At 39.2% G+C, this 57671-nt stretch carries 56 protein-coding genes, 1 other RNA gene and 1 pseudogene (2 of these 58 cut by a window edge); 15 read left to right on the top strand and 43 right to left on the bottom strand.

Annotated features, from left to right (window positions below; genetic code table 11):
• From E4661_RS11075 to E4661_RS11035, 9 genes are all read right to left on the bottom strand, one after another.
• Positions 1 to 23: the beginning of an amidohydrolase family protein gene (locus E4661_RS11075; RefSeq protein ID WP_136467297.1), read on the bottom strand. 1555 nt of this gene lie to the left of the window's left edge; 23 of the gene's 1578 nt are visible here — the first part of the coding sequence; it begins with the start codon at positions 21 to 23; its stop codon lies beyond the left edge, outside the window.
• Positions 24 to 30: 7 nt separating this feature from the next.
• Entirely contained in the window at positions 31 to 2544 is a 2514-nt protein-coding gene (locus tag E4661_RS11070) for a M14 metallopeptidase family protein (RefSeq protein ID WP_136467295.1), read from the bottom strand.
• A gap of 41 nt (positions 2545 to 2585) precedes the next feature.
• The gene (locus E4661_RS11065; RefSeq protein ID WP_136467292.1) at positions 2586 to 3803 is read right to left on the bottom strand and encodes a sensor histidine kinase; all 1218 of its coding nucleotides are present in this window, start codon (positions 3801 to 3803) and stop codon (positions 2586 to 2588) included.
• Between the two features lie 160 nt (positions 3804 to 3963).
• On the bottom strand, positions 3964 to 7326 hold the full coding sequence (secA, locus tag E4661_RS11060; RefSeq protein WP_136467290.1) for a preprotein translocase subunit SecA: 3363 nt from the start codon (positions 7324 to 7326) through the stop codon (positions 3964 to 3966).
• Between the two features lie 133 nt (positions 7327 to 7459).
• Positions 7460 to 7684, bottom strand: coding sequence for a DUF2795 domain-containing protein (locus E4661_RS11055; RefSeq protein WP_013551418.1), 225 nt, complete (start codon positions 7682 to 7684; stop codon positions 7460 to 7462).
• Between the two features lie 121 nt (positions 7685 to 7805).
• On the bottom strand, positions 7806 to 8366 hold the full coding sequence (locus E4661_RS11050) for a cob(I)yrinic acid a,c-diamide adenosyltransferase (protein WP_136467287.1): 561 nt from the start codon (positions 8364 to 8366) through the stop codon (positions 7806 to 7808).
• A 216-nt stretch (positions 8367 to 8582) separates the two neighbouring features.
• Positions 8583 to 9083, bottom strand: a complete 501-nt coding sequence (locus E4661_RS11045; protein WP_136467285.1) for a hypothetical protein — start codon at positions 9081 to 9083, stop codon at positions 8583 to 8585.
• A 56-nt stretch (positions 9084 to 9139) separates the two neighbouring features.
• A complete protein-coding gene (locus E4661_RS11040; protein WP_136467283.1) occupies positions 9140 to 11017 on the bottom strand; it encodes an ABC-F family ATP-binding cassette domain-containing protein in 1878 nt (625 codons plus the stop codon).
• A 23-nt stretch (positions 11018 to 11040) separates the two neighbouring features.
• Complete coding sequence (locus E4661_RS11035) at positions 11041 to 12210, bottom strand: lipoprotein N-acyltransferase Lnb domain-containing protein (protein ID WP_136467280.1); 1170 nt, start codon at positions 12208 to 12210, stop codon at positions 11041 to 11043.
• Between the two features lie 101 nt (positions 12211 to 12311).
• On the opposite strand from E4661_RS11035, the gene E4661_RS11030 reads away from it, so the two are divergent.
• On the top strand, positions 12312 to 13067 hold the full coding sequence (locus E4661_RS11030) for a CDP-alcohol phosphatidyltransferase family protein (RefSeq protein ID WP_136467278.1): 756 nt from the start codon (positions 12312 to 12314) through the stop codon (positions 13065 to 13067).
• On the opposite strand, the gene lptB is transcribed toward E4661_RS11030, so the two are convergent.
• The 4 genes from lptB to E4661_RS11010 all read right to left on the bottom strand — a co-directional run bounded on the left by lptB (position 13064) and on the right by E4661_RS11010 (position 16129).
• Positions 13064 to 13804, bottom strand: coding sequence for an LPS export ABC transporter ATP-binding protein (gene lptB / locus E4661_RS11025; protein WP_136467276.1), 741 nt, complete (start codon positions 13802 to 13804; stop codon positions 13064 to 13066). The genes E4661_RS11030 and lptB overlap by 4 nt on opposite strands.
• A gap of 183 nt (positions 13805 to 13987) precedes the next feature.
• Complete coding sequence (locus E4661_RS11020; protein ID WP_136467274.1) at positions 13988 to 14338, bottom strand: carboxymuconolactone decarboxylase family protein; 351 nt, start codon at positions 14336 to 14338, stop codon at positions 13988 to 13990.
• Entirely contained in the window at positions 14328 to 15164 is an 837-nt protein-coding gene (gene tatC / locus E4661_RS11015) for a twin-arginine translocase subunit TatC (RefSeq protein WP_136467271.1), read from the bottom strand. Before tatC ends, E4661_RS11020 begins: the two co-directional genes overlap by 11 nt.
• A complete protein-coding gene (locus E4661_RS11010) occupies positions 15164 to 16129 on the bottom strand; it encodes a KpsF/GutQ family sugar-phosphate isomerase (protein ID WP_136467269.1) in 966 nt (321 codons plus the stop codon). The genes tatC and E4661_RS11010 overlap by 1 nt, the downstream gene beginning before the upstream one ends.
• 190 nt (positions 16130 to 16319) lie before the next feature.
• On the opposite strand from E4661_RS11010, the gene recQ reads away from it, so the two are divergent.
• Positions 16320 to 18521: a DNA helicase RecQ gene (recQ, locus tag E4661_RS11005; protein ID WP_136467266.1), complete on the top strand. Its 2202-nt coding sequence runs from the start codon at positions 16320 to 16322 to the stop codon at positions 18519 to 18521.
• On the opposite strand, the gene E4661_RS19665 is transcribed toward recQ, so the two are convergent.
• The 4 genes from E4661_RS19665 to E4661_RS10985 form a co-directional block, all read right to left on the bottom strand.
• Positions 18518 to 18745: a hypothetical protein gene (locus E4661_RS19665; protein WP_417936398.1), complete on the bottom strand. Its 228-nt coding sequence runs from the start codon at positions 18743 to 18745 to the stop codon at positions 18518 to 18520. The two genes, recQ and E4661_RS19665, sit on opposite strands and share 4 nt — an antisense overlap.
• Positions 18746 to 18899: 154 nt before the next feature.
• Positions 18900 to 19187 carry a CD225/dispanin family protein gene (locus E4661_RS10995; RefSeq protein ID WP_136467262.1) on the bottom strand — a complete coding sequence of 96 codons (288 nt, stop codon included), beginning with the start codon at positions 19185 to 19187 and terminating at the stop codon, positions 18900 to 18902.
• A gap of 10 nt (positions 19188 to 19197) precedes the next feature.
• Positions 19198 to 19524 (bottom strand): CCC motif membrane protein, encoded by a 327-nt coding sequence (locus E4661_RS10990; RefSeq protein WP_136467260.1) that lies wholly within the window; start codon positions 19522 to 19524, stop codon positions 19198 to 19200.
• 10 nt (positions 19525 to 19534) lie between these two features.
• Positions 19535 to 19753 (bottom strand): DUF2752 domain-containing protein, encoded by a 219-nt coding sequence (locus E4661_RS10985; protein WP_417936397.1) that lies wholly within the window; start codon positions 19751 to 19753, stop codon positions 19535 to 19537.
• A 97-nt stretch (positions 19754 to 19850) separates the two neighbouring features.
• On the opposite strand from E4661_RS10985, the gene E4661_RS19660 reads away from it, so the two are divergent.
• Together E4661_RS19660 and E4661_RS10980 are read left to right on the top strand one after the other, a co-directional pair.
• Positions 19851 to 20075, top strand: coding sequence for a hypothetical protein (locus E4661_RS19660; protein WP_417936396.1), 225 nt, complete (start codon positions 19851 to 19853; stop codon positions 20073 to 20075).
• Complete coding sequence (locus E4661_RS10980) at positions 20069 to 20482, top strand: Smr/MutS family protein (RefSeq protein WP_417936395.1); 414 nt, start codon at positions 20069 to 20071, stop codon at positions 20480 to 20482. Before E4661_RS19660 ends, E4661_RS10980 begins: the two co-directional genes overlap by 7 nt.
• Here E4661_RS10980 and E4661_RS10975 read toward each other — a convergent pair.
• The gene (locus E4661_RS10975; RefSeq protein ID WP_136467258.1) at positions 20479 to 20997 is read right to left on the bottom strand and encodes a hypothetical protein; all 519 of its coding nucleotides are present in this window, start codon (positions 20995 to 20997) and stop codon (positions 20479 to 20481) included. The genes E4661_RS10980 and E4661_RS10975 overlap by 4 nt on opposite strands.
• A 111-nt stretch (positions 20998 to 21108) precedes the next feature.
• Between E4661_RS10975 and E4661_RS10970 the strand changes: the two genes are divergently transcribed.
• Positions 21109 to 22257 (top strand): cysteine desulfurase family protein, encoded by a 1149-nt coding sequence (locus E4661_RS10970; RefSeq protein WP_136467256.1) that lies wholly within the window; start codon positions 21109 to 21111, stop codon positions 22255 to 22257.
• On the opposite strand, the gene E4661_RS10965 is transcribed toward E4661_RS10970, so the two are convergent.
• The 3 genes from E4661_RS10965 to E4661_RS10955 are packed head-to-tail and all read right to left on the bottom strand — an operon-like array spanning position 22254 to position 27081.
• Positions 22254 to 22907: a hypothetical protein gene (locus tag E4661_RS10965; protein WP_136467254.1), complete on the bottom strand. Its 654-nt coding sequence runs from the start codon at positions 22905 to 22907 to the stop codon at positions 22254 to 22256. The two genes, E4661_RS10970 and E4661_RS10965, sit on opposite strands and share 4 nt — an antisense overlap.
• A gap of 9 nt (positions 22908 to 22916) precedes the next feature.
• Complete coding sequence (locus tag E4661_RS10960; protein ID WP_313779655.1) at positions 22917 to 25385, bottom strand: TonB-dependent receptor; 2469 nt, start codon at positions 25383 to 25385, stop codon at positions 22917 to 22919.
• A 4-nt stretch (positions 25386 to 25389) separates the two neighbouring features.
• Positions 25390 to 27081 (bottom strand): M23 family metallopeptidase, encoded by a 1692-nt coding sequence (locus tag E4661_RS10955; RefSeq protein WP_136467251.1) that lies wholly within the window; start codon positions 27079 to 27081, stop codon positions 25390 to 25392.
• Between the two features lie 153 nt (positions 27082 to 27234).
• On the opposite strand from E4661_RS10955, the gene E4661_RS10950 reads away from it, so the two are divergent.
• The 5 genes from E4661_RS10950 (at position 27235) to E4661_RS10930 (ending at position 30109) form a co-directional block, all read left to right on the top strand.
• Positions 27235 to 27525 carry a hypothetical protein gene (locus E4661_RS10950; protein ID WP_136467249.1) on the top strand — a complete coding sequence of 97 codons (291 nt, stop codon included), beginning with the start codon at positions 27235 to 27237 and terminating at the stop codon, positions 27523 to 27525.
• Between the two features lie 13 nt (positions 27526 to 27538).
• Positions 27539 to 27832: a cell division protein ZapA gene (locus E4661_RS10945; RefSeq protein ID WP_136467246.1), complete on the top strand. Its 294-nt coding sequence runs from the start codon at positions 27539 to 27541 to the stop codon at positions 27830 to 27832.
• Between the two features lie 54 nt (positions 27833 to 27886).
• A non-coding RNA gene (gene ssrS / locus E4661_RS10940) (6S RNA) lies at positions 27887 to 27996 on the top strand.
• A gap of 51 nt (positions 27997 to 28047) precedes the next feature.
• Positions 28048 to 29619, top strand: coding sequence for a ribonuclease Y (gene rny, locus E4661_RS10935; RefSeq protein ID WP_136467244.1), 1572 nt, complete (start codon positions 28048 to 28050; stop codon positions 29617 to 29619).
• 70 nt (positions 29620 to 29689) lie between these two features.
• On the top strand, positions 29690 to 30109 hold the full coding sequence (locus tag E4661_RS10930) for a CBS domain-containing protein (RefSeq protein ID WP_136467242.1): 420 nt from the start codon (positions 29690 to 29692) through the stop codon (positions 30107 to 30109).
• A 23-nt stretch (positions 30110 to 30132) separates the two neighbouring features.
• Here the strand turns inward: E4661_RS10930 and E4661_RS10925 are convergent, their stop codons facing one another.
• The 11 genes and pseudogenes from E4661_RS10925 to E4661_RS10875 form a co-directional block, all read right to left on the bottom strand.
• On the bottom strand, positions 30133 to 32178 hold the full coding sequence (locus E4661_RS10925; RefSeq protein WP_136467240.1) for a DUF349 domain-containing protein: 2046 nt from the start codon (positions 32176 to 32178) through the stop codon (positions 30133 to 30135).
• A 141-nt stretch (positions 32179 to 32319) separates the two neighbouring features.
• Complete coding sequence (locus E4661_RS10920; RefSeq protein WP_136467238.1) at positions 32320 to 33072, bottom strand: shikimate dehydrogenase family protein; 753 nt, start codon at positions 33070 to 33072, stop codon at positions 32320 to 32322.
• Positions 33026 to 34063, bottom strand: a complete 1038-nt coding sequence (locus E4661_RS10915) for a DUF368 domain-containing protein (RefSeq protein WP_136467235.1) — start codon at positions 34061 to 34063, stop codon at positions 33026 to 33028. Before E4661_RS10915 ends, E4661_RS10920 begins: the two co-directional genes overlap by 47 nt.
• A 17-nt stretch (positions 34064 to 34080) precedes the next feature.
• The gene (locus E4661_RS10910) at positions 34081 to 34998 is read right to left on the bottom strand and encodes a DUF368 domain-containing protein (protein ID WP_136467233.1); all 918 of its coding nucleotides are present in this window, start codon (positions 34996 to 34998) and stop codon (positions 34081 to 34083) included.
• A 23-nt stretch (positions 34999 to 35021) separates the two neighbouring features.
• Positions 35022 to 36422 (bottom strand): tetratricopeptide repeat protein, encoded by a 1401-nt coding sequence (locus E4661_RS10905; protein ID WP_136467231.1) that lies wholly within the window; start codon positions 36420 to 36422, stop codon positions 35022 to 35024.
• An 86-nt stretch (positions 36423 to 36508) separates the two neighbouring features.
• Entirely contained in the window at positions 36509 to 37705 is a 1197-nt protein-coding gene (locus tag E4661_RS10900) for an aspartate aminotransferase family protein (RefSeq protein ID WP_136467228.1), read from the bottom strand.
• Complete coding sequence (locus tag E4661_RS10895; protein ID WP_136467225.1) at positions 37705 to 39405, bottom strand: OstA-like protein; 1701 nt, start codon at positions 39403 to 39405, stop codon at positions 37705 to 37707. The genes E4661_RS10900 and E4661_RS10895 overlap by 1 nt, the downstream gene beginning before the upstream one ends.
• Before the next feature lie 121 nt (positions 39406 to 39526).
• Positions 39527 to 39928, bottom strand: coding sequence for a hypothetical protein (locus E4661_RS10890; RefSeq protein WP_240751461.1), 402 nt, complete (start codon positions 39926 to 39928; stop codon positions 39527 to 39529).
• Positions 39929 to 40064: 136 nt separating this feature from the next.
• Entirely contained in the window at positions 40065 to 40709 is a 645-nt protein-coding gene (locus E4661_RS10885; RefSeq protein WP_136467221.1) for a hypothetical protein, read from the bottom strand.
• 274 nt (positions 40710 to 40983) lie between these two features.
• Positions 40984 to 41559: pseudogene (locus tag E4661_RS19420) on the bottom strand (sugar O-acetyltransferase).
• Positions 41560 to 41645: 86 nt separating this feature from the next.
• Positions 41646 to 42356, bottom strand: a complete 711-nt coding sequence (locus tag E4661_RS10875) for a membrane or secreted protein (protein WP_136467219.1) — start codon at positions 42354 to 42356, stop codon at positions 41646 to 41648.
• Positions 42357 to 42737: 381 nt separating this feature from the next.
• Between E4661_RS10875 and E4661_RS10870 the strand changes: the two genes are divergently transcribed.
• Positions 42738 to 42998, top strand: a complete 261-nt coding sequence (locus E4661_RS10870) for a hypothetical protein (protein ID WP_136467217.1) — start codon at positions 42738 to 42740, stop codon at positions 42996 to 42998.
• A 307-nt stretch (positions 42999 to 43305) separates the two neighbouring features.
• Here the strand turns inward: E4661_RS10870 and E4661_RS10865 are convergent, their stop codons facing one another.
• From E4661_RS10865 to E4661_RS10840, 6 genes are all read right to left on the bottom strand, one after another.
• Positions 43306 to 43821 (bottom strand): hypothetical protein, encoded by a 516-nt coding sequence (locus E4661_RS10865; RefSeq protein WP_136467215.1) that lies wholly within the window; start codon positions 43819 to 43821, stop codon positions 43306 to 43308.
• A gap of 356 nt (positions 43822 to 44177) precedes the next feature.
• Complete coding sequence (locus E4661_RS10860) at positions 44178 to 45446, bottom strand: adenylosuccinate synthase (RefSeq protein WP_136467213.1); 1269 nt, start codon at positions 45444 to 45446, stop codon at positions 44178 to 44180.
• 12 nt (positions 45447 to 45458) lie between these two features.
• Complete coding sequence (locus E4661_RS10855) at positions 45459 to 45914, bottom strand: Fur family transcriptional regulator (RefSeq protein WP_136467211.1); 456 nt, start codon at positions 45912 to 45914, stop codon at positions 45459 to 45461.
• Between the two features lie 42 nt (positions 45915 to 45956).
• The gene (locus E4661_RS10850) at positions 45957 to 48161 is read right to left on the bottom strand and encodes a RelA/SpoT family protein (RefSeq protein ID WP_136467209.1); all 2205 of its coding nucleotides are present in this window, start codon (positions 48159 to 48161) and stop codon (positions 45957 to 45959) included.
• A 44-nt stretch (positions 48162 to 48205) separates the two neighbouring features.
• Positions 48206 to 49438, bottom strand: a complete 1233-nt coding sequence (locus E4661_RS10845) for a M48 family metallopeptidase (protein WP_136467207.1) — start codon at positions 49436 to 49438, stop codon at positions 48206 to 48208.
• Between the two features lie 3 nt (positions 49439 to 49441).
• Complete coding sequence (locus E4661_RS10840) at positions 49442 to 50245, bottom strand: TrmH family RNA methyltransferase (RefSeq protein WP_136467204.1); 804 nt, start codon at positions 50243 to 50245, stop codon at positions 49442 to 49444.
• Positions 50246 to 50313: 68 nt separating this feature from the next.
• Between E4661_RS10840 and E4661_RS10835 the strand changes: the two genes are divergently transcribed.
• Positions 50314 to 51117 (top strand): DUF6503 family protein, encoded by an 804-nt coding sequence (locus tag E4661_RS10835; RefSeq protein WP_136467202.1) that lies wholly within the window; start codon positions 50314 to 50316, stop codon positions 51115 to 51117.
• 13 nt (positions 51118 to 51130) lie between these two features.
• Here E4661_RS10835 and E4661_RS10830 read toward each other — a convergent pair whose 3' ends face one another.
• From E4661_RS10830 to E4661_RS10815, 4 genes are all read right to left on the bottom strand, one after another.
• Complete coding sequence (locus tag E4661_RS10830; RefSeq protein WP_240751460.1) at positions 51131 to 52201, bottom strand: DUF3810 domain-containing protein; 1071 nt, start codon at positions 52199 to 52201, stop codon at positions 51131 to 51133.
• A 129-nt stretch (positions 52202 to 52330) separates the two neighbouring features.
• On the bottom strand, positions 52331 to 53440 hold the full coding sequence (locus E4661_RS10825; RefSeq protein WP_136467200.1) for a peptidylprolyl isomerase: 1110 nt from the start codon (positions 53438 to 53440) through the stop codon (positions 52331 to 52333).
• A 5-nt stretch (positions 53441 to 53445) separates the two neighbouring features.
• Positions 53446 to 54003 (bottom strand): gliding motility-associated peptidyl-prolyl isomerase GldI, encoded by a 558-nt coding sequence (gene gldI, locus E4661_RS10820; RefSeq protein ID WP_136467198.1) that lies wholly within the window; start codon positions 54001 to 54003, stop codon positions 53446 to 53448.
• Positions 54000 to 55016 (bottom strand): DHH family phosphoesterase, encoded by a 1017-nt coding sequence (locus tag E4661_RS10815; RefSeq protein ID WP_136467195.1) that lies wholly within the window; start codon positions 55014 to 55016, stop codon positions 54000 to 54002. The genes gldI and E4661_RS10815 overlap by 4 nt, the downstream gene beginning before the upstream one ends.
• 75 nt (positions 55017 to 55091) lie before the next feature.
• Here E4661_RS10815 and E4661_RS10810 point away from each other — a divergent pair, with 75 nt between their 5' ends.
• The 3 genes from E4661_RS10810 to E4661_RS10800 all read left to right on the top strand — a co-directional run bounded on the left by E4661_RS10810 (position 55092) and on the right by E4661_RS10800 (position 57235).
• Positions 55092 to 56132: an alkaline phosphatase D family protein gene (locus E4661_RS10810; protein ID WP_136467193.1), complete on the top strand. Its 1041-nt coding sequence runs from the start codon at positions 55092 to 55094 to the stop codon at positions 56130 to 56132.
• A gap of 55 nt (positions 56133 to 56187) precedes the next feature.
• Complete coding sequence (locus E4661_RS10805; RefSeq protein WP_136467190.1) at positions 56188 to 56607, top strand: nucleoside-diphosphate kinase; 420 nt, start codon at positions 56188 to 56190, stop codon at positions 56605 to 56607.
• A gap of 100 nt (positions 56608 to 56707) precedes the next feature.
• On the top strand, positions 56708 to 57235 hold the full coding sequence (locus E4661_RS10800; protein ID WP_136467188.1) for a GNAT family N-acetyltransferase: 528 nt from the start codon (positions 56708 to 56710) through the stop codon (positions 57233 to 57235).
• 33 nt (positions 57236 to 57268) lie between these two features.
• On the opposite strand, the gene E4661_RS10795 is transcribed toward E4661_RS10800, so the two are convergent.
• On the bottom strand, positions 57269 to 57671 hold the 3' portion of the coding sequence (locus tag E4661_RS10795) for a GNAT family N-acetyltransferase (protein ID WP_136467186.1). 104 nt of this gene lie beyond the right edge of the window; the window shows 403 of its 507 coding nt (coding positions 105–507); its start codon lies beyond the right edge, outside the window; its stop codon occupies positions 57269 to 57271.

Here is a 57671-nt window from a genome sequence, read left to right as displayed (position 1 = left end):
AAAAGGAAAAATGCTCTTTTCATAATTATATCATTCTGGAATTTCAATTTTATCGCCTAAAAACAGGGCATTTAAGAACAACCTGTTGGTACCGTACCATGATCCTCTGAAGTTGGGATTATCGCCAAATAGAATTACTCTTCCGCTTCCTACTTTGCTAACAATAAGTGATGCAGAAGGTTTGAGATTTTCCTCCATGTTCTTTTTAGTAAGAAAACCATCAATATGCGGGTTTTTGGCATACTTGGCTACCGTGGCATATGCATTTTTACTTGGTGATAGCCAAACTGTGTTGTTTTTGTACACGGGAATGGATTCGTCACGATAACCGAAGGCTAGGGGATGGGTAGTATCCAAATCGACCTTGAGAATAACACCGCCAACTTGTTCTTTGCCCAAATTCTCTGGTGCATCAACATATGGCTTTCTTTGGATGATTTCCGTTGTGTCTTTTTCCTGGGTGGTCAATTTTTCCTTAACAAGCTTCTTGTCAATAGCCCATTTGGAAGCAGTACCAATTGTAATCAATGTATTGCCTTTACTTACCCATGATTTTATTTTTTCCAACTGTTTTTTATTGAAATCATAGCTACCGGAAACCATCACCAAAGTGTTATACTTGTCCAAATTGACCAAACTAAGGTTTCGTATGGGAATTTTAGTGATGGGCATATGTACTCTGGTATCCAACAAATGCCAAACTTCGCCTGCTTCGTAGGAACGCACTCCATTACCTATAATCATGGCCGCTTTGGGCTTTTTAATCGCAGAAATATACCGACTTCCTAAATCAATACCATTTACGCTGTACCCTGAATTAACCGCATAGATGGGAACATGAAATTTTTGCTGTGCTTCTTGAACTCTCTTAAAAACTTCATCAGCTTTCTTTTTTTGAAGGCTTACTGGAACAACCAATGCACCATAATTAAAACTTTTGTTGCCAGTAACTGTTTTGATGGTAAAAGGTTTAAATGAGCTGGAAACCATCAATCCTTTGGATTGAAGATAGTTCAAGACAGCTACTGCGTTATAATCGTCATAATCAATAATGTAGGCGTACTTTGCTTTCTGGACAATTTCCAGTTTGACCAAATTGTCAGTCGACGTTATCTTTTCACCAAGATTAAGCGAGCTTACAGGTTTGTACTTCATGTTATAAAAATTGGCGACTGACCAGGCAGATGCGTCATAATAAACACTGTCCCGGAATTTTTCATAAGTATCGAACATGGTTTGTACCATGCGATACTGAGGTTGTCTAGTAGGTACAACAAAACCATCTCCCGATTTATACACCTCTATTTTATGAAGTAGTAGCTTGTCGATGAACGCCTTTACCCGATTCGCATCGTGATCATCTTTAAATGAATATCCCCTTATTTTACTTTTAGAGGCATTTCCCAATGCACTTTTAAAGAAATCCTGCTGGTATTTTCTGAGCAACGCCGAATTTTCAACTGCTGCCTTTATGGTTGCAATACTGGAAATATATTGATTTCGAATGGTAAAAGGAAAGGTGATTTCTCCAAAATCGGTAGTCTGTTTATGCCCTCGAGAACTGGCTTGTTCAAATAGTAGCCCCAACCCTCCCTGAAGGTCAGGATAAGAGGAACCATAACCAGGGTAGGTACCATCGAATACTTCTTTTGTGAAATAGAATGAACCAACACTATCCAAAGCTTTTGAAAAATAGTCGCCAAACAAATTGTTGAGGTCTATATAGTTCTCTTTGGGCATGATTGGATTCAATGATCCATTATCTTTCATAGGTTCAAAGAAATAGGAACTCTGGGTTCCCATTTCGTGAAAGTCTGTTACCACATTTGGGTACCACTCATGGTACCAGGCCAATTTTCCTCGGCTTTCAGGGTGAATTCCCAACAACCAGTCTCGGTTTAAATCGAACCAATAATGGTTGGTTCTTCCTCTTGGCCAGTATTCATTGTGCTCTGCATCTTGTGGATCAGCAACCAATGGATTCCCTTGGTACATATTTGCCCATTGCGTGTGCCGGTCCCTTCCATCAGGATTTATGGTAGGATCAATGAAGATGACTCCTTTATCTATATAATTAAGTATTTCCGGACTATTGGAAGCGGTCAAGGTATATGCAATTAACATTGCTGCTTCAGAACTGGAAGGCTCATTACCGTGAACATTGTATCCTAAATTTATAAAGATGGGTATCTCATCATAATTGGTATAATCTTTTGAAGGGTCTGTAAACTGAAGATGTTGGGTCTTCAGTTGGTTTAGATTTTTGACGTTTTCTGGCGCCGAAACCGTTAGAATAAGCAATTTTCGACCTTCGTGAGTTCTGCCATATTCATGAATACTGGCTCGATTTGAGAGTTCTGAAAGTTTTACGAAGTAATTGACAATCAAATCGTGCCTTGTGTGCTTTTCACCAATCCCATAACCAAGGAATTCTTCTGGGGATGGAATCTTTTCATTAAAAGGGTGAAATTTTTTGTAGAAATAATCTTGAGCAGAAAGGGATACGCTAAAAAGAAATGCTATCGCAAGTAATTTTCTTAACATTGATTAGAGGATTTGTTAATCCTCTAAAGATAGGAAAAGCTTTAAACGATGGAGTTGAAATCTTCTACTATTTCCTCAAACTCTATACGGTAGTAAGTGCCCTTCTTGGAGAGGTCTCTGGCAATCGTACCCCGAAGCTGTCTTGTAAGGTTATAAATGAGCTTTAATCCTAGGGATTTTGCATTTTTTGGGTCGAAATTTTCAGAATAACCCTTACCGTTGTCTCCTAGATATAGCTCATAACGACTGCCCTCCAGTTTTTTAAGGGATATTACAATTTCACCACCTTTGTCCTTGGCAATTCCATATTTAAGGGCATTGGTTATGGTTTCATTGATAATCAGCCCTAAAGGAATCACAGTATCGATACTGAGCTTGTTTTCATCAATGTCCAGCTTAACATCAATTTTGTTGACGTTACCCTTTACCGACCGCACTAGGTATTCCGTTAGTTCCTTTACATAAGGTCTTAATTCTATTTTGGAAAGATAATCGTCTCTTTTGTAAAGCATTTCATGCACCATAGCCATAGAAACCACTCTGTTTTGACTGCTCTTGATGATACTGCTTATTTTTTGGTCCTCTATTGTCCTTGATTGCAAGCTCAAAAGACTTGATACAGTTTGCAAGTTGTTTTTTACTCTGTGGTGGACTTCTTTCAGAAGCGTTTCCTTTTCTTCTATACGCTCCTGAATCTCATTTCGCGATTTATACAATCGGTGATGTGCTCTTAATAAATTTCTTCCGAAAACACCTCCAAGCAAATACACCGCAAAAGTCACACTCAAAAATGCGAACCATAATCTTGATTCTTGAGGAACCTGATTCTCCGATATTTGGAAATCACTCATGTCATGCAGGAACACGAGCGCTATAACCAACAGGTTCACAGCTAGGTAAATGTGCCCATAAATCTTGGTGGTTACATAACCGGCAAATACAACTACCGCCAAAACGAAGATGTATGGACTTTGTATACCGCCGCTGAACAATACAATTAGAGTTGAACCTACCATGGCTATCACAGATGTGATATTATAGGTCATGGTTAAATTCTGATGTTTCTTGAACAGCAATGTGTTTGCAAGATTAAGGAGAGCAAAGCCAAAAAAGGTGTACGGAATAACTCCCTTTATGTTTAGAAAAAAAAGGCATACCAAACCAAAAAGTATAGCCAATATAGATGAGTTGTAATTAACTTTTAGCACCAATTGAATTTTGTCCTGTAAACGATATTTGTCCTTATTAGGAATCTTCATATGCTGCGTTCGGTTGTTCTTTTTACTACGAGAATCATTTAAAGAGGTAGTAAAAATAGCTCTTTATGGGGGGTTTAAGCTGTAAATCTAAATATGTTTTTGATATAAAAAAAGCGACAGCCTTAAATAACTGCCGCTCAATTCGTTCAATTTTTTAGGATTATTCCTGTATCAATACCCACTCACCTTTGTCAATAAGAGGTTCGGCTTGTTTAAACTTAACCGTTTTACTTTCACCTGACATCACATTTTTGATAGTTACGCGGTCATTTCGTCCAATTTTTGGCTTTTCGCGAACAATGGTCTCTGTCACTTGAGGTCTTCTTCCTTGGGTTTGGCCCGCCGCCCTATTTTGCGCGGCTAGCTCATCACTATTTGGAATTTCTTCTTTGGAAGTCTTTAAGTTCTCTTTCGGCTTGCGCACTGTTCGTGCTTCTTGTATTGGATTGGTGTTCTCAGAAGGCAACTCTCCCTTAAATAGGAAAGAAATGATTTCTTTGTTCACCTTGTCAATCATTTCCTTGAAAAGCTCAAAGGCTTCGAATTTATAAATCAAGAGGGGGTCTTTTTGTTCATGGACCGCCAACTGTACTGACTGCTTTAATTCGTCCATTTTTCGCAAATGGGTTTTCCACGAATCATCAATGATGGCCAGTGAGATATTCTTTTCAAAATCAGTGATCAACTGCTTTCCATTGCTGGAATATGCAGCTTCCAAATTGGTGACCACATTTAAGGTTTTGATTCCATCCGTAAAAGGAACCACGATTCGCTCAAATTTGTTGGATTGATCTTCGTAAACCTTTTTAATCACAGGAAAAGCCGTATCCGCACTGCGCTCCATTTTTTGCTGGTAGAAGTCATAGGCAGCTTTGTAAACCATATTTGCGATTTCCTGTAAGCTCAACTTTTTGAAATCTTCCTCATTGACGGGGGAGGTGATTGAAAAATACTTGATGAGCTCAAACTCGAAGTTTTTGAAGTCATCCGCCATTTTGTTGGTTTCTGCGATTACTTCGCAAGTATCATAGATCATGTTGGCTACATCAACCTTCAAACGTTCTCCCTGTAAGGCGTGGCGTCTTCTTTTGTACACTACCTCACGCTGTGCGTTCATAACATCATCATACTCCAATAGTCTTTTACGTATTCCGAAGTTATTTTCTTCAACTTTTTTCTGGGCACGTTCTATAGATTTGGTCATCATGGAGTGCTGAATTACTTCACCTTCTTCCAATCCCATGCGGTCCATCATTTTGGCCACACGGTCCGACCCGAACAAACGCATTAAGTTGTCTTCCAATGACACATAGAACTGTGAGCTTCCCACATCTCCCTGACGACCAGAACGTCCACGTAGCTGGCGGTCAACACGACGCGAATCGTGTCTTTCCGTTCCAACAATGGCTAAACCACCGGCTGCTTTTACCTCATCACTCAATTTAATATCGGTTCCACGACCTGCCATGTTGGTTGCGATAGTGACAATACCACCTTTACCCGCTTCGGCAACAATATCGGCTTCTTTCTTATGCAATTTTGCATTCAATACATTATGGGGAACTTTTCTAACGCTCAGTAACTTGGAGAGTAATTCCGATATTTCAACAGAAGTAGTACCTATCAAAACGGGTCTACCTGCTTTGGAAAGGTCAGTAACCTCTTCAATAATGGCATTGTATTTTTCCCGTTTGGTCTTATAAATCAAATCGTGGCGGTCATCACGTGCAATGGGCCTATTGGTTGGGATTTCCATTACATCCAACTTGTAGATTTCCCAGAATTCCCCGGCTTCGGTAACGGCGGTACCCGTCATCCCGGCCAGTTTGTTGTACATTCTAAAGTAGTTCTGAAGTGTAATGGTCGCGAAAGTTTGGGTCATCGCCTCAATCTTCACATTCTCTTTGGCTTCAATAGCTTGGTGCAATCCATCAGAATACCTTCGGCCATCCATGATACGACCTGTTTGTTCATCAACAATCATCACCTTGTTGTCCATGACCACGTATTCCACATCTTTTTCAAAAAGGGTATATGCCTTGAGAAGCTGCGTCATGGTATGGATACGCTCACTTTTTACGGCAAAATCCTTGAAAAGTTCCTCTTTCAGTTCAGCTTCTTTCTCAATTTCAAGGTTTTGCTCTTCAATCTTGGCAATCTCACCACCAATGTCAGGCATTACAAAGAAATCTTTGTTTTGATCACCTGAGATGTGGTCGACTCCTTTGTCCGTTAACTCAATTTGATTGTTCTTTTCGTCAATGGTAAACAACAAGTCAGCATCCACTTTGGGCATTTCCCTGTTGTTGTCTTGCATATAGAAGTTTTCCGTTTTTTGGAGCAATTGTTTTACTCCTTCCTCACTCAAAAACTTGATAAGAGCCTTGTTTTTGGGTAAACCTCTATGCACACGAAGCAAAAGAAAACCACCTTCTTTGGTATCTCCTTCTTTAATTAGTTTCTTCGCCTCAGCCAAAACTCCCGTAAGGTGCTGACGTTGTTTTTGAACAATATCTGAAACAGCTGGTTTCAATTCATTGAATTCATGACGATCACCTTCAGGTACAGGTCCGGATATGATTAAGGGGGTACGGGCATCATCGATCAATACAGAATCTACCTCATCTACAATGGCATAATGATGCGGAGGTTGAACCAAATCTTTAGGGGTATGCGCCATATTATCCCGTAGGTAGTCAAAGCCAAATTCATTATTGGTACCATAAGTAATATCGGCGTTGTATGCTGCTCGTCTTCCTTCTGAATTGGGTTGATGCTTATCGATACAATCTACTGAAAGGCCATGGAATTCAAAAATGGGGGCCATCCAGGCACTATCCCTTTTGGCCAGATAGTCGTTAACGGTAACTAGATGGGCACCTTTGCCTGAAAGTGCGTTCAGGTAGAGTGGGAGGGTAGCTACCAAAGTTTTTCCTTCCCCGGTATGCATTTCGGCTATCTTACCTTGATGTAGCGTGATTCCACCTATCAATTGCACATCATAATGGATCATATCCCAGGTAACTTCTTTTCCGGCAGCATCCCAGGAATTTTTCCAAACAGCATCATCTCCTTCAAGAGTCACGTAATCCTTGGAACCGGAAAGTGCTCTATCAAATTCTGAAGCCGATACCGTAAGGGTCTCATTATTGGTAAACCGTTTTGCGGTTTCCTTTACAACGGCAAAAGCCTCGGGAAGAATAGTATTTAAGGTATTTTCGGAAATCTTATAGGCCTCTTCGTTGAGCTTATCGATTTCGGTATAGATTTCCTCATTCCTATCAATGTCACTGGAATTTTGAACTTCTTCCTGAAGCTCTGCAATCTTATCATCGATTTCTTTGCGATCTTCTAGAATCTGTGCTTTAAAAGAAACCGTTTTCTGTCTTAGTTCATCGTGGGAAAGCCCTTCGAGTTGTACCTCAAAGGATTTTATTTCTTTGACCAAAGGTTGCAATGCTTTTACGTCTTTTTCAGATTTATCTCCAACAAAAACCTTCAGTACCGAATTAATAAAGCTCATGAATATTTTTTCTTTTGGATTGCAAAAGCTGTTCCATTATCCAGAGTAGGGTGGAATCCTTTTGCAAGGCTGTCAAAATTACATAAAAAAAAGCCTCGAATGAGACTTTTTAACTGGGTTTGTTCTTTGGTATTTAATACTCGTCCTCGTTCCAGAGGTAATCTTCCTCGGTCGGATAATCTGGCCAGATTTCTTCGATGGACTCGTAAATTTCACCACCTTCTTCCTCCATGGACTGCAAGTTTTCAACAACTTCCAGTGGAGCTCCGGTTCGGATGGCGTAATCTATTAATTCGTCTTTGGTGGCTGGCCACGGTGCGTCACTTAAATATGATGCGAGTTCTAATGTCCAGTACATAGTAACGGTTTGAGTTTAAATTTTTTGCAAAAATAATTTTTAAACCCAATTTGCCAAGTAAAATTGACATTATTTGAAAATTATTTTCTGCATTCTATTGAGTAACGCAAAAAATAACGATTTATTTGTCGAGCTTTTCAGGTATCCATTTCACTTCTTGGGCCTGTAAATCCTTTGACAACTTCCGTGCCAATACAAATAGATAGTCTGAAAGTCGATTGATATAGGAAAGAAGGGTGTCGGGAAGCGGTTCATTTTCGTGAAGATATGATGCCATGCGCTCAGCTCTGCGGCAAACTGTTCTGGCAACATGACAGTATGACACGGTAGTGTGCCCCCCGGGAAGGATAAAATGGGTCACTTCAGGAAGTTCTTCATTCATTTGATCCATTTCTTTTTCTAAAAAATCAATGTCCTCTTCTGATATTTTGGGAATTTTCAAACGGTTTTCTTTATTGGGCTCTGTGGCCAAAATAGCACCGACAGTAAACAGTTTGTTTTGGATAAGAGCTAATACTTCCTTGGAATGCGCATCGATTTCTTGATCTCGGAGAAGACCTAAAAAAGAATTGAGCTCGTCAACCGTGCCGTAACTCTCAATTCGAATATGATGTTTAGGAACCCTTTTACCCGTAAAAAGAGCAGTTGTGCCTTTATCTCCAGTTTTTGTGTAGATTTTCATTTTGTTCAGTGGTCAGTTATCAGTTAACAATTATCAATGGCCAGTGTTCATTGATTATTGTTGTGTCTTCGTTTCCCATCCATAAACTTGCGGGATTTTCTTCGCCTTTTACCCCGTTTGTTCGTAAAAAGAATTACTAAATAGACAATGGCCAAAATGCCAAGGACATACCAAATTGTATAATCTGTTGTATTTTCCATATTTAAAATTACCTTTTTAAATCCGAATGATGAAATGTTCCTTAACCTGTTCTTTTCGTATAAAAAGTACGCCACAATGAAAGAAGTCAATACTAACCGAAACACTGGTTTTTTGGATTAGTTGCTCCCAGTACTTTTCAATTTCTCTATTTACATGGATGCCATCTACTAGAATCATACTATGGTTATGGATTTTTCCTACTGAAATTAGTTGCTCAAATGCATTGACATCCAATTTTTGGGTATATAGCACATCAATTATGCACGAATTCCATTCTAGGTTTGGATAGGTAAGTTTAACTTTTTGCAGTAGCTCAGGATTATCCAATATCTGAATGGTACTAAAATTGAAATAAACAAGGCTTTTTAAGAGTACATTATTGCTTTTGTGGTTGTCCAGTTTTTTATGTGTGTACAAACATTTGGTAACATAATCAAAAACAAAAGGGGAATGAACACCATGTTGGTTGGTGGATTTTAGAAGAAACTTCAGGTATGATTTTATTTTGAAAAGCATATTGTTTGAATAACCATGTACTTTGAAAGTCCTTCGACAGGCTCAGGATGACATTGCTATCCCTCCAAAATTGCGGATAGCTCAAACCAGCGTTCTGTTTTTTCTTCTATGTTGCTTGAAATCTCTTTGAGTTGAATGGATAGTTCGGTGATTTCTTCCCCAGTCAAATCTGGATTGGTAAATTTATTTTGAAGTATTTCTTTCTTCTCTTCCAACTTTTGGATTTCCTTTTCGAGCTGTTTATGCTCCTTTTGCTCCAAATAAGACAATTTTTTGGAATCATCTTTTTCCTTCCAAGAAGTTTTTTCTGTTTTTTCTTGGCTACTGTTTTTGGTCTCTCGCTCGGCAACGATCCTACTGTTTTCGTATACTCTGTAATCAGTATAGTTCCCAGGAAAATCTTCAATAGCCCCATTTCCTTTAAAAACAAAAAGGTGGTCCACAATTTTGTCCATAAAATAGCGGTCATGGGAAACCACGATCAAGCATCCTGGAAAATCCAATAAAAAGTCCTCCAGTACATTAAGGGTTACAATGTCCAAATCATTGGTGGGCTCATCCAGTATAAGAAAGTTGGGGTTTTGAATCAGAACGGTGCATAAATACAGGCGTTTTCTTTCACCACCGCTTAGTTTTTCGACAAAATCGTACTGTTTTTTTCTATCAAAAAGAAAACGTTCCAACAGTTGTTGTGCAGAAATTTGTTTCCCCTTTTTTAGTGGGATAAAATCGCCAAACTCTCTTATGACATCAATCACTTTTTGCCCCTCTTTGACGGGAATCCCTTTTTGGGTGTAATAACCAAATTTAAGAGTGTCACCTACAACTACCTTTCCTCCATCCACAGATTCTTGCTGGGTAATGATATTAAGAAAGGTGGACTTACCTGTTCCATTTTGTCCTATGATGCCTACCCTTTCACCTTTGGTGAAATTATAGTCAAATCTGTCTAAAATGGTTTTTTCTCCAAAGGATTTTGAAACATTGTGAAGCTCAAGAATCTTGCTGCCCAGTCGCTCCATATTCAATTCCAATTGAATTTGGTGGTTTTCCCTTCGTTTGTGAGCACGCTGTTTTATTTCTTTAAAATCATCGATTCGCGATTTGGATTTAGTGGTACGGGCTTTGGGCTGTCTACGCATCCAGTCCAATTCTTTTTTGTAGAGGATTTTTGACTTATGTTGTTCAACGGCCTCTCGTTCCATTCGAGCCTCTTTTTCACGGAGATAATACGAATAGTTTCCCTTGTAGCCATACAACTGGTTATTGTCGAGCTCAATGATTTCGTTACAAACCCTTTCCAAAAAGTATCGGTCGTGAGTGACCATAAAAAGGGTAATGTTCTCTTTGGCAAAATAAGCTTCAAGCCATTCGATCATTTCCAAATCCAAATGGTTGGTAGGCTCATCTAAGATTAAAAGATCTGGTTTGTTGAGCAAGGCATTGGCGAGTGCCAATCGTTTTTTTTGCCCTCCCGAAAGTTTTCCAACCTTCAAATCCAATTGATCTAAATGCAGTTTGAAAAGGATTTGCTTGTACTGGGTTTCAAAATCCCAAGCCTGATGCCTTTCCATGGCTTCGAAAGCCCTTTGGTACTGATCCGAATCGTCAGGGTTTTGAACTGCCTTTTCATAGTTGGAGATGACCTTTAATATTTCATTGTCCGTGCTAAAAATGGTCTCTTCTACGGTAAGATTAGAATCTAAACTGGGTTCTTGCTCCAAAAAAGCGATTTGGATTCCTTTTCTTTGCGTCACTTGCCCAGTTTCGGATATATCTTTTCCAGAAATGATATTAAGGATAGAGGTCTTGCCACTCCCATTTTTGGCCACCAAGGCTATCTTCTGGTCCTTATTGATTCCAAAGGAAATACCGGAAAAAAGAACCAGTTCTCCGTACGATTTCGAAATATTTTCAACGGTCAATAAATTCATTCGGGCAATTTACAATCTTGGGCTTATACCTTGGCAAATTTTAGCAAGAAAACATAGCGGATACCCAGTGTCAACAACAAAAGAATCAACAGCGGTGAAAATTGCTGGAGGTTGAACGCCCATACTAGCAATACCAATCCGAGCAGTCCTAACGCAAATCGTAAGTATTTTGAGAACCAATCCGGTAATTTTGAAGAGAAAAGGTAAATGAAGGCTATCACAAAATTAAAAGGAAGCGCCCATAATAGGTTGAAGTTGTTCGGAGTTGATGTATGATTGGCGGCAAACCAAATCAAGAATAGGACAAGTCCTATAAGACCCGTTACAAGAAAGAGCGAGAAATCGAGCCACTTACTACGAGAACCATGCTTATGGTCTAAAAATGTAATAGTTACTGTAAAGAGGAACAACAAGATAAACCAAAACAAGGGTGACAGCGGAAAAAAGCCATTGACCTTGGTTTGGTCATAGTCCAAAATAGTCCGCTGCCTTAGCACTAAAGGTTTTCCATTTTTGGTGGTATTATTCAGCTGCTCCATGGCATAGTAGGGTAGGAACATATGCTCTTTTACTGTAGCTTTTCGGTCAACAACCGACCCAAAAGCTACATTTATGCCAAAGGACGACCACGAATTGTCATCCAAATTTTGACGAACCAACTGTCTGAAAGAATATTGTTTTGTCAAGTGGGAGCCATCAAAAACAATCTCGTCACCAAATTCTTGTTTGAGGATATCCCCAATGATAGTAGAACAATTATTCAAAAGGGGGTCGTACAAATAATCACGGTTTTGTGGCAGATAATTGTTTTCTAAAAATTGAAACAACTTGTTTTTTTCTTCAAGATTCAAATCCAAAATCTGTTCCTTTACCCACCTTCTTTCTAATTCATAAGAAAAAAGAAATCTATCGAATCCACTTCGTGACAAAGAATAAATCAATCTGCCCTTTACAAAGTTCAAGATGAAATTGGGTCTATTAAAATCATAGGTCCCATAATTGTACACAACATCGATACCCAGTGTGGAGTCTTGAACACGGAAGGAGCTATGACCAAAGGCAGTTAATAAATTATCACCTGTTGCACATGTAAGTACACTTATTTGGGATTTTTCAGATAGTTGAGGAATTTGAGAAGTTGCGTTATGCGCAAAAGAAAGAAGTAATGTCCAAAAGAAAATCCAATGTTTCATTTGTGATTTTATCTGGGCAAATATCAGAATAAATCATACACGAAGGCATGCTTTGGCGGAACACTTTATAATTTCTCTTATTTTTACGCAAATACCAACCTATGAAGCGACATATTCCCAATTTTATTACCCTTCTAAATCTTCTTAGTGGATGTATTGCGGCGGTTTTTGCCGTATTGAACCATTTGGAATTAGCGGCCCTTTTTGTGTGTTTTGGGATATTCTTTGATTTTTTGGACGGATTTGCTGCGCGATTGCTCAACGTAAAAAGTGAAATCGGAGTGCAATTGGATTCTTTGGCAGATATGGTCACCAGTGGATTGGTTCCCGGCATTGTTATGTTTCAACTGCTGAATATGTCTGGAACGGACGTTTGGGGCAGTGCGTTTTCTTGGGTCGAAACAGATAATGTGTTATGGATAGGTGGAAAAATTAAGCCATTGGCCTTACTTGGATTTGTGATTACACTGGCTTCGGCCTATCGATTGGCAAAGTTTAATGTGGATGAGAATCAGGTTTCCTCTTTTAAAGGCTTACCGACCCCGGCCAATGCAATCTTGATATTGTCATTACCCTTAATCCTATTGTTTCACCAAAGTGACGTTTTGAACAGTTTTATCTTGAATCAATGGTTTTTGATAGGATTAACTGTTTTAAGTACCTACTTGCTCAATTCAAACATAGAACTCTTTGCCTTAAAATTTGATAATTGGAGCTTTAGGGATAACGCATTTCGTTATCTTTTTTTAATCGGAAGTTTGGTAATGTTGATTACTTTGAAATTTTTGGCACTACCGTTGATTATCGTGTTTTATGTTTTGAGCTCGTTGCTCATGTCTGGAAAGAAGGTGGATTAAAAGTCCAATTTCTTTTTACGAAGCTCAAAGTTTTGACCGAGATACACTTTTCGCACCATTTCATCCACGGCCAATTCTTCAGGAACACCAGCTTTTAAGATTCCTCCTTCGAACATCAGATAAGAACGTTCCGTAATGGCCAACGTTTCTTGAACATTGTGGTCGGTGATGAGAATGCCTATATTCTTGTTCTTGAGTTGGGCCACAATACGCTGGATGTCTTCTACGGCCACAGGGTCAACCCCCGCAAAAGGTTCATCCAACAAAATGAACTTTGGGTCCGTGGCCAATGCTCGCGCAATTTCTGTTCTACGGCGCTCTCCACCAGATAACAAATCACCTCTATTTTTACGAATATGGCCTAGACCGAACTCATCGATTAAGGATTCCATTTTCATATGTTGCTCCTTTTTACTGAGTTTAGTGAGTTGAAGTACGCTAAGAATATTCTTTTCAATACTCAGTTTGCGAAAAACAGAAGCTTCCTGGGCTAAATACCCAATTCCATTCTGGGCTCTTTTGTACATAGGAAATGACGTAATTTCCATGTTATCCAGAAAAATTTTGCCTCCGTTCGGTTTGATGAGACCAACAATCATATAAAATGAAGTGGTCTTACCTGCCCCATTCGGTCCCAAAAGTCCAACAATTTCCCCTTGGTTCACTTCCAGGGAAATTCCCTTTACAACTTTTCGGCCACGGTAGGCCTTCATGATATTTTCGGCTCTCAGTTTCATCTGTATAAAATTTTTAAATCATTGGATTTTAATGTCTTAAAAATTTTAAGGCATTCAGTAATTCGCAAAATTTTTATTCATTTCGATGGATAAATTTCTTAATGAAAAAAATTATGCTCATTTCATAAGAATTCGCCAAAACTAAACATATTCTCTTTTTGCGTCATGAACTTTGGGATTTTTTTATGCCTCATTTTCTTCCAAAGCTTCCCAATATTCAAAAGCTCTTCGCAAATGTGGGATTACGATAGTACCTCCAATTAAAGTTGCGATTCCTAAGGTTTCCATAACCTCCTCTTTGGTCACCCCTTGGTCTTTTGAACTTTCCAGATGATATTTAACGCAATCATCACAACGCATTACGGCTGAGGCCACCAATCCGAGTAATTCTTTGGTCTTGACATCCAAAGCACCTTCCATGAAGGCATTGGTGTCCAAATTGAAGATTCGCTTGATGAGCTTATTGTTTTCGGCTAATAACTTATCGTTCATTTTAGCACGATAAGCATTGAACTCTTCAACTTTATTTGGCATTTGCTTTTTCTTTTTTAGCTTCTCTTTTTAGTACGATTTTGGAAATATAGATGCTGACTTGATATAAAATCAATACGGGAATGGCAACCAGAACTTGACTATATATCTCTGGTGGTGTAATAACTGCAGCCAGAATTAGTATTATAACTAACGCAATCTTTCTGTGCTTCTTCAAAATCTCGGGCGTAACCAATCCCACCTTGGTCAAAAAATAAATGATGATGGGGAGTTCAAACATAATTCCGCAAGCAATCACTGATGTTCTTACCGTGGCAATAAAAGAATCAATATCTATCTCGTTGAATACTTCCTTGCTTACCTGATATGTTCCCAAAAAGTTAATGGATAGGGGGGCTACCACATAATAGCCAAAAAGAACACCTAGAAAAAACAGGCTTGAGGCAACCAAAATAAACCCTCTAGAGTGCTTGCGTTCATTAGCATGAAGCCCAGGGCTGATAAATTTCCACAGCTCCCAAAGTACATATGGAAATGCTATGATAAATCCGGCCCAAATGGATGTCCATATATGGGCAGAAAATTGCCCTGCCATTTTTCTACTTTGAATGGTAAATGGTAACGAGTCGCCACAAAATTCAGAATCAATGCCAAAAATGTTTCCTATTTTGCAAAAGAACTGATATGTAGGGAAATCCATTTTTTTGGGACCAAAAATAATCGTATCAAAAATGAACCCTTTCATCATAAAAGCCACACAGGCAACTATGACAACGGCCACTACTGATCGTATCAAGTGCCATCGGAGCTCTTCTAAATGGTCCAAAAAGGACATTTCATCTGGATTGCTGTTTGCTGTTTTTGCCATTATAAAATACCTTCATTTATAAGGTTGTGAATGTGAACCACACCGGCATATGAGCCATTATCAAAAGCCAAAAGCTGCGAGATGCCATTGTCCTGCAAAATTTTAAGTGCATTCACGGCTAGAGTGTCTACGGTAACCGTCTTTGGGTTAGCTGTCATAATGTCTCTAGCGGTAAGTTCGCCTATATTGTTGTGTTTGCTAAGCATTCTTCGAATATCCCCATCGGTCACCACACCGACTACTTTGTCATTTTCCTTTACCGCGGTTACCCCAAGCATCTTTTCGGAAATCTCTACTATTACATCTTTTACGCCAGAGCCTATGTCAACAATAGGTTTTTGATTGTTGACTACGATATCCGCCACGCGCAGGTACAGCTTTTTGCCCAAAGCACCTCCTGGGTGGTATTTTGCAAAATCGGCACTGCTGAACCCACGAAGCTCCAAAAGGCAAATAGCTAAAGCGTCACCCATGGCCATTTGGGCAGAAGTGCTGGTGGTAGGGGCTAGATTGTTGGGGCATGCTTCCTTTTCAACGTAGGTGCTCAATACAAAGTCTGCTTGTTTGGCCAAAATGGAATCCATATTTCCGGTTATGCCAATCAATTTGTTGTTTCCTACTTTAATTAATGGAAGTAAAGCTTTTATTTCTGGTGTATTTCCACTTTTGGAGATGCAGACTACCACATCATTTTCCTGAATGGTGCCTAAATCACCGTGAATGGCATCCGCAGCATGCATAAAGATGGCCGGGGTACCCGTGGAGTTTAATGTAGCTACTATTTTTGATGCTATTATAGCACTCTTGCCAACCCCAGAGACTACTACCCTTCCCTTTGATTGAAGAATGTATTGAACAGCTTGTGCAAACTGGTCGTCAAGCTGACCAATTAAATTTTCAATGGCCTTGCTTTCCGTTTCCAAGGTTCTTTTTGCAATGGATAAAATGGATTGGGTATTGCTCAACGTAATTAATAGGTTATCTAAGTTGTATTCCTAAAAGAATGTCTTATATTTAAGTTTACAAAACTAAACAAACTATCTCTTACATACCATTTATGGAAGTTAGAAAGCTTTTACCATTAAATGGACATTCAAATTTTAAAAATAATACAGCCTGTTACTAAGGTTGTTTGGTTAAAATGAAAAAACGGAAATGGGTTTGACGGATACCGATTTGCACTCTTCACTCAAAAAATACTTTGGTTTTTCACAGTTTAAAGGACTTCAGGAAGGAGTAATACATAATATACTGGATGATAACGATACGTTTGTAATAATGCCTACCGGAGGTGGAAAATCACTATGTTATCAATTACCGGCATTGATGAAGGAGGGTACGGCGATAGTCGTTTCTCCTTTAATTGCATTGATGAAAAATCAGGTTGATGCCATTCGAGGTGTTTCGGAACAAAGCGGGATTGCACACGTACTCAATTCTTCTTTGACCAAAACTGAGATAAAGCAGGTGAAAGAGGATATAACAAATGGAATTACCAAATTGTTGTACGTGGCACCGGAATCGTTGACCAAAGAGGAGAATGTTGAGTTTTTAAAAGGCATCACACTTTCATTTGTTGCTGTTGACGAAGCCCACTGTATTTCAGAATGGGGTCATGATTTTAGACCTGAATACCGAAACCTGAAAAGTATTATTAACAGATTGGGCGATAATATTCCGATTATCGGACTAACCGCTACGGCGACTCCTAAGGTTCAGGAAGATATTATCAAAAATTTGGGTATGACAGATGCTAAAGTTTTCAAGGCGTCGTTCAACAGACCAAATCTTTTTTATGAGGTTCGCCCTAAAACTCAAAATGTTGATGCGGATATCATAAGGTTTATCAAACAAAACCAAGGAAAATCAGGAATTATCTACTGCTTAAGCCGTAAACGAGTAGAGGAATTGGCTCAAGTACTTCAAGTAAATGGTGTAAGCGCAGTACCTTATCATGCTGGGTTCGATGCAAAGACCCGGTCCAAATATCAAGATATGTTCTTGATGGAAGAGGTGGATGTGGTTGTTGCCACTATTGCCTTTGGAATGGGAATCGATAAGCCCGATGTACGCTTTGTAATCCACCATGATATCCCTAAAAGTATTGAAAGCTATTACCAAGAAACTGGAAGAGCTGGTCGCGACGGTGGTGAAGGACATTGCTTGGCCTTTTATGCTTATAAAGATGTGGAGAAACTTGAAAAATTCATGTCTGGTAAACCTGTTGCTGAACAGGAAATAGGCAATGCATTGCTTCAGGAAATTGTTGCGTATGCTGAAACTTCGATGTCCCGCAGAAAATTCATTCTTCATTATTTTGGAGAGGAATTTGACGAAATAAATGGAGAGGGTGCTGATATGGATGACAATACTCGAAACCCTAAACAAAAAGAAGAAGCGGGGGGTGATGTTATAAAGCTTTTGAGTGTTGTTCGCGATACCAAGGAAAAATTTAAGACCAAAGAGATTGTAAAAGTTTTGGTAGGGCAGGTGAACGCTATGATTTCATCTCATAAGACTAATGAAAAAGAGTTTTTTGGAATAGGCTCGGATAAGAATGAAGCCCATTGGATGGCCCTTACAAGGCAGACACTGGTTGCTGGATTGCTTAAAAAGGAAATTGAGCAATATGGGATTTTACATGTAACCCAAGGAGGAAAAGAGTTCTTGGAAAGCCCACGGTCATTTATGATGACCAAAGATCATGTGTACAGCGAGGAAAATAATGAAGCAATAATAACTGCGGCCAAATCTCGGGGTGGTGCTGCTGATGATAATTTACTCAAGGTATTAAAAGATCTACGGAAGAAAGAAGCCCAAAAGCTGGAGGTACCTCCCTTTGTCGTATTTCAAGACCCATCATTGGAGGATATGGCTTTAAAGTACCCGATTAGTATGCCAGAACTCCTTAACATTCACGGGGTAGGGGAAGGCAAGGCCAAAAAGTATGGAAAGCCATTTGTGGAACTTATCGCCAAATATGTTGAGGAAAATGAGATTGTCCGACCCGATGATTTGGTGGTCAAAAGTACTGGGGCCAACTCTGGATTGAAACTTTACATTATACAGAATATTGACAGAAAATTACCTTTAGATGACATAGCCTCTGCCAAAGGGTTAGAATTACCATCCTTGATTAAGGAAATGGAGCAAATCGTATTTAGTGGTACCAAACTCAACATAGGCTATTGGATAGATGAAATATTGGATGAGGACCAACAAGAAGAAATACACGAATATTTTCTTGAAGCCGAAACTGACTCCATTTCGGAAGCGGTAGAAGAGTTTGAAGGCGATTATGAAGATGAAGAGTTGCGGCTCTATCGTCTTAAATTTATCAGCGAAGTGGCCAATTAGGGTGCTAAATACTCGAACGGGTAAAATTTCAGATTTCTTAATACCATAAAAAGCACTACAATAATCATAACTACGATAGGTGCATGTCTGTAACCCAATAGACTTCGTCCTCTAAGAATTCCTGTTTTTACTAAAATATGTTGGAAAACAACAATGATGGCCGGAAATAGTAATATGTTATGGCTTAGGGCATCAGTAATTCTGAGGTGCAATAAGTCATGGATAGCTCTTTGTGTACCACATCCAGAGCAGTAAATACCTGCAAAATGATAAAAAGGGCATTTAGGAAATAACAATCCATTTTCTGGATTAAAAGAAAAATAAAGGAGTATTGCCAAAACTGACAATACTCCAAAAATTATAATCAGGTATTTTTTCTTAGTAGCTGCCCGCATTGGCCATAGCTCCTAAAAATGCGAATCCGAATATGGCAAAATAGATGACCCATATAAGAACCGAAAGCCCTGCACCGACCAAAGCCCACGTCTTTGCATTTTTTGATGCTTTTTGAGCTTCTTCATATTCTCCACGGGCGTAGGCCTCATTTACTTTTGATGCATATACAATGCTTGCAATTCCCGTTGCCAAGCAGCAAAAAACGGTACTTAGAATGGCCCAAACCAAATAATTGTTGGGTTTAGGTGGCATGTTTGATTGATTCTCCATGATGTTTGATTTATTGGTATTGTTCTAAAATCTCTTGTAATTGCTCTGGGTCTTGCAAAGCCTCCCATCCAAAGAAAGAAACGGCCCAAATAATATAAATTAGGAAAAGTACATTAAGAATAATACCTATTATGGCCAATATTTTACCTGTTTTGACATTATTGAACCCAGTAAATGCCTCAGGACTTTCTTTATAAAGCTTGGTGGCCTTATTAGCGAGGACAAGAGCGATAATTCCGAAAATCAATCCGATGATTCCATAACAACAGCAAGTTACTATAGATATGATTCCGAAAACTAAAATCAATGTTGAATTTGGGAGTTTTTGTTGTTCCATAATTTAAGTTTTAATTAAAAAGGTGGTTCATTTTTATGATATAATTAAGTATAATCGTTGCCGCAACCAGCAGCATTAAAGTTAGTTTTATTTGATGGGCTAATTTGAATTTGATAAAGAGATTCGCAACCAAAAACGTAAGTAACATTACAATGGGGTAAATTGCAGGATACATTTTGAACGCAGCTAAAAACTCACCCTCAAAAAGTAAATGAACAGATCGTTGCATGCCACAACCCGGACAATCAATTCCAAACAATTTTTTGTTCAAGCACGGAAGCATAAAATCATTTGCACTTAAAAGTACGTAAGCAAAGTGTGGATGCATGGCAATGGTTATCGGCAAGGAAATTACCATTATTTTTGCTATTCAGATTAAACTTTTCAAAAAAAATATCGACAGATTCCTAATGTCAAAGTTTAAAATAGGTGATTTTGTAGAAGTACTTGATGAATCCATTTCTGGAAATATCATACAAATCGACGGTGACTTTGCCAAGATAAATTCTGATGATGGATTTCAGATGCAGTTTCCCTGGATGAATTGGTAAAGGTTGGTGATGGTATTAGGGTTTCAAATTTTGAAGCGGCCCAGATTAAAAAGGAAAAAGAGCCACCCAAAAGAAAAGCCATCAAGACCATAAAGTCCAAGGAAAGGAATGCTCCAAAAATGGAAGTGGACCTTCATGTAAGCCAGTTGATAAAAAATACAAAGGGGATGGGTAATTTTGAAATCCTCAATCTACAATTGGCTACGGCAAAAAGACAGTTGGAATTTGCCATTCAGAAACGAATCCAAAAAGTTGTTTTCATACACGGAGTGGGAGAAGGGGTTCTAAAAGAAGAGTTATATTACCTTTTTAAGAAGTATGACAATCTTAAGTGGTACGATGCGGATTATCAAAAGTACGGTCTAGGAGCTACCGAAGTTTATATTTTTCAAAAAGTCAATGGCTAAGGTACCGCAGTGGTAACTTCTCCAAATTCATCAATGGTCAAATTTGTGACTCGCTCACCATTATCCGCAACAAAAGATATTCCGCTAAGTGTGATGGTGTGTACAAAGCTAGTTCCTTCTTCATTTGCCACGGTAACAATGGTTACAATTCCATCTTGTGCTTTGATCTCTTGGGATACGGTGGGAGTCGCTGGAGGAATGTCATCACAAAAATAATTGTTTGTTACATTGTCAGAAAAATTGCGATAGGTAAGCGTGGATTGACTCGGAACCGTACTGGTAGTTGTTATGGTTTCTCCCACTTCCCCATTGTTCAATACCCCGCTTTGTAAATCCAGAATCAAAGCTTCTGTATCATTGATTTTGAACAAAACATTGCTGGAACTTGGACTTGGGTCAGAGCAAGTTTGAAGCGTAACGCTATTAAAGTCAATTATTTCCACTTGTAGGTCACCGTCGCTGCAGGAACTTAGTAGGCCAATCAGAATAACAAAGGGCAAGAAGAATTTTCTCATTTGCCAAATTTAAAGCAAATCCATTTTATTATACTAACTCCGAGGTGCACTTTAAAAGAAATTAACTTTATTTCACCTATTTTTGATGCCCTGTTAAATGATAGCTAAGTCATGCAAAAAGTGTATTTGGACAATGCGGCAACTACCCAGGTAAGAGATGAGGTAATTGCCAAAATGCAAGAAGCCCTTGCCAATTGTTACGGAAACCCTTCGTCTACCCATAGCTTTGGTAGATCGGCCAAAACTGCTGTGGAAAAAACACGTAAAACCATAGCTAAAATATTGAATGCCCTACCGTCGGAAATAATATTTACATCTGGTGGTACCGAAGCGGATAATATGATCTTGCGCTGTGCCGTTCGTGATTTGGGTGTGAAAACCATCATTACATCCAAAATTGAGCATCATGCTGTGTTACATACGGCCGAAGAACTGGAAAAAGAGTATAACATTTCACTCCGATTTGTTGATTTGGATGAAAATGGCAATCCTAAAATAGAACACCTCAAAAAGCTGTTGGATTCTGACGATTCCAAAAAACTGGTGAGCCTAATGCATGTTAACAATGAAATTGGGAACATCATAGATATTCAAGCTATTGGAGAACTTTGCAAAGAAAATGGAGCTTTGTTCCACTCGGATACAGTTCAATCCGTCGGGCATTATCCATGGGATGTTCAAAATACCCCGATTGATTTTTTTACTGCGGCAGCACATAAATTTCATGGCCCAAAAGGAATCGGCTTTGCATTTATCAGAAAAAACTCTGGATTAAAACCAATGATTTTTGGTGGCTCCCAAGAACGGGGCTACCGAGCAGGAACCGAACCATTTCACAATATTGTTGGTCTTGAGGAAGCTTTTGTACAGGCGTATGATAATCTTGACGAAGAAATAAGGTTTACAAAAGAACTGAAACGCTATTTCGTTGAGAAAATCAAGCAAGAAATTCCAGATGTTTGTTTCAACGGTTTATCGGAGGATTTAGATAAAAGCACATACACTTTGGCCAATGTCCGATTGCCTTTTGATAAGCAAAAAGCCCTTATGTTACTATTTCATTTAGATATAAAAGGTATCGCCTGTTCTAAAGGAAGTGCTTGCCAATCGGGCAGCAACATGGGTTCTCACGTCCTTAATGAGATTTTATCAGGAGAGGAATTGGATAAACCTTCACTTAGGTTTTCCTTTTCCATGTACAATACCAAAGAAGAGATAGATTATACGATTGGCGTTCTTAAAGAGTTTGCCGAAAGTTAAGTTTTGTTCTTTCTTTGTTTCTTCTCTTTGTCGTAAGGAAATTTACGTGAGGCAAGTTTCATCATTTTGTCGATGAGCTCAGTGGTGTTTTTTCCAGTTTTTTTGGTAATTGCCTTTTCATACTTCCAAAGCAGCTTGCCAGAACCTCCATCACTCACCTTCACCCCGATTCTTCCATAATTGGCATCCCCACTAAAATAATCCAAAAGGTTAAAGTTTGTTGGGACCCCTTTGGAAAGCAATATATTGAGGTTGAGGTTACCACTAATGATACCGTCCACTTTTAAGATTTTGCATAATTCCTTGGTGGTATAAATGTCCAGGTTTTGATAGGTTATCCCATTTTGGGCAAGAATGGCATTAGTATCTTCAATATTTTGAAACTCTACATTGAATTTCTTTCTCTTTTTTCGTTTCGAAAAATAAGTTTCCAAAGCATTTTGAACTGCATACCCTTCTCTCTGGGCCAAATTCTTCAATTCGTCTTCATTTACACTTTTTTTGAGGTCCAATTGGGTAATAAAAGGAACTATGGCAAGAAGCTGATGATGAGCACTAAGTTCATCGAATCGTCGGTTTTCGTATATGTTTTTTTGCGCATTTCCGAAGGTAAATGCCAAAAATGCAATAAGAAAAAATATGTTTTTCATCAACCTAATTTAAAAACGCATTCCAAATTTAACGTTCAACACGCGGCTCGTCAAAAAATTGGGAACTGCGAATTGCGTTTGTGTATCCACATCGCGAACCCATGTATTGGTTATCGAATTTTGATTGTTGAACATGTTGAAAATCTCAAAACCAAAATCGAATTCCTTAAACGAGTGTAACCAATGTCCTTTGGGATGTTGGTTTTTACTGTCGGCAAAAATATAGGAAATTCCCATATCAGCCCTTTTATAATCTCTTAATCTATTCTGAAAATTATATGGATCTGCGTTGTTTGGAGACCCACCGGGGACGCCTGTATTGTAAATCAAATTCATATGGAGTTTTAAGTTGGGAATTGTAGGCATGTAGTCTTGAAACAGTACGGCTAGTTTTAAACGTTGGTCGGTGGGTCTTGAAATGTCCCCTCGATTATTGATGTTTTCTTTTGTTTCCAAATAGCCTATGCTTATCCACGACTCTGCACCTGGAACAAAAGTGCCCGTCAACCTAACATCAAATCCATAGGCATATGCAGTAGCGTTGTTCTGCGCGGCATATCGAATACGGACATCTTCAACGGTGTATGTGTTTATATCCTTCAAATCTTTATAATACGCCTCGCTTGTTAAAATAAATGGCCTGTTCCAAAGATTGAAGCTATATTCTGAACCTAAAACATAGTGGATGGATTTTTGCGCCTTAACATTTGGATTGATGCTTCCGGTAATATCTCTCAATTCTCTGTAAAAAGGTGGTTGCTGATAACTGCCGACCGCAAAACGAAACAAAAGGTCTTTTTTCCAAGCAGGTTTGATAGAGAATTGACCTCTTGGGCTGAACAAAGTCTGGGAATTAGTTTCAAAACCTTCACCTTTTAAAGCCCAATGTTGCGCCCGAAGCCCAAAATTGAAATAAACATCGTGTTTTCCCCAATGGAGTTGGTGACTATATTGTGCAAAACCTGAAAATCTGTTCGTTTTTATAAAATTGGTGGCCTGTACACCATCAAAGGCAACTAGATCGCCGGTGAATGGTTCTTCTGGTTGGTTATTCATTACTGGCGGTTCGGCCGGGCGAATAAAAAAACCAGCAGAATCAATGAACTCCGATTCCCTTAATTGGTCCCTGATGTCCTCATGTGTAAATTTTATGCCCCATTCCAATGATTTTCCATTTTTTCGAAACTTCCCATTATGGGATAGATTGAATATGAGTGCATCCAACTGATTTCTGGCTCTATTGAATTGCGAGCCCACACCTCTTGCAGTAGTTGTACTGCCTGGATTGTCACCTCCCAAATTGGTGTCGACCTCAGCCAGTTCATAAGATGCAATGACATCCGAAAACTCTTCTTCTTGAGCATGATAAATGGATGATGTGGCATTTAATTGGACTTTATCATTTGGGAAAAAATTGACTTTCAGAGCTCCTAAGGCGTTAGTGTAAGTGCTATTTTCCCTTCCTTCATAAAAAACCAATAATGCCCTTGGTTCGTTAATAGTCCCAAAGTTTGTCTGTCGGGTTAGGGGCTCGTTCTCATAGTCGTTAATGGAATAGTTGCCCAAAAAATTCAAATGTAATTTTTTTGAAAATCGATAGCTAAGATAGCTTTGGGCATCGATAAATTTTGGATTGAAATTACTTTGGGTTTGAAGGCTATTTACAAAAAGACTATTGTTTCTATAGCGTACTCCCGTTATGCTGCTGAATTTTTTGTTTTTGGAAAGCGTTTCCAAAGTTGTCCCAATTCCCAGAAGGCTCCCCTCGATTCGCAGACTAAAGTCAGTTGGGGTTTTGTAAGTGATGTCCAGAACGGAGGATAGTTTATCACCATATTTAGCTTGGAATCCTCCAGAAGAAAATGCAACCTTGGATATCATATGACTGTTTAGAAAGCTCAAGCCTTCTTGTTGTGCAGAACGTACCAAGAATGGACGATAGATTTCAATACCGTTGACATATACCAGATTTTCATCAAAATTACCACCTCGCACATTATATTGTGTGCTGAGCTCATTGTTGAATGAGACGCCAGGCAATAATTTTAAGATGTTTTCAACTCCGGCATTGACTCCGGGAATTGTTCGGATAACATTTGGTTCTACCGTAGTTATTCCCTCAGTGTTCTTGTTTCCTGTTGGCGATACTTCGACTCCGGCAACCTGAACAACGCCTATCTTCATTACCGGGTTGAACTCAAAAGTTTCGTTGGATGTCAATATTAGGTTTTCTAGAACCACATTTTCGTGTCCTAAATGCGAAAAAGTAATGGTGTTTTTGGTCTCGGCTATTAGTTTAAGTTGATAATGCCCATTGGAATCGGTGGTCGTACCTGTATTCCCGGATACAATATTTACTTTAGAAATGGGATTGTTGTTTTCATCCAACACCGTACCTATCATCACCGCAGTTTGGCTTTGCAGGTTCAAAACCCCCAAAAAAACAAGCGAGACAAATAGCCATTTCACATTGTTCACAATATCATTTTCTGAAAAAAGTACTTTTAAAGGTATTAGAGTTGCCTACATTATCGGTAACGACAACTTTTAGGTCACATTGTGTCTTATCCAAGATCTTATCATCAAAATTATAAGTGATTGTTCTGGTTTTTGGTTCGTACTCCATTAAAATCCATTCACCATTGAGTGTTGCATTATAAGTGCTGATTCCACTTAAGTCATCAGAAATTTCCAAGCTTAAGTAGCTGTAATTGCTCAACCACTGTTTCTCCTTAAAGTTTTTTGGCTTAATGTGTGGAGCAATGGTATCCTTTGCTAGGGTATAGGTGCCGAATGATCGAGTACGGGTGGTAAATGCCCCATCACGTTTGAACGTTCTGGAATGAATCGGTTGTTTTCTATCATTTAATCGGGCTATAAAAAGTTGTTTTCTTTCCTTTTGCGGATATTTGGACACGTTAAAGCTTATGGTGAAATTTCTATGGGCGGCCACGCTGTTATCATGTATGGCAACTGTATCTTTTCCTTTTTTTAAATCGATATAAAAATCCTTATAGAAAGTATTGGCAGGGAAATAAACTTTAGCGGCACCTAAATCAAAATTGTTCGGTTTATCCGCAATAACAAAATCATCAGTTGACGTGTCGTCTTTTTCAAGCTTTATAGCTTCTTTTTTTCCATCAACTGGGATGATAAGTTTGGTCTCATTGCCTTCTATATCTGAAATAAGGATTTCAACGGTATAGGAAAGCCCTTCTTTGACCGTTATTTTTCCATTGTTATGAAGGTTTTTATAAATGCCCAATCTGTTAAAAGGCTCTTTGAAACACTTTTGGATACGCTGTCTATGCTTCCCAAAATGAGCATAGTCTATTAAAGTGTTGATGTATCGGGTCTCACCAAAAGAAAAGGTCTCAAAGTCATATTCAGAATAAACTTTACCGTTTACAATCTGTTTTACGCCAAATACGCCATTTTTATTGGCTGCCATATCTTGACGATCAAAACCATTAAACCCAAAGCCGATAACGCCTAAGGCCGTTACTTTATCTGCTAAAAAACTTCCGTCGGATTGTTTGGTGTAGTTCAACTGGATTTTTTCTGCACTCTGATTTACAACCGCATCTTGTGATAGGGGATAGGCAAAAAGCCCCACCAGAGTAGGATTTGTGGCATCCCTTACCTCATAACCATAAAGCAAAGGATTGGTAGGTTTTTCCGAAACACTACTACGAATTTCAAAATGAAGGTGCGGCCCGGACGAGCTGCCAGAATTGCCCGAATATGCAATAGTATTTCCCTTGGTCACCTTGAGCTCTCCAAAATCTGGGAATATTTCAACCTCATAAGATCGTTTCTTATATTGGATTCTTTTTACATACGCTTCAATTTCGGGGCTGAACTTTTTCAAATGAGCGTAGACCGAGGTGTATCCGTTCGGATGAGCTATGTAAAGTGCTTTGCCATAGCCCCAGTGTGAAATTTTGATTCTGGAAACCGTACCATCTGCAATCGCTAGTATGGGAAGTCCTTGCCTACCTTGTGTTTTGATATCGATTCCGGAATGAAAATGGTTGGATCGTAGTTCACCAAAAGTGCCTGCCAACACTATTGGGATTTCCATTGGGGATTGAAAAATGTCACTTGGGTATTTTTCTTGGGCAAGTAAGGAAAGGGAAACTAAATAAATAACTCCAAAAAAATATGGGCGCATACAATGGTTTATAATTAGTTACGAAAGTAACCAATGTTTTGATTTGTTAAAAGCAATAAAAGTGCCAGAAACAGGGCAAATAATAAATCCGAAAAGTATTGCGAGGTACAACAAGGTTGGTTAACTTTGTGTTATACGCATTGATGTTTGCATATGGGCGAGCTTGTTGAGATTGTCGATTCTTTAGAAAATAAAGTCAGCAAACTGTTGCACAAGATGGAATTGTTGCATCAGGCAAACGCTAAATTGAAAGAAGAATTGATACTTGCAAAAGAGAAAAATCAATTACAACAGAACGCTGTAAACGAATGGGAAGAAAAATATAATTCCCTGAAAATGGCAAATTCAATGCTGGGTAGTAATACGAATAAAACAGAAGCTAAGCTCAAGATAAATACGTTGATTCGTGAACTTGATGTTTGCATTGCGAAACTTGCGGATTAGCTTGTAACCAAATATGGAGGAAAAGCTCAAAATAAAGCTTTCCATTGCTGATAGGGTGTATCCATTGACAATAGACCCCAAGCAAGAGGAGGGATTGAGAAAAGCGGCCAAGAACATTGAAAATTTGGCCAAAAAGTTTGAGCAAAATTATGCGGTGAGGGACAAACAAGATGTTCTGGCCATGTGTGCACTGCAATTTGCCTCTAAAATCGAACAGGGAGGAATAGACCGTTCGGAAAATGCCAAAACTGCAATTGAACGCCTAAAGGCATTGGATGAGTTGGTTTACTCGAAGCTGGGAGAATAAGTTCTTTAAAATAAAATAATGTTACTGCCCACATTGGTAATTATTTTTTGACAAACTCAACACTATTATATTTGAAAAGGGTGAGTTTAGGTTGTAAAAGCAGGCCCTACCTGTATAGGGATCCTTGAGCAACTTGTTAGCCCTAAACCTGTAATTTGGAGTTTGTACAAAACTTCGGCTAATGTGGGCTTTTTTTATAACCAAACATAATCAACATGGATAGCACTATCATAATCATTATAGCCGCGGTGGTTGGACTGGCAATTGGATTTACCATTGCCAAAATGATGGAGAAAGGAAAGGCGTCCAAAACTATTGCCAACGCAAAAAGAGAAGCGTCGGGCATTGTAAAGGAAGCGAAGAAGGAAGGAGAGGGTATCAAAAAGGATAAAATATTCCAAGCCAAGGAAAAGTTTTTGGAGCTTAAGGCGGAACATGAGAAAGTAATCATAAACAAGGACAAAAAAATTGCTGAGGCCGAAAAACGTACTCGGGATAAAGAATCTCAGATAAGCAACGAGCTTTCAAAAAACAAAAAACTAAACGAAAAGCTAGAGCTACGTATTAAGGAAGTCACCCATAAAAGTGAGGTTCTTGATAAAAAACAATCCGAGACCGAAAAATTGCATAAGAGCCAGGTACAGCAACTAGAGGTGATTTCCGGACTTTCTGCTGAGGACGCAAAAGCCCAGCTGTTGGAGTCTCTGAAGGAAACTGCCAAAACAGATGCCATGGCCTATTTGCAAAACACCTTGGAGGAGGCCAAACTTACGGCGCAACAAGAAGCCCGAAAAATTATCATCAATACCATCCAACGCATTGGTACGGAAGAAGCAGTAGAAAATTGTGTGTCCGTGTTCAATTTGGAATCTGATGACGTTAAAGGAAGGATAATCGGTCGTGAAGGCCGTAATATTCGTGCCCTTGAATCAGCTACTGGGGTTGAGATTATTGTAGATGACACTCCCGAAGCCATTATTCTGTCTTGTTTTGATTCTGTAAGAAGGGAGATTGCGCGACTATCGTTACATCGCTTGGTAACTGATGGAAGAATTCACCCGGCCCGAATCGAGGAGATTGTGAAAAAGACGGAGAAACAAATCAATGAGGAGATAGCTGAAATTGGAAAAAGAACGGTGATTGATTTAGGGATTCATGGACTACATCCGGAATTGATAAAAGCTGTAGGACGAATGAAATATCGTTCTTCATATGGTCAAAATCTGTTACAGCACTCTAGAGAGGTTGCCAAACTTTGTGGGGTAATGGCGGCAGAACTAGGATTGAACCCTAAACTGGCCAAAAGAGCAGGACTTTTACATGATATAGGTAAGGTTCCAAATACCGAGGTAGAGGTAGAAACCCCACATGCCATTTTAGGAATGCAATGGGCACAAAAGTATGGAGAGAAAAAAGAGGTTTGCAATGCCATTGGTGCTCACCATGATGAAATTGAGATGACCACTTTAATCTCACCTGTAGTGCAGGTGTGTGATGCTATTAGTGGTGCTCGACCTGGTGCCCGTCGACAAGTTTTGGATTCTTACATACAAAGATTGAAGGATTTGGAAGATATTGCTTTCGGTTTCAACGGCGTACAAAAAGCATACGCTATTCAAGCCGGGCGAGAGCTTCGTGTGATTGTAGAAAGTGAAAAGGTAAGTGATGATAAGGCTGCCGAACTTTCATTTGAGATTTCCCAGAAAATCCAAACCGATATGACGTATCCGGGGCAAGTACGAGTAACCGTGATTCGAGAGACCCGAGCTGTAAACGTGGCGAAGTAAACTGACTTTTGTCATTCTTTTGTACATTGAATGGAGGTAATTTCATGGGTAGATATTAAAATCTATCCAAATGAGAAAGAATGTACCCGTTTCGGAAATTATGACCAAGGATTTGGTAACCTTAACCTTAGTGGATGATCTGACAACTGCCGAAGAACGTTTCAAAAAACATCAAATTCGACATATCCCAGTGGTTTCTGGGAGTAGTATTGTTGGCATGTTGAGCCTGACCGATTTGTTACGTATCAGTTTTGCGGATGCCGTAGATGAAACAGAAGATAGCGTAGATACCATGGTATATAATATGTTCACAATATCACAGGTAATGGCAAGGGATGTAATAAGTGTTTCTTCAAAAACGACAATACGGGAAGTTGCTGAGTTTTTATCCCAAAAAGAGTTCCATGCGCTTCCTGTTGTGGATGATGGAAAGCTGGTTGGAATTGTAACAACGACAGATTTGATAAACTATCTGCTCAAACAGTACTAACGAGGTTCTCCTAGCGGTTTAGGTTATTCTTCTTCGTTTTGTTCTGCTTCTTCTCTGTTGCGGTTGTTGTTAAGGATATTCAGCTTTTTAAGTTTGGCTTGCCAGGTTTCCAAGGCTTCCTTATGGTTTTCAATATTTTTGATTACATCTTTAACCAATGGGTTGTCCTCTGACGCATTCGAGAAAAATTGCAGATTGTTTTCAAGTTGTCTGATTTGAGATTTACTTTCGTCAATTTTCTTGCGGATAAATGCTCGTTCATTGTTTATGGCACGATCATCATCGGCATTGGCAAGTTGTTGCATTTTGTCGCCATACTTCATGAGTTCTGATTCTTGACGGCTTACACCCAATTTTTTAAAGAGAGCATCCACAATTTTATTGAACTTACTATTTATGTGCTTTTTTCTAAAGGGAATTCGCCCATATTGTTTCCACTCAGAGAGAAACCCTTTGATTGCTACTAAATCTTTTTCATTGTCGCCACTTAATTGAAAAGCCTTTAAACGTTCTAGACATTCATTTTTCTTTTCAAGATTTTGATACTCTTCCTTTTGGGACTCATTTCGTTCTGCATGTAATCGGTCAAAGTAGTGGTTGCAGGCTCCTTTGAACTCGTTCCAAATTTTATCGGAGTATTTTCGGGGAACGTGTCCTATTTTTTTCCATTCACTTTGGATGCGCTTCATCTCAGGTGTGGCCATATCCCAATCTTCACTGTCTTTCAATGAGATTGCAAGCCCTAATAAAGCCCTTTTCTTTTCTAGGTTGTCGAGCTGTTCTTTCTTCTGGTTTTTGTAAAACGCATTTTTGTTTCGGTTAAAACTGCGCACGGCTTCTTTGAAGGCATCCCATGTTTGCTCGTTGACCTTTTGCGGAACCTTTCCAGCTTTAAAAAAAGCCTCCCTAAGAGTTTCGATTTCTCTAATTTGTTGCTGAAGCCCTCTGTGGTTATTGGCAGTATTCTGGGCTACCGAAGTTATGGAAGTAATAATTTCTTGCTTTTTTTCCAAGTTCTTTTCATAGTCTTTTTCCAATTCTTGGTAATGCTCTTGCCTTCTATTGTGCATTACCTTTGTGGCATTGCTGAAACGCTCCCAAATTTCTTCACGTTGCTCTTTTGCAACGGGGCCAACATCTTCTTTCCAAATCTTATGAAGGGTTTGAAGTTCCCTAAAGGCTTTGTTGATATCAGGTTCATTGGCCAAAGCTTCTGCTCGTTCCACCAATTTCAACTTTTCCTCGAGATTATGTTTAAAATCAAGGTCACGAAGCTCTCTATTTAGATGTAGAAAATCGTAAAAGATTTCCATATGGTGGTGGTAAGTACGCCAGACATCGTTATAATTCTTTCTTGGAATTGGACCGGCATTTCGCCAATTTTCTTGTAGTTCCTTGAAGTTTTTATATGTAGTGTTGATGTCTTCCTCCACATTGACCAGGCCCTTGAGTTGTTCAATGATCTCCAGCCTTTTTTGAAGGTTATTTTTTAGGTTTTGTTCCAGTTGTTTATAATACTGGTCACGCTTTTCACGGTATTCAGAATAGACCTCATTGAATTGTCTTTTAGCCACAGAGTTATAGCGAAAGTCAATTTCGTTACCCCCGTTGGCTACAAACTCTTCTTTTTTGTGCTCAAGAAACTCTTGGAATTTTTGGTCGAATTCATATTTAATGGAACTTACATGCTTGTTTATAGCCTGTACCTTTTCATTTTTGACTAATCTTTGGAGTTCACCAACAAGGTTTTCCATTGACATTGAATGGTAATCCAACATTGGAATCTGGTGCCTTTTTTCGTTGTCTGTGTCCTCAGCGTCCTCGGCATTAGATTCCTCAATCTCCTCTATGTGGTCGTCTTCTTCAGCTTGTTGTTCAGGAGCGGTATCGTCTTGGGTTTGTTCGGAAACCTCTTTGTCCACAATTTCATTTTCAGTTTCGGGTACAACCGATTCTTCGGATGTTGTTTGTTCAGAAATGGGACTTTCTTCTGGGGTTGTTTTTACATTATCCGTGATATGTTCAGAGCCACCTTCAGTTTCCTGAAGTTTTTGTTCATTTTCCTGCATCAGTAGTATCTTTTCCTATGATTGACGATAATTATAGCCAAGTTAACAACTAAATTACCCAATACCAAAGGTATTAATTCTTCTTTTGGGGGAGTTTTGTTACATATGAATCAGTTGAAAACCAGTGAAAAAGGTCTTTTTTTATGGGGTATTCCATATTTCCCAAGCTTTTTCGGCTTGAAATTTGAGCATATTCAATCCGTTGCAAATAGCTGTTTTTCGCCTTTCACCTTCATTCAAAAAAGCCGTTTTTTCTGGATTATAGATCAAATCGAACAATAAGTGCTTTTCGCCCAAAAAAGAGTAGGGAATACGGGGCTTTTCATTAATATTAGGATGGGTTCCTAACGGTGAACAATTAATAATGAGATGATTTGAGCGGATTATATCCTCATTTAGCTCATCGTATGAAAGCTGTCCTTCTTTTTTTGTTCTTGATACATAGGTATGGGTAATTCCAAGTTGATCCAGAACATAGCATACGGCTTTGGATGCTCCACCAGTGCCGAGAACCAAGGCTTTTTTATGATGTGCTTTAAGATGGGGTTCCAGAGATTTTTGGAATCCGTAAGCATCAGTATTATAGCCTATCAATCCTTGCTTTGTGATTTTTACAGTATTTACGGCACCTATATTTTTTGCAATGGAATCCATCGAAGATAAAAAAGGAATGACATCTTCTTTATACGGGATAGTAACATTAAAACCTTTAGGACTTCTTTCTTTTAAAACAGTTTCCAAATCCGATATATTGGGAATATCGAAATTTTCATAACTGTGGTCATTCAATCCCAAATGCTTAAACTTCTCCGTAAAGTATCCTTTTGAAAAAGAGTATGAAATTGCTCTACCCAGCAGTCCGTACCTGTTTTCTTTCGTTTCTGTTTTTTCCATACCAATCCAAAACCAATAATATCAAAATTCCTAGAACTACAAAAAGGATGGCCCACCAAGTTTCCAATGAGTTAAAGTCAGGAAAGTAGCGTTGATAATTAAGCACTATTTTATCCCCATTGGAATCCAACAATACATTGCCCAATTCATCAGCTTTATAAATTGTTCTTTTCCAGGGCCATACAACGCCCAACGAGCCTGTTATAAATCCTAAAATCGCTGCTGTGGTAATTTCTTTGAAGTGCTTTAACACATAGCTCAATAAATGGGAAAAAGTAACCAATCCTGTTGCGGAACCTAGGGTGAAAACAGCCAGTATTTTAAGTGTTTCCATCCGGTTGGCGTTGTTCACGAAACTAAAGTCACCTACGAAAACCTCGGAAAGGGTATCATAGAGTGCATTCACGGAATCAACCAATAGCAATACGTAATTTCCCAATAGGATAAGAATAAAAGAGCCGGACAGTCCTGGTAGGGTCATTCCGGAAACACTTATGATTCCGCAAAAGAAAATAAAAATCAGGTTGTTATTTTCGGTGGCCGGATTCAAAAAACTAATGGATATTCCAATTATAAGACCTATAACCCCCGTTAGAACGGTTCTTTTGTTCCAGTGGTGGAAATCCTTAGCGATATAATAGATAGAGCCCAAAATCATCCCGAAAAAGGCTGCCCAAACGTAAAGTTCTTTTTGTGCCAAAAAATAGTCCAGCACACGTGATATGCTGAAATAACTCACCAGCATACCAAAAATCAACAATAGCAAAAACTGTCCGTTGGTATATTGGTAAAAACTTTTGAACCTTCCATTAAAAAGCAGTTTGAATGCTTTGGAGTTTATTTTTTGAAGAGAGTAGATGAATTCTTCGTAAAATCCGCCCACAAATGCTACAATACCCCCAGAGACTCCAGGAACTTTGTTGGCAGCTCCCATACAAAGTCCTTTTATGACCAAGAAAAAATTATCCAGAAATGTTCTAGGCTGATGCATTCTTTAAGTGAGTTCCCTTATTTTTTGGAAGCGATTCTTTCCAGGATAAAAATAAGCGAAAAACCTATTAAGGCTAAGATAATGGCAAGGATTAATTGATTATCCCCTTCGAAAGCTGATGGCCAAACGTTTACGTCGTCAATAACAACGGTCTTTTCACCAAAAGTCTTGGTCTGTAAAACCTTTTTCCAAGGCCATACTTGATTAATGGAACCAATGATCAGTCCTGTAAGAACGGCGAAGGTTTGAAAGTGATATTTGTTGAGCAACCACTTAAGAACTTTGGAAAAACTTAGTAGCCCAATAACGGCTCCTGACACAAAAACCAAAAGCTTTTTAATATCAAATTCTGCTACAGCTGTACTCAACGTACTATATGCCCCCAAAAGAATCAAAATGAAAGTTCCGGATATTCCAGGAAGAATCATTGCGCAAATGGCTATTGCCGCGCAAAAGAAAAAGTATGCTAAATTATCATTTGCTTCGGCTGTTGGCAACGTGGTCAAAAAATATCCAATACCAATACCAATAATCAAGAATAAAACCAGAGTCGGGGTCCATTTTTGAATTTGCTTGGCCATGTACCAAATGCTCGCAATAATGAGCCCCAGAAAAAAGGACCAAATTAATATAGGGTGATGTTCAAGCAGGTATTTGGCCAGTTTCATGAAAGAGACATAACTGACCAAAATGCCAATTCCTAAAGCAAGGACAAAGTTTCCATTGGCGTTTTGCCAAAACTCTTTTATCTTTCCCTTAAGCAACAACTTAAAAAGGTCAATGTTGATGTTGCTTATGGTTCCAACAAGTTCTTCATATATTCCCGAAACGAGTGCTATGGTTCCTCCTGAAACACCTGGAACTGCATCGGCGGCACCCATAGCTATTCCCTTAAGGGTTATGAGCACATAATCTGTGAGTTTTCTTACTGTCATGTATGTATTATGAAATCCGAGGTTTAGGTTGAGGCTTTTTTGATTTCAGAAACCAAAGTTCTCAACCATTGGACATTATTGAATTCAGGGAATTCCGCTTCGAAAAGCTGCAGTTTGTCAATGTCCATCTGCATAGCGATCCCTAATCTTTCCTTGGCGTTCAAGACTTCCTTGTTTTTGAGGTATATGCCTGCCAGTTTATAAAGTAATTCTGCACTTTCAGGATAAAACTCTAGGCCTTGTACCAAGACCTGGATGGAGGAGCTATAATCACCCATATTTTTGAGGACATCTGCCCAATTTTGCCATGTGTCCAACTCATAGTTTCCTAAATCTACTGTTTGTTTGTAAGCAAAATCAGCTTCGTCAAAATTCTTTAATACTGAATAAATTTTTGCACTTCGTTTCCAATACGTAGGATTTTCACCATCAATGTTTATGGCTTTATTGATGTAGTAAAGTGCTTTTTCAAAATTTTCCAGCTTATAATGAAGGTCTGTTATTGCCAACCATCCTTTGTCCAAAAGGGGGTCTTCATGAACTGTATTGTAATAATAATATTTGGCAAGGTCATTATTGCCGAGTTTTTCATGGCATCGACCTATTCTAAGATAGGCATGTGAGGTAGGATCTTCTATGGATATGGTGGTCTCATAGTTCTCTATGGCTTCGTTATACCTGCCTAGCCTTTCCAACACCTTACCTTTCTCAAAATAGGCTCCAATAAAGGAATCATCTGAAATTACAGCAAAGTCAAAAGCAGTCAAAGCCTCGTTATACATATCGATGGTATAGTACATTTTACCTAATTGATGCCATGCGACTTCACAATAAGGGTTTCGTTCAAGATAATCGTTCAAGTATAGAATAGCCCCATCGAAATCCTCTAAAAACTCAAAGCAGTACACCACATTATACAGGGATGAATAATCACTATGATCAAACTCAACACATTTCATGAAATTTTTCTTGGCCTGTTCAAAATCATCCATAAAAAGATACTCCATCCCCAAAAGAGAGTGTATGTCAAAACTATCTTCGGAAAGGTCAAGAGCTTCCAAAAGCAGATTTATAGCGGCGGGGTGATTATCCTGTTTGGATTGAATATTTGCGCGTTGAATATAAATTTCCTCGTTGTTCGAATCAATAGTCTGTAGTTGGTCCAACATCCTTTCGGCTTCCTCATATTTATCCTCAAAAACCAAAACTTCTACACGTAAAAGCTTTAATTCCAATGAATTGGGGTGTTGTTCCAAACCTATTTGTATGGCTTTTTTACCCAAGGACACTTTTCCATTATTAAGGTAGTGGTGAATGATTTCCTCAAAGTCTTCTGCGTCAAAGAAGTAGACGTCATCTGTTTTGAGCATAGACTCAAATTTACTTATGGACTTGTCAGGATTTTCGTTAGAATCTAACGCCATAGAAACTAGTTTTGTTTAACAATGGACTTAAAATTAGCCGTTTAAGGGCATTTTTAAGTCGCCATTTTGGGTATGTTATCAACAATTTAGTTAACAGAGGTTGGCTTGTATGCGTTTAAAATACGGGTGATTTGTTCGCATCCTTCCGCTATTTCGTCCTCTGAAATAGTTAGTGGTGGAGATATTCGAACTGCCTTGGACTCAAAAAGCAACCAGAAAAGAATCAATCTATTTTTGGCCGCAGTCAATACCAAATAATCAGCAATTTCCTTTTTTTCAAACAACAAGGCAAGCATTAACCCTTTACCTCTTATTTCTTTAATCAAAGGATGTACCAAAAGGCTTCTAAACAGCTTTTCTTTAGTTAAGGTGCTTTTAATGAGTTGATTTTCAGATATTTCTTTTAAAGTAGCCAAACTGGCAGCGGCAATTACGGGATTACCGCCAAAAGTGGTGATATGACCAAGTTTGGGACGGTCTTGTAGAGAGTCCATCATCTTTTTTGAAGCTACAAATGCTCCTACTGGAAGACCGGATGCCATACCCTTTCCAATAACCAGAATGTCTGGTACGCAATTGTAATGTTCAAAGGCGAAAAGTTTTCCAGTCCGACCGAAACCTGGTTGTATTTCATCTAAGATTAATACTGCTCCCATGTCGTTACATCGCCTTCTGACTTTTTCTAGATACCCATTTTTAGGAAGAATAAAACCTGCTCCTCCTTGGATGGTTTCCAATACCACTGCAGCTGTTTTCTCTGTGATTTTTTGTAAATCTGATTCCAGATTGAACTGAATAAATTCAACATCAGGAATAAGTGGCCTAAACGCACTTTTGCGCTCTTCGTAGCCCATAAGGCTTAAACTTCCCATGGTGTTTCCATGATAAGCCTTGTTGCCAGCAATCAACTGCGAACGACCAGTATATCTTCGGGCCAATTTTATAGCACCTTCAATGGCTTCTGTGCCGGAGTTGACTAAATAGGTGGTCTCCAAGTTTTCAGGTAGGAGGGAGGCTAGGAATTTGGAGTAAGCTACGGCCGGTTGTTGCGCATATTCACCATAGACCATCACGTGCATATACTTTTCTGTCTGTTCCTTTATGGCATACACCACTTTCGAGTGACAATGGCCCAAGCTACAGGCCGAGACCCCAGCTACAAAATCAAGGTGCTTATCTCCGTTTAAATCGTAGATATAGCTACCCTTCGCATGGGAGACCTCCAAACCCAATGGATGAGGTGTGGTTTGAGCTTGATATTTTAAAAAATCATCTTTTAACATTAAGGAAGTTGAACTTTTTTAACCTCCGTTTTCTTGGGTTTTATGGCTTGGGAATTGGGCGCCTGTGAGGTTGTGTTTTCACTATTCTTCTGTCGTTCTTGTTCTTCGGTATCAATATCGACGGGGTTATCAATTCCGCGAATTTTCACCAATTCTATGTTGTTGTCATCTTCATCAAAAATGTCCTCCTTGGTCAGAATGCGCTCATCACCTCGCCAAATAAAACCCTTTAGTTTACGGCTTTCAACAGGTAGATCTTTATCTGGAAAAATATCGCCATCCGGATCAACGAAAAAGGTAATATCTTCGATGTCGTTATTGGCTATCTCGAGCCTTATTTTACTGCAAATTGTTTTATCGATTCCGACAAGCTCGTCATCATCATTATATACATAGTAAATTACCTCAGTATTCTTAACCAAATCGATGATCTTCAATTCGTTTTCAATGAACTTTCCGAATAAATCCTTGCCTTTGGCCTGGTTATACCCTTGTTTCCCGATGGTGTCAAAAGAAATGATAAATGCGTTTTCCAACACTTTAAGGGAATCCAGTTTATCCGTTTCTTTATCTGAAATGAGGTGAATACTGTCTCCCGTGATTTGGTTTTCCACATTCCAAATAATTGGGTCGGTAATCAGTTGTGTTACTCCTGTGGTTTCACTATAATGGATAGAATCACATTTTCCGCTCAAATCAGTTTTGTAGAATTTGGCAGCTCTAAAGGCCCTGATGATTCTTGCATCAGGCTTACCCGTAGCCAATAATGTGTCTCCGTGCATGTATAGGGAGTCTTGCTGAACCAAACTGATGGCCACAGCCCTTTTTGTGGCAAATACGGAATCCTTTTCTTTAAAAACTTCAGCGTAATGCGCTTTTATAACGCTATTGTTGATGGTGTCCGTGATTTTAATATTGTTAGTTGCAGAGGCGAAGGAAGTCAACTTGTCAAAATAGAGACTGTCACCCTCAATAACTTTGTTGTCGTAGTTGATTTTAGTGTTCTTTACACCATATCCCTGCTCAATTTTGGTGTCGTAGAACCCTCGTTCGCAATAGATTTTATAATCTTCCCCAATGATTGTGGAAGGACCGTACATGTAAGCGTTTTTGGAAACCCGGTAGTAATCAAGTTGTTCAGAATCAATGATGTATTCTGGGTTATCTATATGCACATTTTTACGGAACTGCACTTTTTTACGTTCCATAAAGTAGTTGCCTATAATGCTGGTAAGCACATTGGCTGAATCTACTACTTTACCACCTGACCTATAATATGAGAGTTGCTTTTCCCGGTCAAAATACAAGGTATCCGTGGTAAGGGTCATCTGACCATCTGTAAGATCTACATTTTCCCATGCCTTGGCAAGTCTGGTGTTTCCGTCATAATCAATTTTACCACTATTCATTTCGATAGAGTCGCCCTGTTGTAAACGAATGTTGCCAATAGCCTTTAATCGGTTTTCTGTTGAGTAGAAAATGGCGATATCACACCATAGGTCAGCTCCTTGATGTTCAAACTGTACCTGGCGCTCATCATCCTTGCTAAAAATGGAGGCTCCAGGAAATTGAACTTCATCTTTAGTGAAATTACCTCCGTAAACAATGTTGATTTGCCTACCTTCTGTTTGAGGAGGGGTATCTTGCCCCAACGTAACAAAAAAGGACAAAACAATTATAAAAAAAGAAACGGTCTTCAATCCATCAAATTTTGCCCAAAAGTAGGCTTTTTAGCTAAAGTACCGATGCGGATTTAGAAAGGTTTAATAGTATCAAAGTGCTTATATACACGAAGAACTGTATGTGTCCATTGTTTTTCTTCTATTTTAGTATTTTCAGCCTGCTTTCCAACAAATCAATTTTTTCACTCCAATACTTGACGGCTTTGTCCAGATTTACTTTATCCTTACCATTCTGGTTTTGTGGTTCAATTCGATTCGACCAGAACCTTCGATGTTCAATGTATTCGAGTTTAAGCTTGTCTAAGAATGCTATTAGTCTTTTCTTGTCTTTGGGGACATGGCCCGGCCCGGAACAACCACAGGAATGGTAGGTGATTCCTGATTCGTAGAGGTTTTTCGTGTGAACCCAGGCTTTGACGTCACTTTTTTTAGGAGATTCAAAGTCCAACCCCATATTGGCCATTAAATTTCCACATTCTGGACATTTTGAAGGAACATTTTCCGACCTTCCAGAATAGCAAGAGTCTCGGTCAATATCCATCAAAAGTTTTCGTTTGAACGTTTTTCTACACTCAAAACAAGCATAGTGAGATTTATATATGTTGGTTCCGTAGCGACACATTTTTAAGGTTGTTGACCCAAATTCTAAGGTTTCTTTTGGGATTGTATTCTATTCCTCACAGCATCCAATTATGATTGACTTTGAATTTGACCTTCAATTTAGTTTTTTCCTTGGTGGAAACCTTTAATAAGGTCGCTTCAAAGGTACCGGTAACAATTTTGCTTCCTTCTTCAAAAAGAACAGCGTCTTCTTTTGCTTTTGATGGTGAAACCGATTCGATAATTACTTGGTTGGATTCATCAGGAACAAGCACATAATCTTCCATAATGCCGTCCAAATTATTAGCCTCAACTGCGTTTTTATAGGTATCCATGTCCCATACACTGTCGAAACTGAAAGTATCTAAAGATAAAAGGGCGCCAAGTTTATAGGTTCCTACTTCCAGCTGAGCAGATTCTGATTGACGATACAAGGTCATGTCAATTTTTAAAGAAGGATATTGATTAGGAATCTCTTCATTTAAATAAATATCAAAATGAGTCATGATGGAGCCCTGTTTTGGACCGGGCGTAGTTTTCAAACTAAAGTCAGTACTTCTTTCCTTGACGTTTCCAATAGCTATCTCGCAATAAAAATCTTTGTCTTTCGAATCAGGATGTTGTTCAATAGTGTTGTCAGAATGATTGGATGTTTGGTTTTTATCGGATTTCACTTTTTGATTACAGGAGGTAAATCCGATTAAAAATACTAGTGCGAGCATACTTTGCTTATTTATCATAATTGGTGGTTAAGAATTGATTTTGATGAAAACATTAGTCGACGAAACTATATAACTCAAATACAATTCTCCCGTATGATTTGATGGATTGCTTCTCTGGATCTACAGAACCTTGTTTATAATTGACGGGTTATTATTTTGTTTTGGTAAAACTATAGATAGAAGCTTTTGATAAAAATAAAGTAAATGCGAAGGGGATTGGTTTTTATGATTTGAGTTTGCTGTCCTTGGCTATAGTTTCACTACCAAATCATTTTTAGTTTAATTTCTTTTTTACCTTACATGGGTTTCCGAATGCCAAGACATTATCAGGAATGTTTTTGGTGACCACACTTCCCGCTCCAATAGTCACATTATTTCCAATGGTCACCCCCGGAAAAATGACGGAATTTCCTCCAATCCAAACATTATCTCCAATTTTTACAGGTTTGGTCGAAGTCAAATATCGAGTTTGGTTTCCATTACCAATTATCCTTTCAGATACTTTTAAAGGGTGATCTGTGGTATAGATTTGAACATATGGAGCTATCAATCCATTTTTGCCAATAATGATTTTATTGTTGTCCAAAAACATACAGTTGGTATTGACAAAAGTATTTTCTCCAATAGAAATATTTTCACCGTAGTCGCAAAAGAAAGGAGATTCAATCCAAACACCATCGCCTTTATAGTCAAACAACTCTGTTAAAATCTGCACCCGCTCTTCCAGTAATTCCGAATCCAGATTGTTGTATTACTTTAGCAACCTTCTTGCTTTGTGGTACATCTTCAACAATTCCGGATTTCGTGAATTATAAAAATCTCCCTTAAGCATTTTCTCTTTTTCGGTCATTGGGATAGTTCGTTTTTAGGAACAATTTTGAAACTTCCTTTTGGTTAAAGCTATAGTTTTGATCAGTAATATCCTATCCAATACATTTATTCCCTGATACTCCATATTTCATGAATGGGATCTCCTTTGCTCGACAAGCCGGAGTGGTGCCATTTGCCATCTATAAGCTCATAGTTGAAATTTAGACTCAATCCTGCTTTGGAATCGTCTCTTGAAAAGAATTCGATGTTCTCCTTGTAATCACCATTTTTGGTGGTGTAGGTGCCTCCGCCTGTTCCCATAAACTGTTTGGTTTCTGTGTTGTAAGCTATCCACTGAAATCGGGTTCCGGATAAAATCTTCATGGTTTTTCTTGGTCTGTTGGTATCAATCGATTGCATTTTACCATCCCTACCTCGACCAGATATCAACCAGGCTCCGCTAAGCTTACCCGGGGTCCCGTTATCGATTCTGATCAATTTCATGTCGGAACCATCAATTTGAATGGTATTTTCAGTAATAATCACCTTAAAACTTATCTCGGAACCTACACGTGAAGGATTGTCCGTATCAAATTCTACCTTTTCCGTCATCATATCCCCATCCAACTTCCAAGTGCCACCATTGGTACGAACAAATTTTCCGTTAGCGGCATTGTAGACGCTGATTACTTGATAGCCATCGGCAAAAATGACCACGTTTTTAAGTTTGTCCCCATTTTCAGCGGTTGAATAACCTTCCCATGCACCGATAATGTTCTGGGCCTTGAGCCCCAATGCGAGGAAGGCGCAAATGAGTGATGTAATTAATGTTTTCATTTTCTACGTATTTTGCTTGTCTGTTTTCCAATTCGAAATATGATTTGCCAATTTTTGAATGATATCTTCTTTAGACACTTTTCGAATACTGCTCTTCAATTCATCTAAATTCATTTTTTCTTAAGAGGATTATTTCTGTATTGCCCCCAATTTACCCTTTTTACACGATTAACCTTTGGTTGTTTAAAGATAAATCCCACCATTTTAATTTAAACCGTATCTTTGGGTCGCTACACTTATCGTTTTGCGGTTGGTCTCGTCAACCTCGTCCGAATTTAAAATATGGATAGGCAAAAGGTGTAAGTCCTCAAACCTTTCAAGAAATCACCTTGATAGGTTTTCAATGACCTTTCCTTTGTTTAATTTTTTAATCACCTTATTATGCGAAATGGTGAAGAGTGTAAGCACTGTTCTGAATGTAATGCTCCCATGGCGAAGGATGACGTATCAAAACTTAGCCCCGCCCAGTTAAAATTGTTGCAATATGTAGATGTCCTTGACGGCCCTGATCGGGTAAAAGCCCTAAAATGGGTACACGATATTGCGATTTATGAGTCCACAGAACCTTTATGCGATGCTGAAAAAGAGGCGCTGTACCAAATTAAGGTGCTCTGGCAGCTTATTGAGGACACGCTACAATGAGCAATGGACAATTGACAATTTACAATTGGCAATGTGCAGTGAACAATGAGTAATGGGAAGGAAGATTCCAACTGAAAGCTGGAAGATTGTCATCCTGAGCTTGTCGAAGGATAGTCTGTAGAGGCTTAAAACACACTTCGACGGGCTCAGTGTGACATGTTGTGGAATTATGTTGTAATGAACAATTGACAATGTGCAGTGAACAACGAACAATGAGTAGTGAGCAATGGAATAGCGTCTAAAGGGGACACTTTCATTCAAAACAACAATTTCAGCACTTTTTTAGGCACCATCCATTGCTTTTTGGTCAACGTGCTTCGGCGGTTGGTTCACCGGAGAACAGCAATGCCGATGTACCTTGCTGCAATCCTGTGTTTATCAAGGTTCCGTACGCATTTACGCTATTGGCTGCAGCAGCCAGAAAAACGGAAGGCATTCTGGTATGGCCCGAGTATGCAAATATGGCATCCTCCTTTTTTGAGATTTTCATCTTGTTTTTTAAAAATCCGATGTTGACGGAGGGTAGCGTATCCAATTTTGTAAAGTTGATATGGGTGCCTGCAGTTATTTTGTTTCCACCAGTGTTCCAAGACAAATTGTTCTCATCGAACCCAAAACGATTGCCATTCCATTCAGAATCGGTGAAATGGACTATGGTATTTGACGGAATGTCTACATGCGCAACAATTCCAAACGCATCATTGTCGGCATCAAAAAAAGTAAATGTGATGTCTCCAGGGTGCAACTCCTGCTTTTTCTGGTCGTAATAGATACAAATGACCAATAAAGAGGTAACGCAGGCAAGGAAAAGAAGGTTTTTCATCTCATAAGTTCCAATGAGATAAAAGTATTCAGCTATTAAAATGGAGGGGTAAACTTTTGTTTATCTAATTACCAACCCAAAGTAAAATTTTCAGAAGTGTTTTAAATCTATTGTAAAGGGAAATTGTTTTAAAAATCTAATGAAGTTTCGGCGCCTATTGATTGGTTTTTTTTATGGAAGTTCGTGTTGGCAATTGTCCGTAACGAAGTGCCAACGGATTTTACCAAGACAACTTCTGTTATAGGTGAGTTGTTCATTCACAAAACCGGATAAGTCTCCTGAGTTTTTCGAATATTTTTTTACCGCTGAGAAGACCTTTAAGATAGATATTATTGGTTCACTCAACAATATTTGACCTACCTATGAATGGTCTGCGTCCTGTCTGGCCCTACAGAGACTATTTTGATTGGTACATTCAATTGTTCCTCTAAATAGGCGATGTACTCGTTCAATGCTGGTGGCAGTTCATCGGCATTGGTCATTTTGGTGAGATCCTTGGCCCAACCTTTCAACTCTGTGTATATCGGTGTGATATTTTCACTTTCTATATTGTAGGGTAGGTGCTGTATTTCCTCGCCTTTGTATTTATAGGCAGTACAAACCTTAATAGTCTTGAAACCACTCAATACGTCGGCCTTCATCATCATCAGTTCGGTAACGCCGTTGATTTGTACGGCATATTTTAGAGCGACCAAATCGAGCCATCCGCAGCGTCTGGCTCTTCCGGTGGTGGCGCCAAATTCGTTTCCTACGCGGCCCATGGTCTCGCCGTCTTCATCAAAAAGCTCGGTAGGGAAGGGGCCACTGCCCACGCGGGTGGTGTACGCCTTAAAAATTCCCAAAACACGGCCAATCTTGTTCGGTGCCACGCCCAATCCGGTACAAGCACCGGCAGCTGTGGTGTTGGATGAGGTCACAAAGGGGTAGGTTCCAAAGTCAATGTCCAACAACGACCCTTGTGCACCTTCGGCCAATATTTTTTTGCCCTCGACCTGCGCCTTGAACATATATTCCTCGCTGTCGATGAAGTTTAGTTTTTTCAACGATTCCACAGCTTCAAAAAACTCTTCCTCCAATTCGGCCAGATCATATTGGATGTCCACATTGTAGAACCCGATCATGGCTTCGTGCTTATTGGCGAGGTTTCGGTATTTTTCCTTCCAGTTATCAAACTCCAAATCGCCCACACGCATACCATTTCTTCCCGTCTTGTCCATATAGGTTGGGCCGATACCCTTTAGGGTAGAACCAATCTTGGCTTTTCCTTTGGCGGTTTCCGAAGCGGCGTCCAACAAACGGTGGGTGGGTAGAATAAGGTGTGCCTTTCTTGAGATCAATAGCTTGGAAACAATATCGATATTGAACTTATCCAGATTGTCCAGCTCCTTTTTAAAGATGACCGGGTCGATGACCACGCCGTTGCCCACAATGTTCATGGCGTTTTTATGGAAAATTCCCGAAGGAATGGTGTGCAGTACGTGCTTAATGCCATCGAACTCTAGGGTGTGCCCTGCATTGGGACCTCCTTGAAAACGGGCTATAATGTCATAATCTTTGGTAAGTACATCAACAATTTTTCCTTTTCCCTCGTCTCCCCATTGGAGTCCAAGCAATAAATCTACCATGAAATGTGTTGGTTATTCGGTTAGGTTTTCTTCTTTGTTTTTTGTTGCGTAGAAATAGAGTGAGTGGTTGTGGATTTTGATATCAAAAACCTCCTCAATGGTTTTTTTGATGGATTGTATGCGGGGGTCACAAAATTCCTTCACTTCTCCTGTGTCAGTAAGAATAACATGGTCGTGTTGACGGTCAAAGTACGATTTCTCGTATTGCGCCTGGTTTTTACCAAATTGATGCTTGCGAACCAACTTGCTCTCCAATAAAAGCTCAATTGTGTTGTAAAGCGTGGCACGACTGACCCTATAATTTTTGGTCTTCATTTTAATATAGAGTGATTCTACATCAAAATGGTCGTCACTTTCATAGATTTCCTGTAAAATAGCGTAGCGCTCAGGTGTTTTTCTGTGTCCTTTTTCCTCTAAAAAGGTCGTAAACACATTTTTTACAATTTCTTGATTTTTATTGTTCCCCATAGTTTTCCCACCTATGCTAAAAGGCAAAGGTACAGCTAAAAATTAAATTCTGGTCACTTTGTCTATCCCTTCAACTTGCTTTAAATTATTGATCAATCTTTTAAGGATATTGTTGTTTTTTACCACCAAAGTTATTTTTCCCTTAAAAGTACCACCATCCGCACTAAAATTAAGGTTTCGCATGTTCACGTGCATGTTGTCCGAAATAATCTTGGTGATGTCGTTAACCAATCCCATATTGTCGATTCCGGTAATCTCTATATCCGAAGCAAATTCTTCTTGGGTGGAATCTATCCATTTGGCGGACATGATTCTATACGCATAATTGGATTGTAACGAAATGGCATTAGGGCAGTTTTTGCTATGAACCTTAATGCCGTCGTTAACACTCACAAAACCGAAAACCTCATCCCCAGGTATGGGATTACAGCATTGCGAAAGCTTGTAAGTTAGTTTTTCCTCCTCTTTGCCAAACACCAACATATCATATTTGGTGGTGATTTCTTCCTTATTGACATCTTTTGGAGTAGGGTTTCTTCGGATTTTATTTTTGAAGAAATTCAGGAAGGCATTGTGATAAGACGATGCAAAATCCTTGATGCGTTCATTATCGATGACCCCGATTCCCACACGATAAAACAGGTCCAGACTGGTCTTTAGCTTGAAAAAAGTGACCAGTTTGTTGACCGTATCCTCGTTCAGGGTTATTTTTTGGGACTTTAGCTTTCTACGAAGCACCTCTTTACCGTCTGCTGCAATGCTCTTTTTCTCCTCGCTCAAAGAGGATTTGATTTTGGAGCGCGCCCTAGCCGTTGTGGCATAATCCAGCCAACTTTGATTGGGTTTGGCACTTTCGGAGGTGATAATTTCCACCTGATCACCACTATGAAGTTCTGAGCCCAGTGGTACAAGCTTTCCGTTTACGCGAGCTCCACGGGTTTTCATGCCGACTTCTGTATGGATATGAAAGGCAAAATCCAAAGGCGTAGAGCCTTTCGGCATTGACTTTAAATCTCCCTTGGGGGTGAAGACAAAGATTTCCTTGGAATAGAGGTTCAGTTTGAATTCCTCTACAAAATCGACGGCATTCCCATTGGAGGTTTCCAGGGCCTCTTGTAAACGATTCAACCAGTCTTCAATGCCTTGTTCTTTTTGTTCTCCGTGTTTGTATTTAAAGTGTGCAGCGTAGCCTTTTTCAGCAATCTCGTGCATCCGCTCACTTCGAATCTGGACTTCGACCCATTTTCCTTTCGGGCCCATAACGGTTATATGCAACGCTTCATAACCTGTGGATTTTGGTGAAGTAATCCAATCCCGAAGTCGAATGGGGTTAGGGGTGAAGTGATCTGTTACTATGGAATAGATTTTCCAAGCAAGGAATTTTTCGTTCTTCCGGTCTGATTTGTAGGTAATCCGGATGGCGAATTTGTCGTAAACCTCATCAAAGGAAACATTTTGGGCCTTCATTTTCCTTCGGATGGAAAAAATGGACTTCATCCGACCTTTGATATCGTAATTGAGGCCTTCCTTATCCAATGAGTTTCGGATGACGTTGGAAAAATCTTCAATATAGGCCAATTGCTCCTCTTCGGTATCTTCGATTTTAGCACGTATATCGCTGTATACTTCAGGTTCGGTGTACTTTAAACTTAAGTCCTCCAGATGGGTCTTAATATTATAGAGTCCGATTCTGTGTGCCAAAGGAGCGTAGATGTAAAGCGTTTCCGAAGCAATTTTCACCTGTTTGTGCTCTGGCATGGCATCCATGGTGAGCATATTGTGGTACCGATCCGCAATTTTGATGATGATCACACGCACATCATCATGAAGGGTCAGCAACATTTTTCTAAAGTTCTCAGCTTGCTGGCTGATGTCCTTATCCTTTTTGAGGTGTGCTATTTTGGTAAGCCCGTCAACAATACGAGCAACGGTTTCGCCGAACATCCGCTCAATGTCGTCCAAAGTGTAAGCGGTATCCTCAACAACATCGTGGAGCAGGGCGGAGGCAATGGAAACAGCATCCAACCCAATTTCTGAAGCCACGATTTTAGCAACGGCGATAGGGTGGAAAATATATGCTTCGCCAGATTTTCTGCGCTGATCTTTATGGGCGTCAACGGCTACATCAAAAGCAGAGCGTATCAACTTCTTGTCCTCATTGGTCAAGGTTTGATAGCTTATGCGAAGCAATTCTTTATATTGCTTGGCAATCTCCTTATTCTCTTTTTCGATAGCAGCCTCCGTCATAGTATATTAAAGTTAGCACAATCTAATTAGCTAAACAACAAAAATTATGCCTTTAAGTTCCGAATGCGCTCAACTAGGGGTGGATGGGAATAATGCACAAAAACATAGGCCGGATGAGGGGTGAGATTGCTCAAACTGTTTTTGGACAACTTTTTTAAAGAGGTGATCAAAGGTTGCGGTGCAAAAGTCTCTTTAGCATAATCATCCGCTTGGAACTCAAACTTTCTGGACAGATAATTCATTGCAAGGCCAGTGATTTCCGAGATTGGGCTGTAAAGGAGCACAAATCCGATAAGTCCAGCATGAAAACTCGGTGTTGACACTCCAATGGCCAACGAAATTTCTGGTGTATTGATAAAAAGGGATAAAATATACAAAGTGAGCCCCATCAATCCCAATGACACTGCAAGGTTAAAAATGATATGTTTTCGTTTATAATGACCTACTTCATGTGCCAAAACTGCCACAATTTCATCTTCTTCCAAATCATTGATCAATGTATCGAACAGGGTAATACGCTTTTCCCTGCCAAAACCTGAAAAATAGGCATTGGCCTTTGTGGATCGTTTGGAACCATCAATAACAAATATGTTTTTAAGCTCGAAACCAACCTTGTGGGCATAATTTTCAATGGCATTCTTAAGGTTACCCTCGGTGAGCGGTGTTTGCTTGTTGAACAATGGGACAATCAATCTGCTATAAAACAAATTCATGAATAATATGAAAAAACCTGCCAATAGCCATGCATAAATCCAAAAGTTGGGCCCCGTCCATTTATAGAAAAGCATGAACAGTGTAAGTAAACCGCCACCTAATACAAGTCCAAGTAGGCTGCCTTTCAATTTGTCCAAAAAGAAGAGTTTTTTCGTGGTCTTGTTGAATCCATACTCTTGTTCAATAACAAAGGTCTGATAGTAGGAAAAGGGTAACCCCAAAATTCCACTACCCAATAGAATAAATCCAAAAAAGAGTAATGCCATGGGAATAGCCTCTTCGGTTATGGAACGGGTAATGCCATCAATCCATTCAAAGCCTCCAAAAAACAAGAAACAAAGGGTCAAAATCAGTGAAAAACCATCGGAAAACAATCCAAATTTGTAGTTCGCTCGCTGATATTGCTGTGCTTTTTGATATTCGGCATGATCAAAAACATCGTTAAGTTCCTCCGGCACGCTGGACTTAAATCTACGGGCATTGAGAAATTCAAGAACTTGTTGGATAGTGTATTGAATCACCAATATTGCGATGATCACATAGAACAAAGTAGTTTTTTCCATAGCTTAAAATCCGCGTTGTCGCTTCGCTTCAAATATAAGTATTGCTGCTGATACCGAAACATTCATGGAATCGATTTCACCCTGCATGGGAATAATAATGTTTTGATTGGAATTTTGAAGCCACTCTTCGGATAAACCTGTAGCCTCGGTGCCCACAACTATTGCTGTTGAGGATGTAAAGTTGCATTCGACATAATTTTTGGAAGCGGTGAGCGCAGCACAATAGATCTGGATGTTATTCATCTTTAAAAATCCGATGATTTCTTCGGTCGTACCCACACCGATTTTGTTGGTGAAGACACAACCTACACTTGAACGGATTATATTGGGATTGTAAACATCCGATTTTGGATTTGCAATTAAAACAGCATCTACAGCGGCTGCATCAGCAGTTCGAAGCAATGCCCCAATGTTCCCAGGTTTTTCTGGAGCTTCAGCAACCAAAATTAGGGGTTTTGGGGTATTTATGCTTAGATTTTCCAAGGTATGCTGCTTACTTTTCATCATGGCCATAACGCCCTCGGTAGTTTCTCGGTAAGCTATTTTTTCATAAACCGATTTGGATAGCTGGATTAGTTCGATGCTTGGATTTTTAGAAATAGGATTTCTGGAGAAATCTGTTGCGATTTCAGGGCAGTATAGCAAAGTTTCAACGGTATAACCTCCTTTTTGGGCCAGTTCAATTTCGCGTTGTCCTTCTACAACAAAAAGGCCCGTTTTTTTTCGTTCCCGGGATTTCTCCTTAAGGAGAACAATCTTTTTTATTATAGGATTTTGGGTGCTGCTGATGAATTTGGATTCCTTCACAAATCAAAAATACATAATCTTGTAATCTTGAAGGGGTAACTACGACAAAGTCGCAAACAACTACCATAATGAGAAAAATAACTCTTGTTCTACTTGTGCTTTTTGCCACTGCATGCAAGCAAAATGCCAAGCGAGAAGAAACAAAAACTGTAATCGACGCAAAGATTGCAGAAACACCAAAAAAATACCCAAAAGCTTTGCAAAATGTTTTTGATGCGCATGGCGGTATCAATAATTGGAAAGAGCAACGAACCTTATCTTACGAATTACCAAAACCCGATGCAAAAGAGACCCAAACTATTGATTTATGGTCAAGGAAGGACCGTGTGGATACCGATAATCTTTCAATAGGTTTTGATGGAAACAAAGTTTGGCTCTTAGATGCTGATGGGAGCTATGAAGGTGATGCCGTTTTTTATCACAACTTAATGTTCTATTTCTATGCAATGCCGTTTGTATTGGCAGATGACGGGATTCATTACGGAGAAACAGAGGATTTGGTGTATGAAGGAAAAAGCTATCCTGGAATAAGTATTTCGTATGAATCTGGTGTTGGAACGTCTCCTAAGGATGAATATTTTATTCACTTTGACCCAGAAACCAACCAAATGGCTTGGTTGGGGTATACGGTTACCTATAGAACAGGAGAGTCTTCAGATAATGTGAAATGGATTCGTTATGATGATTGGCAAAATATTGATGGTTTGACCCTTCCAAAATCCATTACATGGTACAATTATGAGGGTTCCAAGATTTTGGATGCCCGAAGCAAGGTGCCTTTTGAGAACATTTCATTGAGCAAAATGCCCAAATCTGATGGCTTTTACGCCAAGCCGGAATCGGCAGTATGGGTTGAGCCAAAAAAGAATTAATCCGGGAACTAACTCAAAACCCGTTTCGGTCGTGGTAGCTTATTAATAAGCCCACGACCGAATTATAACTTTTTATCCCCTCTTCTTGATTGTTCACTTTTAAAAAGGTGTTGAACATTGATTTAAAAACCGGTTCCAACGGGTTTTCATAGCGTTCCCAAAATGCTGTAAGCTCTTTAAAATTTTCTTTAACTCCAGGGTTGAGCCCAGTGATGATTTCGTCGAACTTTTCCTTGTCCTTCCTTGATAAATCAGATAAGCAATATCCTAAGGCATGATTATAGGCTGCATATTTAAAGTAGGGGTCTTGGTTTTTTGAAGTGACCAAAAAGCCGATTAGGTTTGTTGCATCTTCGGCTGAATATCCCAGTTGGTGCCCTACCTCATGTCCGCTAACGGTAGGAAGCCTAAACAAAGGAGTTATTCCGTTTACTTGTGCCTCGTTTGAAAAAGGATTTAAATAGCCTCCATAGCCCATATATGTTAGAGGAAGGCTGAATAGAGAAGCTTTTAGGCTGGGTTTTTTATATTCGAAAAAGGGGTAGGTTTTTTTTAATTCGTTGTAACCCTCTTCTGTTTTTTGGAATATGTTACTTCGGGAATATGGAATTTGCACAGGGTTTATGGTATCTCCCGTGATTTGGGATTGAAAATGATTTGTTTTTTCAATCAAGTACAAAGAGAAGTCTATTAGTTCTTGTTTGGTGTATTCCTTTTCGATATCTAGTTTTTCGGTGATGGGCAATCTGTAATAATTCATTCCCCAAAGTAGATGGAAGGTGAAGTAAACAATCGAAAGCACAACTAAGATATCCTTGCCAAAAAGTAATGGTTTGCTTTTAATTGATTTCCAATTTTTAAAGATGTATTTTCCTGCCAACCAAAATGCTGCGAGGTACAATATGTCACCAACAGAAAAGGGAATCCATCCGAAAAGCGTCCTTAAAAATTGAGAGATAATGGGATAGATGCCATTGCTGTAATATTGTTCTACAAATTCCGGATAACTACCAATCCATTTTACCAGAATAACTTGTACTGGCAAGGCAAGTGCAAGAGCTGTTTTGGTTTTTTGTTTGTTCAAAATCGCAAGTATGGATTATTGACTTCTAATCTAGCCCTTAATTCCTAAGATTCCTTCAATCTTAACAAAGCTTTGTGTAAAAGAAAAGGCAGCACTTTAGTGCTGCCTTTTTATGGTGTATAGAAAATTCTATTGTTGAATTCCCACAATTTCCAAATCAAAAATAAGGTCTGAATTAGGAGGAATTGGACCGCCACCTTGAGGGCCCAATCCTAAATGAGCCGGCAGAAAAGCCCTGATTTTATCTCCTACCTTCATGGTAAGAAGAGCTTCCCTAAAGCCTGGGAACAATGGAGCTTCTGGACTAAAATCCATTGGTGACGGGGTAAGTTGGCCACGGTGCATTTGATTGATTCGTTCGAAGTTTTTGAATTTTTCAGCTACTCGAGCCTCTGACGTATCGAACAAATCTCCATTAGGTAACCACCCAGCATAATTTACCAAAACTTTTTGACCAACTTTAGGTGCTTCGCCTTCTCCTTTTTTCAGGGAATAAATGCGAAGTCCAGATGTAGTTTCTTGAGCCTCTTCTTTTTGTTTTGCCAACTCGGCGACAAAATCATCTTTCATTTTTTTGAAGGCAGCTTCGGCTACTTTTTCTTCCTCAAAATAATCGGTCATGATTTGGGGAGCATCAAATTTTTTGGCCTCTTTACCATTTCTAATGATTTCTACCTTGTTCATTACCACATCTACTTCGGGTTTGTCGCCTGGCACTGTTTTTACATTGGCAATGGTATCAACCACGTCCAGACCACTGACCACCTCACCAAAAACAGTATGTCTGCCATCTAACCAGGGAGTTTCCTTATGGGTAATGAAAAACTGACTTCCGTTGGTTTTTGGGCCCGAGTTGGCCATGGACAAGATTCCTTTTTTTGAATGACTTAAGGAGTCACGGAACTCATCCTTAAACTTATAACCGGGATTTCCCCTGCCTGTTCCGGTTGGGTCACCTCCCTGAATCATGAAATCTTTGATGATTCTGTGGAAAATGATACCATCGTAATACTTTTTTCCTTTAAGGCTGTCTGCCACAAATGGATTGTTGCCTTCGGCCAGTGATACAAAATTTGCAACGGTTACCGGAGTTTTTTCGTGCTCCAGTTTAACAATGATATCGCCTTGAGAGGTCTGGATATCGGCAAAGATTCCATCTCCTAGCTCCGCATATTTGCTCGATTTACAGCCAAAAAAGACTATCGAGAATAGTGTGATTAAAACAAGTGATTGTTTCATAATGTTCATGGTTTAAGATTTAAGCTATCTTGATTTATAATGATAGTGTGTAATTCAATTGTTGATTTTACTGGAGTTCTTGGACCAATTTTACTTCCATCCCCGTGGTAACCATAAGCTTGCAAAGATGGGAACAAAAAAGTAGCCCGCTCATTGATTTTGAGCAACTTTACGGCGTTTTGAAGCCCAGGAAACAATTGTTCTTTGTCCACAACGTAAGAAGTAGGGCCATTTTCCTTCATTGTGTAAAGAGTATCATTGGTAAAGGAAACAAGATTATATGAAAACAAAATTTGATCATCAGTTTTTGGATGGTAAGCTGATGCCTCGTTCTTTTTTTCAAAATAATACCAGAATCCACTTGGACTTGCTATATATGTATTTACGGTGTCCGTTTCAATGATTTCTTTGATCAATTCTTCTTCCTTTTCCAATAAAGCTTTGTTCCGTTCTACGGATTCCTTGAAAAAGCTTCCGGATTTCACCTTGACAGGCCTCCTGGGTTCTGGTCCACCACATCCGACCAAAACAATCAATAGAATTATGGTCAGTACGTTTCTCATGAATTCAACTGAGTTTTATAGGTTTCAAGGATTGTTTTAAACCGCTCAACAGTGTCGGTTATGCTATCCATGCTTCGCCCCCCCGCAGCATTGTCATGTCCCCCACCATTAAAATGTTCTCTGGCAAATTCATTGACCGAGAAACTTCCCACGGATCGGAATGAAATCTTGATAATCCCTTCTTCCTTGTTCTCAATAAAGATAACGGCGAAAACAATTCCTTCCAGAGTTAAACCATAATTGACAAAGCCTTCGGTATCTCCTTTTTTAAAATTGTGTTGATCTAGTTCGGTCTGGGTAAGCGTTATGAATGCCGTTTTATATTTGGACATAATGACCATATTGCTCAATGCAACACCTAGCAAATGTAAGCGGGAAGGTGAATTTGTATCGAACACTTGTCTGTGAATCTCCATATTGTTGGCTCCTCGGTCTATAAGGTCTGCCACTACCCTATGCGTTCTGCTGGAGGTGGAACGGTATTTGAACGAGCCGGTATCGGTCATAATTCCAGTATATAGGTTGGTTGCAATACCGGAGTCTATACTGTCCAATTCGCCCAAGGCCTCAATAAAATTGTACACCATTTCACAGGTGGAGCTCATACTCACGTCAGAATAGGTCACTTTGGCATAGTCACTCGGTTGTTGATGGTGATCGATCATGATGAAATCCGCCTGTTTTTCCATCAATATATTTTCCAACTGACCGGTTCTTGAAAAGTTATTAAAATCCAAAGTGAATATTACCGTAGCGTCTTGAAGAAGCTTCTTGGCTTGGGAGTTTTCCTTTTCAAAATTCAAGACTTCTTGCGAATAAGGCATCCATTTTAGAAATTTTGGATAATCATTTGGGGTGATTACTGATGCTTTTTGGTTTTTGGACCTGAGAAAGGCGCATAGCCCCAAACACGAGCCCATGGCATCGCCGTCAGGATTTTTATGGGGTATGATAACGATTTTTTGGGGTTTGGAAAGAATTGACTTTACCGTCGCAATGTCCTCTAAATTCATGCCGGCAAAGATACAATAATATAATGTAGAGGTAATCCGCGATAACCTATTTTTGTGTCTGATAAATTTGAAGCAATGTGCTATCGTACTCTTATAGGTTTTTTTGTCGTTTTTTTTGTTGGATGCAAGGCTTATCAAGACAATATTGTAAAACCTACCATTGCCGATGATTCCGATGAGTTTTTTGTAGTTGCATTTGGATCTTGTAACAAGCATGATAAGGTTAATCCTTTTTGGGACGATATTTTGGCACAAAACCCCGACGTTTGGATTTGGGGTGGGGACAACATTTATGCGGATACGGATAATATGGGAAAAATGAAATCCATGTACGCTAAACAAAATAGGGTGGCTGGATATAAAGCTTTAAAATCTCAAGTTCCTGTTATTGGTACTTGGGATGATCATGATTACGGACTTAATGACGGAGGAGAAGAGTTTTCCATGAAAAAGGAAAGTCAGCAGTTGTTTTTAGATTTTATGGGGGTGCCAAAAGGAAGCGATAGAAGAAAAAGGGACGGTGTATACGCATCCCACTTGTTTGAAACCAATTTTGGGAAGATGAACATTTTAGTTTTGGATACACGTTATTTTCGCAGTGCATTAAAAAAGGATGAAGACCCGAACCGTCGTTACAAACCAAATACCGAAGCTGAATCTACTATTCTTGGTGCTGAACAATGGCGTTGGTTAAAAAAAGAATTGGAAACCTCAGATGCGGATTTTAACCTCATTGTAACAAGTATACAGTTACTATCACATGAGCATGGTTTTGAGAGCTGGGGAAACTTTCCAATGGAAATGGAAAAAATGAAAGACCTAATTGTTGACTCTGGAGCAAAAGGTGTTATGGTTTTGTCAGGTGATCGACATATTTCTGAATTCTCAAGAATTGCTTTGAAAGGTATGGATTATCCTCTTGTAGATTTCACAAGTAGTGGACTGACCCATTCGTATGCTGAGTTTAAATCAGAGCCAAATAAGAATCGAATAGGGGAGGTCGTTTCAACGAAGAGCTTTGGACTTATTAGATTGAATTTAAAGGAAAAGAAGGTCCGGTTTACCATTATGGGTGAAAACGGAAAGATTTATCGAGAATTAACGCAGAGGTATTGAATCTTATCTTGTTCGTTGCTCGAAAAAGTGTAAGTTTGCGCAAAATTTTAAAAAAATGACTGGAAATAGAACATTCACCATGATTAAGCCCGATGCCGTTGAGAACGGACATATTGGTGCGATTTTGGAGAAGATTACAGCGGCTGGCTTCAAAATTGTGGCTATGAAATACACCCAATTGAGCAAGAGGGATGCGCAGGAATTCTACGCTATTCATAAAGAACGTCCTTTCTTTGGAGAGTTGGTTGAGTTTATGACCCGTGGCCCAATTGTGGCAGCTATTTTGGAAAAGGATAATGCTGTAGATGATTTTCGAGCTTTGATTGGTGCGACCAATCCAGCTGAAGCTGCTGAAGGTACCATCAGAAAACTATTTGCTACCAGTATTGGAGAGAATGCTGTTCACGGATCGGACAGTGATGAAAATGCCGCGATAGAAGGTGCTTTTCATTTTTCTGGAAGGGAAGTATTCTAGTAAAAATAAAAAGAGATAAAATTGTAAAAGCCGCCCTAAAAGGGCGGCTTTTTTTGTGTTCATTGAACCCGATACTTTGGTGCTTCGTTAACTTTGCATAATGATTAACGTGATTTCTTCAAAATCAAAGAACTTGCCTTTGAAAGACCGAAAAAGGTTGTATCAAATATTGATTACTGCCTATGCCGAAACGGAAAAGGAAATGTGGGGCGAAAATTATGTCAGGATTTCGTTTGAAGATTATAATAAATTAATCGAGAACGATGAGATACTGGTAGCATATTCCAATGGATTGGTAGTGGGTGGAATACGTCATTATGTAAAAGCTTCAGGTATTTATGGGTTTGGACTACTATGTGCCGATTTTGGCAAAACTGGAATGGGAATAGGTCGAACACTAATAGGGGCTGTAGAGAAAATAGCCCTTGAAAGGAATATGAAAGCTATAAAAATTGAGATACTGCGGCCCAAAGACAGGGAAGTGGAGTTCAAGACCAGAATCAGTGGATGGTACCAACGAATGGGATACAAATACACCTATTCACAAGATTTTAATGAAGTGGAACCTACAAAAGCCCTTGACCTGGTAACGACTAGTTGTTTTGATTACTATGTAAAGTTGTTATAGTTTTGATAGCTAATCATGAGAAAGTAAATCCATTTAAGTTGAAAAAAGTAGGTACTCCCCTTGATTCTTTTTTGGTGTAACAGTCCCAACCTGCTTAAGGTTGATCTTCTCCAACAGATTCCGGGATTTGATATTTTCCATTGTTGTGATACCTAGGATTGAGTCTAATTTTAGATGATACTTGCCATAATCCAATAAAGCAATACAGGCTTCATAGGTGAACCCCTTACCCTCAAATTGAGGTAAAATTGCAAAACCAATATCTGGATGATCCAAATAATCCCTTTTGACAAAACCACAAATACCGATGGGATGAAGAGATTCTTTCAGACACATTTTATAAAGTCCATATCCGTTTTGTTTATACGAGGCTATTAGACTGGATTTAATGTAAGCATTGGCCTGTTTCTCGGTTTTAACATCCCTGTCTCCAATG

It is taken from the genome of Flagellimonas onchidii (assembly GCF_004804315.1).
GTDB lineage: Bacteria > Bacteroidota > Bacteroidia > Flavobacteriales > Flavobacteriaceae > Flagellimonas > Flagellimonas onchidii.
The sequence above is the reverse complement of the archived record's forward strand: the minus strand, read 5'-3'. Positions and strand labels throughout refer to the sequence as shown.

What these genes read in the sequence shown, in the direction of transcription:
- E4661_RS11070 (WP_136467295.1), bottom strand. Translation starts at nt 2,544, where the DNA reads ATGTTAAGAAAATTACTTGCGATAGCATTTCTTTTTAGCGTATCCCTT.
- E4661_RS11065 (WP_136467292.1), bottom strand. Translation starts at nt 3,803, where the DNA reads ATGAAGATTCCTAATAAGGACAAATATCGTTTACAGGACAAAATTCAA.
- secA (WP_136467290.1), bottom strand. Translation starts at nt 7,326, where the DNA reads ATGAGCTTTATTAATTCGGTACTGAAGGTTTTTGTTGGAGATAAATCT.
- E4661_RS11055 (WP_013551418.1), bottom strand. Translation starts at nt 7,684, where the DNA reads ATGTACTGGACATTAGAACTCGCATCATATTTAAGTGACGCACCGTGG.
- E4661_RS11050 (WP_136467287.1), bottom strand. Translation starts at nt 8,366, where the DNA reads ATGAAAATCTACACAAAAACTGGAGATAAAGGCACAACTGCTCTTTTT.
- E4661_RS11045 (WP_136467285.1), bottom strand. Translation starts at nt 9,083, where the DNA reads ATGCTTTTCAAAATAAAATCATACCTGAAGTTTCTTCTAAAATCCACC.
- E4661_RS11040 (WP_136467283.1), bottom strand. Translation starts at nt 11,017, where the DNA reads ATGAATTTATTGACCGTTGAAAATATTTCGAAATCGTACGGAGAACTG.
- E4661_RS11035 (WP_136467280.1), bottom strand. Translation starts at nt 12,210, where the DNA reads ATGAAACATTGGATTTTCTTTTGGACATTACTTCTTTCTTTTGCGCAT.
- E4661_RS11030 (WP_136467278.1), top strand. Translation starts at nt 12,312, where the DNA reads ATGAAGCGACATATTCCCAATTTTATTACCCTTCTAAATCTTCTTAGT.
- lptB (WP_136467276.1), bottom strand. Translation starts at nt 13,804, where the DNA reads ATGAAACTGAGAGCCGAAAATATCATGAAGGCCTACCGTGGCCGAAAA.
- E4661_RS11020 (WP_136467274.1), bottom strand. Translation starts at nt 14,338, where the DNA reads ATGCCAAATAAAGTTGAAGAGTTCAATGCTTATCGTGCTAAAATGAAC.
- tatC (WP_136467271.1), bottom strand. Translation starts at nt 15,164, where the DNA reads ATGGCAAAAACAGCAAACAGCAATCCAGATGAAATGTCCTTTTTGGAC.
- recQ (WP_136467266.1), top strand. Translation starts at nt 16,320, where the DNA reads ATGGGTTTGACGGATACCGATTTGCACTCTTCACTCAAAAAATACTTT.
- E4661_RS10995 (WP_136467262.1), bottom strand. Translation starts at nt 19,187, where the DNA reads ATGGAGAATCAATCAAACATGCCACCTAAACCCAACAATTATTTGGTT.
- E4661_RS10990 (WP_136467260.1), bottom strand. Translation starts at nt 19,524, where the DNA reads ATGGAACAACAAAAACTCCCAAATTCAACATTGATTTTAGTTTTCGGA.
- E4661_RS10985 (WP_417936397.1), bottom strand. Translation starts at nt 19,753, where the DNA reads ATGCAACGATCTGTTCATTTACTTTTTGAGGGTGAGTTTTTAGCTGCG.
- E4661_RS19660 (WP_417936396.1), top strand. Translation starts at nt 19,851, where the DNA reads ATGGCAATGGTTATCGGCAAGGAAATTACCATTATTTTTGCTATTCAG.
- E4661_RS10975 (WP_136467258.1), bottom strand. Translation starts at nt 20,997, where the DNA reads ATGAGAAAATTCTTCTTGCCCTTTGTTATTCTGATTGGCCTACTAAGT.
- E4661_RS10970 (WP_136467256.1), top strand. Translation starts at nt 21,109, where the DNA reads ATGCAAAAAGTGTATTTGGACAATGCGGCAACTACCCAGGTAAGAGAT.
- E4661_RS10965 (WP_136467254.1), bottom strand. Translation starts at nt 22,907, where the DNA reads ATGAAAAACATATTTTTTCTTATTGCATTTTTGGCATTTACCTTCGGA.
- E4661_RS10955 (WP_136467251.1), bottom strand. Translation starts at nt 27,081, where the DNA reads ATGCGCCCATATTTTTTTGGAGTTATTTATTTAGTTTCCCTTTCCTTA.
- E4661_RS10950 (WP_136467249.1), top strand. Translation starts at nt 27,235, where the DNA reads ATGGGCGAGCTTGTTGAGATTGTCGATTCTTTAGAAAATAAAGTCAGC.
- E4661_RS10945 (WP_136467246.1), top strand. Translation starts at nt 27,539, where the DNA reads ATGGAGGAAAAGCTCAAAATAAAGCTTTCCATTGCTGATAGGGTGTAT.
- rny (WP_136467244.1), top strand. Translation starts at nt 28,048, where the DNA reads ATGGATAGCACTATCATAATCATTATAGCCGCGGTGGTTGGACTGGCA.
- E4661_RS10930 (WP_136467242.1), top strand. Translation starts at nt 29,690, where the DNA reads ATGAGAAAGAATGTACCCGTTTCGGAAATTATGACCAAGGATTTGGTA.
- E4661_RS10925 (WP_136467240.1), bottom strand. Translation starts at nt 32,178, where the DNA reads ATGCAGGAAAATGAACAAAAACTTCAGGAAACTGAAGGTGGCTCTGAA.
- E4661_RS10920 (WP_136467238.1), bottom strand. Translation starts at nt 33,072, where the DNA reads ATGGAAAAAACAGAAACGAAAGAAAACAGGTACGGACTGCTGGGTAGA.
- E4661_RS10915 (WP_136467235.1), bottom strand. Translation starts at nt 34,063, where the DNA reads ATGCATCAGCCTAGAACATTTCTGGATAATTTTTTCTTGGTCATAAAA.
- E4661_RS10910 (WP_136467233.1), bottom strand. Translation starts at nt 34,998, where the DNA reads ATGACAGTAAGAAAACTCACAGATTATGTGCTCATAACCCTTAAGGGA.
- E4661_RS10905 (WP_136467231.1), bottom strand. Translation starts at nt 36,422, where the DNA reads ATGGCGTTAGATTCTAACGAAAATCCTGACAAGTCCATAAGTAAATTT.
- E4661_RS10900 (WP_136467228.1), bottom strand. Translation starts at nt 37,705, where the DNA reads ATGTTAAAAGATGATTTTTTAAAATATCAAGCTCAAACCACACCTCAT.
- E4661_RS10890 (WP_240751461.1), bottom strand. Translation starts at nt 39,928, where the DNA reads ATGGATATTGACCGAGACTCTTGCTATTCTGGAAGGTCGGAAAATGTT.
- E4661_RS10885 (WP_136467221.1), bottom strand. Translation starts at nt 40,709, where the DNA reads ATGCTCGCACTAGTATTTTTAATCGGATTTACCTCCTGTAATCAAAAA.
- E4661_RS10875 (WP_136467219.1), bottom strand. Translation starts at nt 42,356, where the DNA reads ATGAAAACATTAATTACATCACTCATTTGCGCCTTCCTCGCATTGGGG.
- E4661_RS10870 (WP_136467217.1), top strand. Translation starts at nt 42,738, where the DNA reads ATGCGAAATGGTGAAGAGTGTAAGCACTGTTCTGAATGTAATGCTCCC.
- E4661_RS10865 (WP_136467215.1), bottom strand. Translation starts at nt 43,821, where the DNA reads ATGAAAAACCTTCTTTTCCTTGCCTGCGTTACCTCTTTATTGGTCATT.
- E4661_RS10860 (WP_136467213.1), bottom strand. Translation starts at nt 45,446, where the DNA reads ATGGTAGATTTATTGCTTGGACTCCAATGGGGAGACGAGGGAAAAGGA.
- E4661_RS10855 (WP_136467211.1), bottom strand. Translation starts at nt 45,914, where the DNA reads ATGGGGAACAATAAAAATCAAGAAATTGTAAAAAATGTGTTTACGACC.
- E4661_RS10850 (WP_136467209.1), bottom strand. Translation starts at nt 48,161, where the DNA reads ATGACGGAGGCTGCTATCGAAAAAGAGAATAAGGAGATTGCCAAGCAA.
- E4661_RS10845 (WP_136467207.1), bottom strand. Translation starts at nt 49,438, where the DNA reads ATGGAAAAAACTACTTTGTTCTATGTGATCATCGCAATATTGGTGATT.
- E4661_RS10835 (WP_136467202.1), top strand. Translation starts at nt 50,314, where the DNA reads ATGAGAAAAATAACTCTTGTTCTACTTGTGCTTTTTGCCACTGCATGC.
- E4661_RS10825 (WP_136467200.1), bottom strand. Translation starts at nt 53,440, where the DNA reads ATGAAACAATCACTTGTTTTAATCACACTATTCTCGATAGTCTTTTTT.
- gldI (WP_136467198.1), bottom strand. Translation starts at nt 54,003, where the DNA reads ATGAGAAACGTACTGACCATAATTCTATTGATTGTTTTGGTCGGATGT.
- E4661_RS10815 (WP_136467195.1), bottom strand. Translation starts at nt 55,016, where the DNA reads ATGAATTTAGAGGACATTGCGACGGTAAAGTCAATTCTTTCCAAACCC.
- E4661_RS10810 (WP_136467193.1), top strand. Translation starts at nt 55,092, where the DNA reads ATGTGCTATCGTACTCTTATAGGTTTTTTTGTCGTTTTTTTTGTTGGA.
- E4661_RS10805 (WP_136467190.1), top strand. Translation starts at nt 56,188, where the DNA reads ATGACTGGAAATAGAACATTCACCATGATTAAGCCCGATGCCGTTGAG.
- E4661_RS10800 (WP_136467188.1), top strand. Translation starts at nt 56,708, where the DNA reads ATGATTAACGTGATTTCTTCAAAATCAAAGAACTTGCCTTTGAAAGAC.